This window comes from Streptomyces colonosanans (assembly GCF_001866645.1).
Taxonomy (GTDB): Bacteria; Actinomycetota; Actinomycetes; order Streptomycetales; family Streptomycetaceae; genus Streptomyces; species Streptomyces colonosanans.
In genome coordinates this window covers 1-57671 of record NZ_MLYP01000014.1, presented here as the reverse complement: position 1 = coordinate 57671, position 57671 = coordinate 1, and the positions used below count along the sequence as shown (strand labels likewise).

The 57671-nt window shown below is 70.5% G+C and carries 48 protein-coding genes and 1 pseudogene; 16 read left to right on the top strand and 33 right to left on the bottom strand.

Going from position 1 to position 57671, the window contains the following annotated elements; translation table 11 throughout:
- Window positions 1-194 precede the first annotated feature (194 nt).
- Window positions 195-632: an RrF2 family transcriptional regulator gene (locus BIV24_RS06585; RefSeq protein ID WP_071365205.1), complete on the top strand. Its 438-nt coding sequence runs from the start codon at window positions 195-197 to the stop codon at window positions 630-632.
- A gap of 127 nt (window positions 633-759) precedes the next feature.
- On the opposite strand, the gene BIV24_RS06580 is transcribed toward BIV24_RS06585, so the two are convergent.
- A complete protein-coding gene (locus BIV24_RS06580; RefSeq protein WP_071365204.1) occupies window positions 760-1938 on the bottom strand; it encodes a globin domain-containing protein in 1179 nt (392 codons plus the stop codon).
- Between the two features lie 342 nt (window positions 1939-2280).
- On the opposite strand from BIV24_RS06580, the gene BIV24_RS06575 reads away from it, so the two are divergent.
- A complete protein-coding gene (locus BIV24_RS06575; RefSeq protein WP_071365233.1) occupies window positions 2281-3642 on the top strand; it encodes a glutamine synthetase family protein in 1362 nt (453 codons plus the stop codon).
- Between the two features lie 7 nt (window positions 3643-3649).
- Here the strand turns inward: BIV24_RS06575 and BIV24_RS36345 are convergent.
- Window positions 3650-4024, bottom strand: a pseudogene (locus BIV24_RS36345) (DUF397 domain-containing protein); the annotation flags it as partial.
- A gap of 104 nt (window positions 4025-4128) precedes the next feature.
- Between BIV24_RS36345 and BIV24_RS06570 the strand changes: the two are divergent.
- Window positions 4129-7119, top strand: coding sequence for a bifunctional [glutamine synthetase] adenylyltransferase/[glutamine synthetase]-adenylyl-L-tyrosine phosphorylase (locus tag BIV24_RS06570; protein ID WP_071365203.1), 2991 nt, complete (start codon window positions 4129-4131; stop codon window positions 7117-7119).
- A gap of 37 nt (window positions 7120-7156) precedes the next feature.
- Here BIV24_RS06570 and BIV24_RS06565 read toward each other — a convergent pair whose 3' ends face one another.
- Both BIV24_RS06565 and BIV24_RS06560 read right to left on the bottom strand, forming a co-directional pair.
- The gene (locus tag BIV24_RS06565) at window positions 7157-8020 is read right to left on the bottom strand and encodes a phosphatase PAP2 family protein (RefSeq protein ID WP_071365232.1); all 864 of its coding nucleotides are present in this window, start codon (window positions 8018-8020) and stop codon (window positions 7157-7159) included.
- A 401-nt stretch (window positions 8021-8421) separates the two neighbouring features.
- Entirely contained in the window at window positions 8422-9456 is a 1035-nt protein-coding gene (locus tag BIV24_RS06560; protein ID WP_071365202.1) for a LacI family DNA-binding transcriptional regulator, read from the bottom strand.
- A 427-nt stretch (window positions 9457-9883) separates the two neighbouring features.
- Between BIV24_RS06560 and BIV24_RS06555 the strand changes: the two genes are divergently transcribed.
- The 4 genes from BIV24_RS06555 to BIV24_RS06540 all read left to right on the top strand — a co-directional run bounded on the left by BIV24_RS06555 (window position 9884) and on the right by BIV24_RS06540 (window position 15055).
- Window positions 9884-11155, top strand: a complete 1272-nt coding sequence (locus tag BIV24_RS06555) for an extracellular solute-binding protein (RefSeq protein WP_071365201.1) — start codon at window positions 9884-9886, stop codon at window positions 11153-11155.
- Window positions 11156-11268: 113 nt separating this feature from the next.
- Window positions 11269-12273 carry a carbohydrate ABC transporter permease gene (locus tag BIV24_RS06550; RefSeq protein ID WP_071365200.1) on the top strand — a complete coding sequence of 335 codons (1005 nt, stop codon included), beginning with the start codon at window positions 11269-11271 and terminating at the stop codon, window positions 12271-12273.
- Between the two features lie 16 nt (window positions 12274-12289).
- Window positions 12290-13192: a sugar ABC transporter permease gene (locus BIV24_RS06545; protein WP_071365199.1), complete on the top strand. Its 903-nt coding sequence runs from the start codon at window positions 12290-12292 to the stop codon at window positions 13190-13192.
- A gap of 147 nt (window positions 13193-13339) precedes the next feature.
- Window positions 13340-15055, top strand: coding sequence for a glycoside hydrolase family 13 protein (locus tag BIV24_RS06540; protein ID WP_071365198.1), 1716 nt, complete (start codon window positions 13340-13342; stop codon window positions 15053-15055).
- A gap of 148 nt (window positions 15056-15203) precedes the next feature.
- Here BIV24_RS06540 and BIV24_RS06535 read toward each other — a convergent pair whose 3' ends face one another.
- Window positions 15204-16037, bottom strand: coding sequence for a PIG-L family deacetylase (locus BIV24_RS06535; protein WP_071365197.1), 834 nt, complete (start codon window positions 16035-16037; stop codon window positions 15204-15206).
- Window positions 16038-16424: 387 nt separating this feature from the next.
- Complete coding sequence (locus BIV24_RS06530) at window positions 16425-16949, bottom strand: MarR family winged helix-turn-helix transcriptional regulator (protein ID WP_071365231.1); 525 nt, start codon at window positions 16947-16949, stop codon at window positions 16425-16427.
- Between the two features lie 52 nt (window positions 16950-17001).
- Here BIV24_RS06530 and BIV24_RS06525 point away from each other — a divergent pair, with 52 nt between their 5' ends.
- Window positions 17002-17922 (top strand): EamA family transporter, encoded by a 921-nt coding sequence (locus BIV24_RS06525; RefSeq protein ID WP_071365196.1) that lies wholly within the window; start codon window positions 17002-17004, stop codon window positions 17920-17922.
- A gap of 76 nt (window positions 17923-17998) precedes the next feature.
- Here the strand turns inward: BIV24_RS06525 and BIV24_RS06520 are convergent, their stop codons facing one another.
- Both BIV24_RS06520 and BIV24_RS06515 read right to left on the bottom strand, forming a co-directional pair.
- Window positions 17999-18214, bottom strand: a complete 216-nt coding sequence (locus tag BIV24_RS06520) for a DUF397 domain-containing protein (RefSeq protein ID WP_071365230.1) — start codon at window positions 18212-18214, stop codon at window positions 17999-18001.
- Window positions 18215-18222: 8 nt separating this feature from the next.
- Complete coding sequence (locus tag BIV24_RS06515) at window positions 18223-19074, bottom strand: helix-turn-helix domain-containing protein (RefSeq protein ID WP_071365195.1); 852 nt, start codon at window positions 19072-19074, stop codon at window positions 18223-18225.
- A gap of 224 nt (window positions 19075-19298) precedes the next feature.
- Between BIV24_RS06515 and BIV24_RS06510 the strand changes: the two genes are divergently transcribed.
- Together BIV24_RS06510 and pulA are read left to right on the top strand one after the other, a co-directional pair.
- A complete protein-coding gene (locus BIV24_RS06510; RefSeq protein WP_071365194.1) occupies window positions 19299-19715 on the top strand; it encodes an ATP-binding protein in 417 nt (138 codons plus the stop codon).
- A gap of 377 nt (window positions 19716-20092) precedes the next feature.
- Window positions 20093-25537: a pullulanase-type alpha-1,6-glucosidase gene (pulA, locus tag BIV24_RS06505; protein WP_071365193.1), complete on the top strand. Its 5445-nt coding sequence runs from the start codon at window positions 20093-20095 to the stop codon at window positions 25535-25537.
- Between the two features lie 81 nt (window positions 25538-25618).
- Here the strand turns inward: pulA and BIV24_RS06500 are convergent, their stop codons facing one another.
- The 8 genes from BIV24_RS06500 to BIV24_RS06465 form a co-directional block, all read right to left on the bottom strand.
- Entirely contained in the window at window positions 25619-26335 is a 717-nt protein-coding gene (locus BIV24_RS06500) for a TetR/AcrR family transcriptional regulator (RefSeq protein WP_079168043.1), read from the bottom strand.
- A 46-nt stretch (window positions 26336-26381) separates the two neighbouring features.
- Window positions 26382-27440: a PDR/VanB family oxidoreductase gene (locus BIV24_RS06495; protein ID WP_071365191.1), complete on the bottom strand. Its 1059-nt coding sequence runs from the start codon at window positions 27438-27440 to the stop codon at window positions 26382-26384.
- Complete coding sequence (locus BIV24_RS06490; protein ID WP_071365190.1) at window positions 27440-28318, bottom strand: metal-dependent hydrolase; 879 nt, start codon at window positions 28316-28318, stop codon at window positions 27440-27442. The genes BIV24_RS06495 and BIV24_RS06490 overlap by 1 nt, the downstream gene beginning before the upstream one ends.
- Before the next feature lie 102 nt (window positions 28319-28420).
- Window positions 28421-30346, bottom strand: a complete 1926-nt coding sequence (locus tag BIV24_RS06485) for a hypothetical protein (protein ID WP_071365229.1) — start codon at window positions 30344-30346, stop codon at window positions 28421-28423.
- Between the two features lie 87 nt (window positions 30347-30433).
- Window positions 30434-30961 (bottom strand): tetratricopeptide repeat protein, encoded by a 528-nt coding sequence (locus tag BIV24_RS06480; RefSeq protein ID WP_245766687.1) that lies wholly within the window; start codon window positions 30959-30961, stop codon window positions 30434-30436.
- Between the two features lie 254 nt (window positions 30962-31215).
- Window positions 31216-32223, bottom strand: a complete 1008-nt coding sequence (locus tag BIV24_RS06475) for an SDR family oxidoreductase (protein ID WP_107459237.1) — start codon at window positions 32221-32223, stop codon at window positions 31216-31218.
- Between the two features lie 211 nt (window positions 32224-32434).
- Window positions 32435-33463, bottom strand: a complete 1029-nt coding sequence (gene glnII / locus BIV24_RS06470; protein ID WP_071365188.1) for a glutamine synthetase — start codon at window positions 33461-33463, stop codon at window positions 32435-32437.
- A gap of 169 nt (window positions 33464-33632) precedes the next feature.
- Window positions 33633-34145 (bottom strand): MarR family transcriptional regulator, encoded by a 513-nt coding sequence (locus BIV24_RS06465; RefSeq protein ID WP_071365227.1) that lies wholly within the window; start codon window positions 34143-34145, stop codon window positions 33633-33635.
- Window positions 34146-34219: 74 nt separating this feature from the next.
- On the opposite strand from BIV24_RS06465, the gene BIV24_RS06460 reads away from it, so the two are divergent.
- Window positions 34220-35086, top strand: coding sequence for an alpha/beta fold hydrolase (locus BIV24_RS06460; protein WP_071365187.1), 867 nt, complete (start codon window positions 34220-34222; stop codon window positions 35084-35086).
- A gap of 24 nt (window positions 35087-35110) precedes the next feature.
- Here BIV24_RS06460 and BIV24_RS06455 read toward each other — a convergent pair whose 3' ends face one another.
- The gene (locus tag BIV24_RS06455) at window positions 35111-35470 is read right to left on the bottom strand and encodes an arsenate reductase family protein (RefSeq protein ID WP_071365186.1); all 360 of its coding nucleotides are present in this window, start codon (window positions 35468-35470) and stop codon (window positions 35111-35113) included.
- A gap of 165 nt (window positions 35471-35635) precedes the next feature.
- Here BIV24_RS06455 and BIV24_RS06450 point away from each other — a divergent pair, with 165 nt between their 5' ends.
- Complete coding sequence (locus BIV24_RS06450) at window positions 35636-35944, top strand: hypothetical protein (protein WP_071365185.1); 309 nt, start codon at window positions 35636-35638, stop codon at window positions 35942-35944.
- 90 nt (window positions 35945-36034) lie between these two features.
- Here BIV24_RS06450 and BIV24_RS06445 read toward each other — a convergent pair whose 3' ends face one another.
- The 4 genes from BIV24_RS06445 to glnA form a co-directional block, all read right to left on the bottom strand.
- Window positions 36035-36589, bottom strand: a complete 555-nt coding sequence (locus tag BIV24_RS06445; RefSeq protein ID WP_079168046.1) for a DUF1269 domain-containing protein — start codon at window positions 36587-36589, stop codon at window positions 36035-36037.
- Between the two features lie 129 nt (window positions 36590-36718).
- The gene (gene pspAB, locus BIV24_RS06440; protein WP_071365226.1) at window positions 36719-37309 is read right to left on the bottom strand and encodes a PspA-associated protein PspAB; all 591 of its coding nucleotides are present in this window, start codon (window positions 37307-37309) and stop codon (window positions 36719-36721) included.
- A gap of 6 nt (window positions 37310-37315) precedes the next feature.
- Window positions 37316-38236, bottom strand: coding sequence for a zinc metalloprotease HtpX (gene htpX, locus BIV24_RS06435; protein WP_071365184.1), 921 nt, complete (start codon window positions 38234-38236; stop codon window positions 37316-37318).
- A 215-nt stretch (window positions 38237-38451) separates the two neighbouring features.
- Window positions 38452-39861: a type I glutamate--ammonia ligase gene (gene glnA, locus BIV24_RS06430; protein ID WP_071365183.1), complete on the bottom strand. Its 1410-nt coding sequence runs from the start codon at window positions 39859-39861 to the stop codon at window positions 38452-38454.
- Between the two features lie 197 nt (window positions 39862-40058).
- Here glnA and BIV24_RS06425 point away from each other — a divergent pair, with 197 nt between their 5' ends.
- A complete protein-coding gene (locus BIV24_RS06425) occupies window positions 40059-40526 on the top strand; it encodes an RDD family protein (protein WP_071365182.1) in 468 nt (155 codons plus the stop codon).
- A 122-nt stretch (window positions 40527-40648) separates the two neighbouring features.
- Here the strand turns inward: BIV24_RS06425 and BIV24_RS06420 are convergent, their stop codons facing one another.
- The 4 genes from BIV24_RS06420 to lipB form a co-directional block, all read right to left on the bottom strand.
- A complete protein-coding gene (locus tag BIV24_RS06420; RefSeq protein WP_071365181.1) occupies window positions 40649-41350 on the bottom strand; it encodes a DUF4191 domain-containing protein in 702 nt (233 codons plus the stop codon).
- 149 nt (window positions 41351-41499) lie between these two features.
- Window positions 41500-41697 carry an SCO2195 family GlnR-regulated protein gene (locus tag BIV24_RS06415; protein WP_071365180.1) on the bottom strand — a complete coding sequence of 66 codons (198 nt, stop codon included), beginning with the start codon at window positions 41695-41697 and terminating at the stop codon, window positions 41500-41502.
- A gap of 270 nt (window positions 41698-41967) precedes the next feature.
- The gene (gene lipA, locus BIV24_RS06410) at window positions 41968-42945 is read right to left on the bottom strand and encodes a lipoyl synthase (RefSeq protein ID WP_071365225.1); all 978 of its coding nucleotides are present in this window, start codon (window positions 42943-42945) and stop codon (window positions 41968-41970) included.
- A gap of 139 nt (window positions 42946-43084) precedes the next feature.
- Window positions 43085-43882 carry a lipoyl(octanoyl) transferase LipB gene (gene lipB / locus BIV24_RS06405; RefSeq protein WP_071365179.1) on the bottom strand — a complete coding sequence of 266 codons (798 nt, stop codon included), beginning with the start codon at window positions 43880-43882 and terminating at the stop codon, window positions 43085-43087.
- A 299-nt stretch (window positions 43883-44181) separates the two neighbouring features.
- Between lipB and BIV24_RS06400 the strand changes: the two genes are divergently transcribed.
- Complete coding sequence (locus BIV24_RS06400) at window positions 44182-45693, top strand: NsdA family TPR-like regulatory protein (RefSeq protein WP_071365178.1); 1512 nt, start codon at window positions 44182-44184, stop codon at window positions 45691-45693.
- A 7-nt stretch (window positions 45694-45700) separates the two neighbouring features.
- Here the strand turns inward: BIV24_RS06400 and BIV24_RS06395 are convergent, their stop codons facing one another.
- On the bottom strand, window positions 45701-47128 hold the full coding sequence (locus tag BIV24_RS06395; RefSeq protein ID WP_071365177.1) for an NAD(P)/FAD-dependent oxidoreductase: 1428 nt from the start codon (window positions 47126-47128) through the stop codon (window positions 45701-45703).
- Window positions 47129-47304: 176 nt separating this feature from the next.
- Entirely contained in the window at window positions 47305-48219 is a 915-nt protein-coding gene (locus BIV24_RS06390; RefSeq protein WP_071365176.1) for a TIGR01777 family oxidoreductase, read from the bottom strand.
- A 71-nt stretch (window positions 48220-48290) separates the two neighbouring features.
- Here BIV24_RS06390 and BIV24_RS06385 point away from each other — a divergent pair, with 71 nt between their 5' ends.
- Window positions 48291-48779, top strand: a complete 489-nt coding sequence (locus BIV24_RS06385; protein WP_071365175.1) for a GNAT family N-acetyltransferase — start codon at window positions 48291-48293, stop codon at window positions 48777-48779.
- Window positions 48780-48782: 3 nt separating this feature from the next.
- On the opposite strand, the gene BIV24_RS06380 is transcribed toward BIV24_RS06385, so the two are convergent.
- Complete coding sequence (locus BIV24_RS06380) at window positions 48783-49967, bottom strand: MarP family serine protease (protein WP_071365174.1); 1185 nt, start codon at window positions 49965-49967, stop codon at window positions 48783-48785.
- Window positions 49968-50175: 208 nt separating this feature from the next.
- On the opposite strand from BIV24_RS06380, the gene BIV24_RS06375 reads away from it, so the two are divergent.
- The gene (locus tag BIV24_RS06375; protein ID WP_079168045.1) at window positions 50176-50985 is read left to right on the top strand and encodes a peptidoglycan recognition protein family protein; all 810 of its coding nucleotides are present in this window, start codon (window positions 50176-50178) and stop codon (window positions 50983-50985) included.
- 63 nt (window positions 50986-51048) lie between these two features.
- Here BIV24_RS06375 and BIV24_RS06370 read toward each other — a convergent pair whose 3' ends face one another.
- The 5 genes from BIV24_RS06370 to sucB all read right to left on the bottom strand — a co-directional run.
- A complete protein-coding gene (locus tag BIV24_RS06370; protein WP_071365223.1) occupies window positions 51049-51567 on the bottom strand; it encodes a DUF4240 domain-containing protein in 519 nt (172 codons plus the stop codon).
- A gap of 84 nt (window positions 51568-51651) precedes the next feature.
- Window positions 51652-52626: a helix-turn-helix transcriptional regulator gene (locus BIV24_RS06365; RefSeq protein ID WP_071365173.1), complete on the bottom strand. Its 975-nt coding sequence runs from the start codon at window positions 52624-52626 to the stop codon at window positions 51652-51654.
- Window positions 52627-52702: 76 nt separating this feature from the next.
- Entirely contained in the window at window positions 52703-55405 is a 2703-nt protein-coding gene (gene aceE, locus BIV24_RS06360) for a pyruvate dehydrogenase (acetyl-transferring), homodimeric type (protein ID WP_071365172.1), read from the bottom strand.
- 267 nt (window positions 55406-55672) lie between these two features.
- Entirely contained in the window at window positions 55673-56296 is a 624-nt protein-coding gene (locus BIV24_RS06355) for a GntR family transcriptional regulator (RefSeq protein ID WP_071365171.1), read from the bottom strand.
- Window positions 56297-56549: 253 nt separating this feature from the next.
- A partial coding sequence (gene sucB / locus BIV24_RS06350) for a 2-oxoglutarate dehydrogenase, E2 component, dihydrolipoamide succinyltransferase (protein ID WP_071365170.1) occupies window positions 56550-57671 on the bottom strand: 1122 nt, incomplete at its 5' end.

The window sequence follows — 57671 nt, the reverse complement described above, 5'->3', positions numbered from 1 at the left end:
GTGAGTCCTTGAGGGAGGGTGTGGAATGGCCAGTGCCCGCGAAGCGCTCGTGGAGGTGGTGGGGGAGACGGCGGGCCCGCTGATGCTAGTGGGAGGGGACGGGCTAGAGCGGGGAGAGACACACGAGTGACCGAAGAGGCGGCTTTTGTGTCGATAATTTGAACCGCAGATTCCCATTATTTAGGCTGAACCCCATGCGGCTGCTGCGTTCCACTGACATCGCGCTGCGCGTCCTGATGCGGCTCGCCGTCGCCGACGGCTCCAGCCCCACGACCCGTGAGGTCGCCGAGCACATGGACGTGCCGTACACGCACGCCGCGAAGATCGTCGCCGAACTCCGGCACAGGGGGCTGCTCGAGGCCCGGCGCGGCCGGGGCGGCGGGCTGGCGCTCACCGAGGCGGGGCGCACGGCCTCGATCGGCGCGATCGTGCGCGCCTTCGAGGGGAGCGGTGACGTCGTCGACTGCGAGGGCACCACGCCCTGCCCGCTCAACTCCGGATGCCGGCTGCGGGGTGCCCTGCGGCAGGCCCAGGAGGCGTTCTTCGCCTCGCTGGACCCGCTGACGATCGAGGACGTGGCCGCGGCACCGACCGGGCCGCTGCTGCTGGAGATCTCCCGTAGGCGTCCTTGACCGGTTCGATCCGGTGGTACTGCCTCAACAGGCAACGTCTCCCTGCCGAAGGCGGTGGCCGGCACGCCGAGAGGGCGTGCCGGCCACCGCGGCAGGGAGAGGTTGCCTTTGATGGGCGAGGCAGTCCTCAGGCGAGCCAGAGGTCCGGCCCGAAGACCTCGTAGTGGATGTCGGCGGGCGCCACGCCCTTCTCGATGAGCTGGGCACGCACCGCCCGCATGAAGGGCAGCGGACCGCACAGGTAGGCGTGCGTGCCCGACGCGATCGGCATGCTGGTCAGGTCGACGCGGCCGGTGTGCGCGGACTCGGGGGCGTCCTGCTCGTACCAGAAGTGCACGTCGGCGTCCGGCAGCTTGGCGGCGAAGGCCTCGTGGTCGCCGCGCAGGGCGTGCGTGGCGGGGGAGCGGTCGGCGTGGGCGACCGTGACCGGGGCGCGGTGGCCGGAGTCGGCGAGCTGCTCCAGCATGGCGATCATCGGGGTCACGCCGATGCCGGCGGAGGCGAGCAGCAGGGGGGCGTCGGTGGCGTCCAGCACGAGGTCGCCGTACGGCGCGGACAGCTGCAGGACGTCGCCCTCGTGCACGTTCGCGTGCAGGTGGTTCGAGACCTCGCCGTCGGGGGTCGAGGCGTCACCGTGGACCCGCTTGACGGCGAACTGCCGCACCGACGAGCCGGGGGCCGCGGTCAGGCTGTACTGGCGGATCTGCCGGGCGCCGTCCGCGAGGTGGACGCCGACCGAGACGTACTGGCCCGCGCGGTAGCCGGGCACCGGCTCGTCGTCGACGGGGCGCAGCTTGAAGGTGGCGACGTCGGCGTTCTCCTCGATCCGCTCGACGACCTTCCACTCGCGCCAGTCCGTCTGCCGGCTCTGCTCGTACAACCGCTTCTCGATGGCGATGAGGGCGTTGGCCATCAGCCAGTAGACCTCGCTCCAGGCGCCGGCGACCTCGGGGGTGACCGCGTCGCCGAGCACTTCGGCGATGGCGGCGAACAGGTGCTCGTAGACGATCGGGTACTGCTCGGGGACGACGTGCAGCGAGGCGTGCTTGTGGGCGATGCGGTCCAGCATCACGTCGGGACGCTCGTCGGGGTGGTCCACCAGATAGGTCGCGAAGGCGGCGATGGAACCGGCGAGCGCCTGCTGCTGGGTGCCGGAGGCCTGGTTGCCGCGGTTGAACAGATCGCGCAGCAGCTCGGGGTGGGCGGCGAACAGCTTGCCGTAGAAGGACTTGGTGATCTCGCCGATGGCCGCGCCGACGGCGGGGAGGGTGGCGCGGACGGTTACCGCGGACTGCTCGGACAGCATCGTGACTCCTGGATGACTCAGTCGGTCGTCTGAGCGAGACGCTATTGAAAGTCGCATTTGAGATGCAAATTAAACGGGGGTGGTATCACTCACGCGGGAAAAGTGCCGTCAGGCCCTTGCGGGACCGCGATCGACCGTTACGGACACGGGCGAGAGCGGGCAAGATGGGCGGCAGGGCACCACACCCGCAGGAGGCGGGGCGTTCGGCCGGGGCCCGCTCGGGTGGTCACGGTCCGCAATGCACGTGAAACGCTGGTGTGGTGTGATGCCCAGGTGCCCGACCGCCTCCCGTGGCGACGGCGGACACAGGCGGCCTGACCAGCAAGGATGAGGAAGCGGATGATGGACAAGCAGCAGGAGTTCGTGCTCCGGACGTTGGAGGAGCGCGACATCCGGTTCGTACGCCTGTGGTTCACGGATGTGCTGGGCTTCCTCAAGTCGGTGGCCGTGGCCCCGGCCGAGCTGGAGCAGGCCTTCGACGAGGGCATCGGCTTCGACGGCTCGGCCATCGAGGGCTTTGCCCGGGTCTACGAGTCCGACATGATCGCCAGGCCGGACCCGTCGACCTTCCAGGTCCTGCCGTGGCGTGCCGAGGCCCCGGGCGCGGCCCGTATGTTCTGCGACATCCTCATGCCCGACGGTTCCCCGTCCTTCGCGGACCCGAGATACGTGCTCAAGCGCGCCCTCGCCCGCGGCTCCGACCTGGGCTTCACCTTCTACACCCACCCGGAGATCGAGTTCTTCCTGCTGAAGAACAGGCCTCTCGACGGCACCCCGCCGACCCCGGCCGACAACTCCGGCTACTTCGACTACACCCCGCAGAACGTCGGCCAGGACTTCCGCCGCCAGGCGATCACGATGCTGGAGTCGATGGGCATCTCGGTCGAGTTCTCCCACCATGAGGGCGCCCCGGGCCAGCAGGAGATCGACCTGCGCTACGCCGACGCGCTCACCACGGCCGACAACATCATGACCTTCCGCCTGGTCATGAAGCAGGTCGCGCTGGAGCAGGGCGTGCAGGCCACGTTCATGCCGAAGCCGTTCTCGGAGCACCCGGGCAGCGGTATGCACACGCACCTGTCCCTGTTCGAGGGCGACCGGAACGCGTTTTACGAGTCCGGCGCGGAGTACCAGCTGTCGAAGGTCGGCCGCTCCTTCATCGCGGGCCTGCTCCGGCACGCGGCGGAGATCTCGGCGGTCACCAACCAGTGGGTGAACTCCTACAAGCGCATCTGGGGCGGCTCCGAGCGCACCGCGGGCGCGGGCGGAGAGGCGCCGTCGTACATCTGCTGGGGCCACAACAACCGCTCGGCCCTGGTCCGCGTCCCGATGTACAAGCCGGGCAAGACGGGCTCGGCGCGCGTCGAGGTCCGCTCGCTGGACGCGGGCACGAACCCGTACCTGGCCTACGCGGTCCTGCTGGCCGCCGGCCTGAAGGGCATCGAGGAGGGCTACGAGCTCCCGCCGGGCGCCGAGGACGACGTGTGGGCCCTGACGAACCGCGAGCGCCGCGCGATGGGCATCGAGCCGCTGCCGCAGAACCTGGGTGAGGCGCTCACCCTGATGGAGCACAGCGACCTGGTCGCCGAGACGCTCGGCGAGCACGTCTTCGACTTCTTCCTTCGCAACAAGCAGGCCGAGTGGCACGAGTACCGCTCCGAGGTCACGGCGTTCGAGCTGAAGAAGAACCTGCCGGTGCTGTAGGCGCAGGTCAGGGCGGGTACCCCGCCGATCCGAGGGCAGGGGCCGACGGGCGTGGGCCCCGCGGTCCCACGGCCCCCGGCCGTCCGGTGCGCGCCGCTCGCCTGCGGCGCCGTAGCCGGTCGGTGCTGCTCCTGTCTCGGCATGCGCGCGTAAGGAGTCGCGCTGGTGTGACGGGAGGACGGGACGCAGCCGCAGGCCCCGTGCAAGGGCGCGGCCCGCGTCCCTCACAAAGGTCGCGCGTCGGAGACCAGTTCTCGCCCGTGAGAGCCGGGAAGTCGGCCCACGCGGTCGGTGCCACAGTGAGCCGCGGGCTCTGAGGGACCTTGGAGTCCCGGACATGAATCGCGCCGGGGGCCAGGGCGATCTCGACGCAGTGGTTGCCGTCCCCGCTGCTGCACGTGAAGGAGCGGCCCCGGAGCCGGGGCTATGGCCCCTTGGGCCGGTTACGCTCTGGCCAGGACGTGTGTGATTCGGCGGGAGGCCGGGATGACGGTGCCAGGGCGCAGGAGCAGCACCTTCACGCGGCTGCTGCGGCACGGCTTCACCGCCCCCTCCGCCGCCGAGCGGCTCCTGGAGAGCGTCGAGCTGGCGCCGATAAGGTCCGACCCCGTGCTGCTCGACGCCCTGGGCGCGACCGCCGACCCCGATCTGGCGTTGCACGGGCTGGTCCGGCTGCTGGAGGCGCAGCCCACCCCCACCGCCCGGCGTGAGCTGCTCGACACGCTGATCTCGGCCAAGCCGCTGCGGGACCGGCTGCTCGGGGTCCTCGGCGCCTCCGCCGCGCTCACCGACCACCTCGCCCGTCACGCCGGCGACTGGCAGGCGCTGGTCACCTACGAGCAGCAGGACCTGCACCCCGGGGTGGAGGAGTTCGAACGGCAGCTCGCCGAGGCCGGCGACCCCGTCTCGCTGCGCGTCGCCTACCGCCGCTGTCTGCTGTCGATAGCCGCTCGCGACGTGTGCGGCACCATCGATGTCGCCCAGACGGCCGCCGAACTGGCCGACCTCGCCACCGCCACCCTGCGCTCCGCCCTGGCCATCGCCCGCGCCGCGGCCCCCGACGACGCCGTGCACTGCCGGCTCGCGGTGATCGCGATGGGCAAGTGCGGCGGTCACGAGCTGAACTACGTCTCCGACGTGGACGTCATCTTCGTCGGCGAGGCGGTGAACGGCACCGAGGAGAGCAAGGCCGTGCAGGCCGCGACCCGGCTCGCCTCGCACATGATGCGCATCTGCTCCGAGTCGACGGTCGAGGGCAGCATCTGGCCCGTGGACGCCAACCTGCGGCCCGAGGGCCGCAACGGACCCCTGGTGCGCACCCTGAGCAGCCACCTCGCCTACTACCAGCGCTGGGCCAAGACCTGGGAGTTCCAGGCCCTGCTCAAGGCCCGCCCGGTGGCCGGCGACAGCGAACTGGGCGAGGAGTACATCGCCGCCCTCGCCCCCCTCGTCTGGCAGGCCGCCGAGCGCGAGAACTTCGTCGCCGATGTGCAGAAGATGCGCCGCCGGGTCGTCGCGAACATCCCCGTGGGCGAGGTCGAGCGTGAACTGAAGCTCGGGCCGGGGGGCCTGCGGGACGTCGAGTTCGCCGTGCAGCTGCTCCAGTTGGTCCACGGGCGCTCCGACACCTCGCTGCGCAGCGGCACCACACTGGACGCCCTGAAGGCGCTCGCGGCCGGCGGCTACGTCGGGCGCGTCGACGCCGTGCAATTCGACGACGCCTACCGCTTCCTGCGCTCCATGGAGCACCGCCTCCAGCTCTACCGGCTGCGCCGCACCCATCTCGTCCCCCAGGACGAGGCCGACCTGCGGCGCCTCGGCCGCTCCCTCGGCCTGCGTGCGGACCCGGCCGTCGAGCTGACCCGGGAGTGGAGGCGGCACACCAGCGCCGTACGCCGCCTGCACGAGAAGCTCTTCTACCGCCCACTGCTCGACGCGGTCGCCCAACTCGCCCCCGGCGAAGCCAGGTTGAGCCCCGAGGCGGCTCGCGAACGCCTGGTCGCCCTCGGCTACGCGGACCCGGCGGCCGCCCTGCGTCACCTGGAGGCGCTGGCCTCAGGCGTCACCCGCAGGGCCGCCATCCAGCGCACCCTGCTGCCGGTGCTGCTCGGCTGGTTCGCCGACTCCGCCGACCCGGACGCGGGCCTGCTGGGCTTCCGCAAGGTGTCGGACGCGCTCGGCAAGACCCCCTGGTACCTGCGACTGCTGAGGGACGAGGGCGCTGCCGCCGAGAACCTCGCCCGCGTGCTGTCCGCGGGCCGGCTCGCCCCCGACCTGCTGATGCGCGCACCCGAGGCGGTGGCCCTCCTCGGCGACGGCGACGGTCTCGAACCCCGCGGGCGCGCCCACTTGGAGCAGGAGATCCTCGCCGCGGTCGGGCGCGCCGACAACGCCGAGCAGGCGGTCGCAGCGGCGCGCGGTGTGCGGCGGCGCGAACTGTTCCGTACGGCCGCCGCGGACATCGTCGGTTCGTACGGCACCGAGGACGTACCGGCCCTGCCGGACCAGGGCGCCCTGGTGGACCTGGTCGGCGGCGCGGTATCGGATCTGACGGCGGCGACGCTGGCGGGCACCCTTCGCGCGGTGGTGCGCGCCAACTGGGGTGACACACTGCCCACCCGGTTCGCGGTCATCGCCGTCGGCCGCTTCGGCGGCCATGAACTGGGCTACGGCTCGGACGCGGACGTGCTGTTCGTCCACGAGCCGCGGGAGGGCGTCGACGAGAGAGAGGCGGCCCAGGCCGCGAACCGGGTGGTCGCGGAGATGCGCCGGCTGCTCCAGCTCCCGAGCGCCGACCCGCCACTGCTGATCGACGCCGACCTGCGGCCGGAGGGCAAGTCGGGGCCGCTCGTGCGCACCCTGACGTCGTACGCGGCCTATTACCGGCGCTGGTCGCTGGTCTGGGAGTCGCAGGCGCTGCTACGGGCCGAGCCCGTCGCCGGGGACGAGGACCTGGGCCGCCGGTTCGTCGAGCTGATCGACCCGCTGCGCTATCCGGCGGAGGGGCTCGGCGAGGACGCCGTGCGGGAGATCCGGCGGCTGAAGGCCCGTATGGAGTCGGAACGGCTGCCGAGGGGCGCCGACAAGACGCTCCACACGAAGCTGGGCCGGGGCGGCCTGTCGGACGTGGAATGGACGGTGCAGCTTCTGCAACTGCGGCACGGCTGGGCGGAACCGGGCCTGCGCACCACCCGCACCCGCGACGCCCTCGCCGCGGCGTGCGCCGCCGGGCTGATCCCCACCGAGGAGGCGGCGATCCTGGACGAGGCGTGGGTGCTGGCCACGCGGGTGCGCAACGCCGTGATGCTGGTACGGGGGCGGGCGGGCGACACGTTCCCGTCCCAGAGCAGGGAACTCGCCGCGGTGGGCCGCTATCTGGGGTACGGGCCGGGCCACGTGGGCGACATGCTCGACGACTACCGGCGTACGACGCGCAGGGCCCGCGCCGTCATGGAGGAACTCTTTTACGAAGCGTGAACGCGGCGCGCGACGGTGACGCGGCAAGTGCCGCCCGTCACGCCTTCGCGGGCAGCAGCGCGGGCGCGCCCGCCCCCGTCACCCACTGCGGCAGGGTGTACGGCAGGGCGCCGTACCACAGCCGCGACACGGTGAAGCCGAAGGCCAGGCACACCATGCCGCCCACCGCGTCCAGCCAGAAGTGGTTGGCCGTGGCGACGATCACCGTGAGCGTCGCCGCCGGGTACAGCAGGCCCAGGACACGCGCCCACGACACCTTCGCCAGCGCGTAGACGGTCAGGCCGCACCACAGCGACCACCCGATGTGCATCGACGGCATCGCCGCGTACTGGTTCGACATGTGCTTCAGGTCGCCCGACGCCATCGAGCCCCAGGTCTGGTGCACCACCACCGTGTCGACGAAGCCGCCGCCGGACATCAGGCGCGGTGGCGCGAGCGGGAAGAGGTAGTAGCCGAGCAGCGCCACGGCCGTCGTGGCGAACAGGGCCAGTCTTGTCGCCGTGTAACGGCCCGGATGGCTGCGATACAGCCACACCAGAACACCCAGCGTCACCACGAAGTGCAGCGTCGCGTAATAGTAGTTCATTCCGACGATCAGCCATGTCGCCGCGTTCAGGGCGTGGTTGACCGAGTCCTCGACGGCGATCCCCAGATGGTGCTCCAGCCGCCAGAGCCAGTCCGCGTGCGTCAGCGCCGCGGCCTTCTGCTCCGGCACCGCATTGCGGATCAGCGAGTAGGTCCAGTAACTGACGGTGATCAGCAGGATCTCGAACCAGAAGCGCGGACGGCGAGGGGCGCGGAGCCGGGGCAGCAGACCCCGCCCCGCGCGCTTCTCCGCCTCGTTCGTGACGGAGTGTGGAACGCCCTGGCCTTCCAGCGCCGTCACGGTCCTGTCACTCATGGGCACAGAGTCTGCCAGATGGGGCGTAACCACCCTTCATCCGGCAGAAGGGTTCCGGCCGCATGTTCTCCACCCTGCGGCCACCCGCCGGACCCGCAGAACTACTGCCTACTGCCCCAACAGGCAACGTTCGCCCCGCCGCGACGCCCGGCACGCTCCCCAAGCTCTTCGAGCAGGGGGTGCCCCACTCGCCGCGCCAGACGAAAGCCCAAGTACGTCCAGTACGAGGGCTTCCGTCCGGCACTCCCCCAAGCTCTTCGAGCAGGGGGGACCCCCAGAGCACGCTCCCCTACTCTCGGCTTCTCCCCCACTCTCGGCTCCGCTCGAGCGGGGGGACCCCCAGAGCGGGAGGTGCCCCCACGACGCCGCTCCTTGACGGGTAAACGTTGCCTGCCACGGCACTAGGTACGACTGCGGTCCCCAGGCGCCGAAGCGGTCGAACCCCGTACCACCAGCTCCGGCATGAACACGAACTCACTGTGCGGCGCAGGCGTCCCGCCGATCTCCTCCAGCAACGTCCGTACGGCCGCCTGCCCCATCGCCGGTACCGGCTTGCGGATCGTCGTCAGCGGCGGGTCCGTGAAGGCAATGAGCGGGGAGTCGTCGAAGCCCACCACCGAGATGTCCGTGGGGACTTCCAGCCCTTGCCGCCGCGCCGCGCGTATCGCCCCGAGCGCCATCATGTCGCTCGCGCACACCACCGCCGTGCAGCCCCGGTCGATGAGTGCGGACGCCGCCGCCTGGCCGCCCTCCAGCGTGTACAGCGAGTGCTGGATCAGCCGTGTCTCGACGTCCTCGGCGGACAGCCCGAGCTGCTCCTGCATCGCCCGCACGAAACCCTCGATCTTCCGCTGCACCGGCACGAACCGCTTGGGCCCGAGGGCCAGCCCGATCCGTGTGTGCCCCAGGGACACCAGGTGCGTGACCGCCAGCGTCATCGCGGCACGGTCGTCGGGGGAGATGAACGGCGCCTGCACCTTCGGAGAGAAGCCGTCCACCAGGACGAAGGGCACGCCCTGGGCGCGCAGCCGCTCATAGCGCTGCATGTCGGCCGTGGTGTCCGCGTGCAGCCCGGAGACGTAGATGATGCCCGCGACCCCGCGGTCCACCAGCATCTCGGTCAGCTCATCCTCCGTGGAGCCGCCCGGCGTCTGGGTCGCCAGCACCGGGGTGTACCCCTGACGCGTCAGCGCCTGGCCGATGACCTGGGCCAGGGCGGGGAATATCGGGTTCTCCAACTCCGGGGTTATCAGGCCCACCAGCCCCTCGCTGCGCTGGCGCAGACGGACCGGGCGCTCGTAGCCCAGGACGTCGAGGGCGGCCAGGACGGACTGGCGGGTGGTCGCGGCGACGCCCGGCTTCCCGTTCAGGACGCGGCTGACAGTCGCTTCGCTGACCCCCGCTTGGGCTGCGATGTCGGCAAGCCGTGTGGTCACGGCACCGGACTGTACCCGCCGCGTCTCCGCTTGCCCACCAGACGGACGCCTGGCCCGGCCGGTCGAACGGCCCGTTGCGGGTTGCTGCGTCATCGCGCTCCCTCGTGTTCTGGTCGGCGTTCGGTTGCAATGTGATGATTCCCCCGCCCGGCACGTGTGGCAAGGACTTGCAGAAATTTGCACAAGTGCCCGACGCCCCGTAGAGCAGCCGCAAGGTCAAGTCTACGACCCCTCTCGACCAGGTCACGGACGGGTAACTGTCATGACGCCTTGCACTTTTTTTCTGCAAGCCCTTTCGCAGGGGTTGCATCGCTGTTACTTTCACGTCGCCCGGCGGCGGCAATGGCGCAGTCGGCAAGTCGGCAGAGGGACGGCGGACCGAACCGTCTCCTCGCCCCCAACGGGCTTTCACCCTCAAGGAGAACTCATGCGGCGTGGCATAGCGGCCACCGCGCTGGTGGCGTCCGTCGCCCTCGCGGCGACGGCCTGCGGCGGAAGTGACAGCGGCAGCAAGTCGGACGGCCCGGTCACCATCACCTGGTGGGACACCTCCAATGCCACCAATGAGGCGCCTACGTACAAGGCACTGGTCCAGGACTTCGAGAAGGACAACCCGAAGATCAAGGTCAAGTACGTCGACGTCCCCTTCGACCAGGCGCAGAACAAGTTCGACACCGCCGCCGGCTCCAAGGGCGCCCCCGACGTGCTGCGCTCCGAGGTCGGCTGGACGCCCGCCTTCGCGAAGAAGGGCTACTTCCTGCCGCTGGACGGCACCGAGGCCCTCGCGGACCAGGCCAAGTTCCAGCCCAGCCTGATCAAGCAGGCCCAGTACGACGGCAAGACCTACGGCGTTCCGCTGGTCACCGACACCCTCGCGCTGGTCTACAACAAGGAGCTCTTCAAGAAGGCCGGCCTCGACAAGGCGCCCGCCACCTGGGACGAGCTGAAGGCCGACGCCGCGAAGATCAAGGACAAGACCGGCGTCGACGGCTACTGGGGCTCCACCCAGGCCTACTACGCGCAGTCGTTCCTCTTCGGCGAGGGCACCGACACCGTCGACGTCGACGCCAAGAAGATCACCATGAACGCGGCCGCCGCGAAGAAGGGCTACGGCACCTGGCTGAGCCTGTTCTCCGGCAAGGGGCTGCACAAGGCCGACACCACCGCCGACGCCTACGCCCACATCCAGGACGCGTTCGTCAACGGCAAGGTCGCCGCGATCATCCAGGGCCCCTGGGAGATCACGAACTTCTACCAGGGCAGCGCCTTCAAGGACAAGTCCAACCTCGGCATCGCCACCGTCCCGGCCGGCTCCTCCGGCAAGGCGGGCGCCCCGACCGGTGGTCACAACCTCTCGGTGTACGCCGGTTCGGACAAGGCCCACCAGGAAGCGGCGCTGAAGTTCGTCAACTTCATGACCTCCGCCAAGACCCAGGAGGCCATCGCCCTGAAGAACTCCACGCTGCCCACGCGTGACGACGCGTACACCGCACAGGTCAAGGCCGACCCGGGCATCGCCGGCTACCAGGGTGTGCTTCCCGCCGCCCAGCCGCGCCCGGCGCTGCCCGAGTACAGCTCGCTGTGGGGCCCGCTCGACACCGAACTGCCCAAGATCGCGGGTGGCAAGGAGTCGCTCGACCAGGGTCTGAACAACGCCGAGACCGCGATCAGCAAGCTGGTCCAGGACTTCGCCAAGTAAGCCCCGAGTGGCCGTCGGATCCTCCAGAAGAGGGGGAAGGATCCGACGGCCACCGGCCTGCGGCCCGGCCCAACCACCCTTGATCTGCAGACCTTCGAGAAGGTTGTCGAACCATGACAGTCGCCATCGACCGCGCGACCGGCGAACGCCGAGGTGACCGCGCGCCGCGGTCCGGCCTGGGCCGGCGTCTGAAGCAGGGATACCAGAAGCACTGGTACGCGTACGCGATGATCGCGCCCGTGGTGATCGTGCTCGGCGTCCTCGTGCTCTACCCCCTGGTGTACGGCCTCTATCTGACCCTCACCGACGCCAACAGCCTCAACACCGCCCGTACGATCGGCGTCAACCACATCGACGCCACGTACAAGTTCATCGGCCTGGGCAACTACAAGGAGATCCTGTTCGGGCCGTTGGCCTACGACCGGTTCTGGTCGCACTTCCTGTGGACCGCCTTCTGGACGGCTGCCTGTGTGTTCCTGCACTACACCATCGGTCTCGGCCTCGCGCTGATGCTCAACCAGAAGCTGCGCGGCCGCACCTTCTACCGGCTGCTGCTGGTCGTGCCCTGGGCGGTACCGACCTTCGTCACCGTCTTCTCCTGGCGGATCATGCTCGCCGACTCCGGCGTCATCAACCAGGTCCTCCACTCCCTCCACCTGCCCGAGCCGCAGTGGCTGGAGGACACCTTCTGGCAGCGGTTCGCCGCGATCACGGTCAACACCTGGTGCGGTGTGCCGTTCATGATGCTCTCGCTGCTCGGCGGTCTGCAGTCCATCGACCCCTCCCTCTACGAGGCCGCGGAGATGGACGGCGCGAGCACCTGGCAGCGCTTCCGCCATGTCACGCTGCCCGGCCTGCGTGCGGTCAGCTCCACCGTGGTGCTGCTCGGCGTGATCTGGACCTTCAACCAGTTCGCCATCATCTTCCTGCTGTTCGGCCCCACCGGCGCGCCCGACGCCCAGATCCTCGTCACCTGGGCCTACTACCTGGGCTTCGGACAGCAGCCGCGGGACTTCGCCCAGTCCGCCGCGTACGGTGTGCTGCTGCTGTCGATCCTGACCGTCTTCACCTCCTTCTACTTCCGCTGGCTGAAGCGCAATGACCAGCTCGCCGTCTGACGCCGCAGGAGCCGCCATGAGCACCACGACCCTCGAGAAGACCGAGGCCACACCGCCCGCGCCGCAGCCTGGGCGCCACACCCGCGGGCGAGGCGAGCGCGGCACGCTCGGCACCACCCTGCTGCACGGCGGACTCGTCGTCGCGAGCCTCGTCGCGCTGGCCCCGGTGGCCTGGCTGTTCTACCTGTCCCTCGGCCCCGACAAGGACGCCTACCTGCACCCGGGCAAGATCCTGGACAGCCTCTCCTTCTCCAACTACAGCTACGTGCTGCAGCACACCGCGTTCTTCGACTGGTTCAAGTCGACGATGATCGTGGCCCTCGGCACCACCCTGGTCGGCGTCTTCGTCGCCGCCACCACCGGGTACGCGGTTTCGCGCATGCGCTTCCCCGGCTACAGGCAGCTGATGTGGGTCCTGCTGCTCACCCAGGCGTTCCCGATCGCCGTCCTGATCGTGCCGATGTACCAGATCTTCAGCGATCTCGGTCTCATCGACACTTACGGGGCCCTGATCCTCATCAACTGCACCACGGCCGTGCCCTACAGCGCCTGGCTGCTCAAGGGGTACTTCGACACCATCCCCTTCGAGATCGACGAGGCGGGACGCGTCGACGGGCTCACCCCCTTCGGCACCTTCTTCCGCCTGATCCTCCCGCTGTCCCGCCCCGGGCTCGCCGTCGCGGCCTTCTACAACTTCATCACCGCCGTCGCCGAGGTCGCCTTCGCGACCACCTTCCTGCTCGACGACTCGAAGTACACCTTTGCCGTCGGACTGCAGACATTCGTCAGCGAGCACGACGCCCAGTGGAACTACATGGCCGCCACCGCGGTGCTGATCGCGATACCCGTGTCGGTGTTCTTCTACCTTGTGCAGAAGAACCTCGTCACCGGCCTCACCGCCGGCGGCACCAAGGGCTGACGCCCACCGGAGGAGGCTCCCGCGCCCGACGGCGCGGGTAGGCGGCCGCGGTGTCCTACCGACCCCGCTGACACCGTGGCCGCCTTGTACTCCGGCCCTCGCCGCCGTATCCACGCCCACCATGACTCGTTACGCATCAAGGACGCCATGAGCCAGCACTCCGCCGACCCGGCCCCGGACACCGCCCTCGCCACCATCGCCGCCCACCGCGACTGGTGGCGGGACGCGGTGATCTACCAGGTCTATCCGCGCAGCTTCGCCGACGACAACGGCGACGGCATGGGCGACCTGGAGGGCGTACGTTCCCGACTTCCCTATCTGCGCGACCTCGGCATCGACGCCGTATGGCTCAGCCCCTTCTACGCCTCGCCGCAGGCCGACGCCGGCTACGACGTCGCCGACTACCGCGCCGTGGACCCCATGTTCGGCAACCTCATGGACGCCGACGCGCTGATCCGCGACGCTCACGCACAGAGCTTGAGGATCATCGTCGACCTGGTCCCCAACCACTCCTCCGACCAGCACGAGTGGTTCAAGCGGGCGCTCGCGGAGGGGCCGGGATCGCCCCTGCGGGAGCGCTACCACTTCCGGCCGGGCAAGGGCGAGAACGGCGAACTCCCGCCGAACAACTGGGAGTCCATCTTCGGCGGCCCGGCGTGGACCAGGGTCCCGGACGGCGAGTGGTACCTGCACCTCTTCGCGCCGGAGCAGCCCGACTTCAACTGGAACCACCCCGCGGTCGGCGACGAGTTCCGCTCGATCCTGCGCTTCTGGCTCGACATGGGCGTCGACGGCTTCCGTATCGACGTCGCCCACGGCCTGGTGAAGGCGGAGGGCCTGCCGGACCTCGGCAGCCATGACCAGCTGAAGCTCCTCGGCAACGATGTCATGCCGTTCTTCGACCAGGACGGCGTGCACGCCATCTACCGCCAGTGGCGCACCATTCTCGACGAGTACGCGCATCAGAAGGAACCCGAAGGGCCTTCCTCAGAAGGGCGGTGGCGGGAGACGGGAGGGCGCATCTTCGTCGCCGAGGCCTGGACCCCGACGGTCGAGCGCACCGCCAACTACGTCCGCCCCGACGAACTGCACCAGGCGTTCAACTTCCAGTACCTGGGCACCCATTGGGACGCATCCGAGCTGCGTGCCGTCATCGACCGCACCCTCGACGTGATGCGCCCGGTCGGCGCCCCCGCGACCTGGGTGCTGTCCAACCACGACGTGACCCGGCACGCCACCCGCTTCGCCAACGAGGCCGGCCTCGGCACGCAGATCCGTGAGGCGGGCGACCGGGAGCTGGGCCTGCGCCGCGCCCGCGCGGCCACCCTGCTCATGCTGGCCCTGCCGGGATCGGCGTACGTGTACCAGGGCGAGGAGCTGGGCCTGCCCGACGTCGTGGACCTCCCCGACGAGGTCCGCCAGGACCCCGCCTTCTTCCGGGGCGCGGGCCAGGACGGCTTCCGCGACGGCTGCCGGGTGCCGATCCCGTGGACGCGCGAGGGGTCGTCGTACGGCTTCGGCAGCGGCGGCAGCTGGCTGCCGCAGCCCGGGGGCTGGGGCGAGCTGAGCGTCGAGGTCCAGCAGGGCGTGGCGGGCTCCACCCTGGAGCTGTACCGCACCGCCCTCACGACCCGCCGGGACCACCCCGACCTGGGCGCCGGCGAGAGCGTGGAGTGGCTGACGGCCCCCGAGGGCGTCCTGGCCTTCCGCCGCGGCGAGTTCGTCTGCGTGGCGAACACCACGGGGGAGGCCGTGACGACCCCGGTGTACGGCCGCGTCCTGGTTGCCAGTGCGGAGGTGACGATCGGGGGCGCCGAGGCCGAGCTCCCGGCGGACGCGACGGTGTGGTGGACCACCGGCTGACGCCACACACGCCCTTCTCAGCGGTGTCAGAGGCCCGCCGTCCGCAGGGACGGCGGGCCTCGCCGGCTTCGCCTACGGGTTCACGTGCCCCTGGCGGGCCGCGATCAGGCCCTCTCAGGCTCTCTCAGGCCCAGGGTAGGCGGGCGGATCAGCGTAGTCCGGCGAAGAGGTCGTTCTCGGGCACGGCCGCCCCGGTGGTGTCCTGGACACGTACGAAGGTCTCCACGCCCATCAACTCGGTGAACCTCTCCTGGCCCATCCTGAGGAAGAAGATGTTCTCGCCCTGGCTGGCGTGCGCGGCGAGCGCATCGAACTTCTGACCGCCGAACGCAGAGGTGTCCACCCAGGTGGTGATCTCGTCGTCGGGGAGTCCGATCTCGGCCATCGCGGCGGCCTCGGCGGGATCCGGCTCCTGCCAGTCCGCACCGAACTCGCGCATGGTCTCCCCGAACCGCTGCATCATCGAGCGGGGCGCCGTGGTCCAGTACACCTTCGGTGTCAGCGCGGTCATCGCCAGCGCCGCCATCGTGATGCGGTTGGCCTGGATGTGGTCGGGGTGGCCGTAGAAGCCGTTCTCGTCGTAGGTCACGACCACATCGGGTCGGTAGCGCCGCAAGAGTTCCGCGAGTCGGGCAGCGCCCTCCTCCACCGGGGTCTGCCAGAAGGATCCGGGAGCGTCGTTGGTCGGCCAGCCCATCATCCCGGAGTCGGCATAGTCCAGCATCTCCAGATCACTGACCTTCAGGATGTCGCAGCTTGCCTTGAGTTCTTGACTCCGCATCAAGGCGACCGCCGCCGGATCATGCCCGGGATCGCCCGGTTTGGCACCCCCCGGTCCGTCGCCGCAACCGCCGTCTGTGCACGTCACGAGGACCGTGCGGATGCCCTCCGCCGCGTACCGCGCGAGGACACCTCCCGTTCCGGTGGCCTCGTCGTCGGGGTGGGCGTGCACCGCCATGAGCGTCAAGGGCCGGTCATTCATGAAACAGTCCTCCTGTGTGAAAAGGCCTCGGTCCGAGTCCGCGGCGGGCGTACCGCGGACCCGGGGGCCCGGATCGCGTCGGGGCGGACGACCTTTTGGTCTTCCTGTTCCCCGCCCGCGCGGCGCCGGTCCCTCGGCCAGTGCAACAGTGCCGGCCGGACCGGCTGTTCCCGTCGTGCACGGGAACACCCCCTGGGCGTCCGGCACATGTTCCGTGTTCCGGTGCGCGTTTGTAGTCGCTCTTGCTTCGGATGGTGCGGAAGTCGGCTCGAAGTCTCTGTTCGTGCGGGTGGTTCGGCTGATACTCGGTGACTCTGAGCGAGGTGGACCCGACTACTTCCGCGTGAGCCCTCCAAGGCGCTGGTCGCAGCCCGGAGGGGTGGTGGGTCACTCGCCGTTGGCAGAACGCGGATGTTCCATGCGGGAGAGCCAGGTGGTGAGCAGCGTTTCAAGTGTCCTGGCTTCAGCCGGCGTCAGCAGATCCAGCAGGTTGCGTTCGTTGTGCATGTGGTCGGTGAACGCCCGGTCGATGAGTTCGCGTCCGGGCCTGGTGAGGGCGACGATCCGGCCGCGTTGGTCGTCGTCTGAACGGCGGCGGGTGACGAGTCCGGCTCGCTCCAGGCGGTCGATTCTCTTCGTCATCGCGCCAGTGGTGACCATGGTGTGCGCCGCGAGTTCCCCGGGTGCCCGTTCGTAGGGCTCACCGGCGCGGCGTAGTGCGCACAGGACGTCGAACTCTCCCTCGCTGAGACCGTAGCGGCCGTAGACGAGGCAGATTTCCTCGGTGAGCCGGTCGGCCAGACGGTGTAGTCGGCCGATCACGCCCAGCGGGCTGACGTCGAGGTCGGGCCGTTCGAGGTGCCAGTCGGCCTGGATGCGGGCCACTCGGTCCTGCGGTTGACGGTGCTCCATGGACTCCATAGTAACTTCCTGGGAAGCTATATTGCCTTCCATGGAAGCTAATATGCGTTGGGTGGCACTGACCGCAGTCGCGCCGGTGGCCTGGGGGACCAACTACTTCGTCACACACGAGTTCCTGCCGGACGACCGCCCGCTGTACGGGGCCGCCCTGCGGGCGCTGCCCGCCGGCCTGGTTCTGCTGGCCCTGTGCAGGCAGCGGCCGCACGGCGCGTGGTGGGGGCGGTCCGCGGTGCTCGGGCTGCTCAATATGAGCGTGTTCTTCGTCCTCGTCTACGCCGCTTCCCAACTGCTTCCGACGAGCGTCGCCTCGACCGTCATGGCGATGTCCCCGCTGACGATGATGCTCATCGCCTGGCCCCTGGTGTCCGAACGGCCCCGGACCGCCCATCTCGCCGGTGCCGCGATCGGGTTCGGCGGGGTCTGTCTGATGCTGCTCACGGGGGCGGAAGGGGTGAGCGTGCCGGGAGTCCTCGCCTCGGCCGCCGCCATGCTGGCGTCGTCCTTCGGCCACATCCTGGCCAAACGGTGGAGCGACGGTGTCGATGTGCTCGCCTCGACCGCCTGGCAACTCACCGCCGGGGGTCTGTTCCTGCTCCCGGTCGCCGCGGCCGTGGAGGGCCCTCCGCCCGCGCTCTCCCCATCGACGCTCCTCGCGTTCGGCTACGTCGCCCTGGTCGCCACCGCACTGGCCTTCGCCGCCTGGTTCACCGGGCTGCGGCACCTGTCTGCGGGGACAGTCGGACTGATCGGACTGCTCAACCCCGTTACAGGCGTGCTGCTCGGCACAGCGGTCGCCGGAGAGGTGGTGACCGTCCAGCAACTGTGCGGGCTGGTCCTGGTCGTGGCCGGAGTCGTCCTGGGTCAGCCCAGGCGCGCCGGTCGACGCGACAGCAGCCAGACACCTCCCCATCCGGTATCCGGCGAGTTTCCCGTGGGAACGCCCTCGATACGCAAGCCCTTGTGAGAATCAGGCGTGGAGGCAACGGCTTGGTGGCAGGGCGCCGGGGATGGGCCGGTGGGGAGATGTGATGTGTGGTGACTCAGGACTGGGGGCGGCGAAGTCCGGGCGTGGGACCGTTCTTGAGGGCTTCGACGAAGGTGGTGAAGGCTCCGGTCGGGAGGGAGAGAGTGGCTCTGGCTGGGGCCTTGGAGTCGCGGACGGCTATGCGGGTGCGACGGTTCGCGACTTCCACGCAGGCGTTGCCGTCGCCGCTGCCGGAGTAGGAAGACTTCCGCCAGTTGTCGGGGCTGGTCACCGAGCGCCTCACAGTCTCTTGGTCAACCTGTGGATGAGGTCACGCGACCGCGTGGGGTCGAGCGACGCTGCCTCAACTCTACGGAAAAGTGTTCGGAAGACGCCGAGTTGCGCTTCGGAGTCAATGAAGAGCGCGCCGTGAGGGCCGTCGCGTACCACTGTGTCCAGCTTGGAAACTGGGCCACCGACGTACACCATGGCGGCTGTGATGTCGGCGAAGTCGTCCAGTTCGAAGGGGATCACGCGGACGGTCACGTGGTCTGCTTCGGACAGCTCCAGGATGCGGGCCAGCTGAGCCTGTGATGCGGCGCGGCCACCTACCCTGATCCGCAATGCTGCCTCGTGTACCAGCACTTCGTAGCGGACAGGTTCCGGCTGCTCGAGGATGACGCGTCGCTGCATGCGATGACGTACGCGCAACTCTAGTTCGTCTTCGGGTAGTTCCGGAACACGGCAGGAAAAGAGTGCCCTCGCGTAGCCCTCGGTCTGGAGCAGGCCGGGGACATGCAGGAAGTCCACGTCCCATCGGTAGGTGCAGTGGTATTCCAGCTCTGACAGGTCCAGGAACGAAGTGGGGAGTAGTCCCCGGTACTCCTCCCACCAGCCACGTGTCCGATCGGTAGCCAGTATGACCAGGGCGTCGACGAACTCGCCGTCCATGCACGCGTAGTGGGACGCAAGGCGGCGAAGGCGCTGCTCGCTCACGCCTGTGAGACCTGACTCGATGTGGCTGATCTGGACGCGATTCGCTCCGATCAGCGCCGCTGCCTCGCGCGCGGAGAGTCCCGCCGCGTCACGGAGTCGGCGTAGCTCGACCGCCAGGCGCATCTGACGTGCTGTGGGTTCGCGCCTCAGGACCATCGATTACTCCTCGGTTCAACATGCCTGTCGGTGCGACTCGTTCGGGGTCAGATTACGGGATCTACTTGCTGCGGATAACAGGTTAGGTCTACCGTCAGTCACGCAACGCACACTCTGCGAAATGCCGGGTTCGCGGAAGCGCACCGCTCCGTCCTGCCGTGACGGTCGCGGCAATGCCACCGCGCGCCCACTGCAACCTCCCATCGATCAACCGGAGTTGCCCCATGCCCGAAAACGTGGACGAACCCTGGGAGTACTGCCTGTACATCCCGAACGACCTGCGTGCCGTCACCATCAGTCGCCGCACCCTGCGTGTGATCCTCACCATGCATGGACTGATCCGCCTGGTCGACACCGCCGAACTCCTCGCCACAGAACTGATCTCCAACGCCGTACGCCACACCAAGGGCCCGGCCGCGCTTCGCTTGCGCTGGTCCGCGGGGGTGCTGCGGATCGGGGCGTGGGACGCCGACCCCGAGCCGCCGGAGCCGCCCGTGCCGCTGGAGCGGCTCGCCGACATGGAGGAAGGGCGGGGGCTGGCGCTGGTCCGGGCCTGCGCCGACCTGTGGGGCTGGCAGCCGCTGGCGCGAGAAGGCAACCGAGGCAAGGTCGTGTGGTGCGAACTGGCCGCTGTGGCCTGAACGGTCTTTCGCTGCCCAGGGGTTGACCCCCGAACTCGGCGGCTCGTACGGTCTGCTCCACTGCAAGCTGCTGAAAGTTTGCAGCAATTCCCTTCACAGGGTCCCAGCGCCCCGAGCAGGCCCCCACCACAGATCCTTCAACAGGGGCAAGTCGAGCTGCTGACCGGCCGTACCCTCTCGGCCGGACATCCTCCGGTCGAGAGGGTGATCGTAACCGCGGTGGAACTGAAATTTCTTGCTCCGACTTTCACACCTCTTGCTGTAAGCGTTTCGTCGGCGGTACGGTCGCGCGGGCGCCCGGCGACGAAGCCGTCCCGCGGCGAGGGATCGGACCCACGCGATCCCCAACGAGCCTTCATCGCAGAGAGGTTTCGCCCGTGATACCGAGATTGCCGGCGCCCCGGACGCGCCGCACCCCGTATCGGAGAAGGGTCGCGGCCACCGTGGTCGCCGCGCTCGCCGCCGCGCTGCTCCCACCCCTCACCGCGCGGGCCGCGACGCCGCCCGCGCCCCCGTCCGACGCGCAACTCGCCGCCCAGCCCGCCCGGCACGACGCCACCCGCGAGCAGTTCTACTTCGTGCTTCCGGACCGCTTCGCCAACGGCGACACCTCCAACGACCGCGGCGGCCTGACCGGTTCGCGTCTGGCCACCGGCTACGACCCCACCGACAAGGGCTTCTACCAGGGCGGCGACCTCAAGGGCCTGACCCAGCGGCTCGACTACATCAAGGGCCTCGGCACCACCGCCATCTGGATGGCCCCGATCTTCAAGAACCGGCCCGTCCAGGGAACCGGTGAGAACGCCTCCGCCGGCTACCACGGCTACTGGATCACCGACTTCACCCAGGTCGACCCGCACTTCGGCACGAACAAGGACCTCCAGACCCTCATCTCGAAGGCGCACGCCAAGGGCATGAAGGTCTTCTTCGACGTCATCACCAACCACACCGCCGACGTCGTCGACTACGAGGAGAAGTCCTACGACTACCTCTCCAAGGGCGCGTTCCCGTACCTGACGAAGGACGGCCGGCCCTTCGACGACGCCGACTACGCCGACGGCGCCACGCGCTTCCCGGCGGTGGACGGCTCCTCCTTCCCGCGCACCCCCGCCGTCCCCGCCGCGCTGAAGAACGCCAAGGTCCCCGCCTGGCTCAACGACCCGGCGATGTATCACAACCGCGGAGACTCCACGTACGCCGGTGAGTCCTCCACGTACGGCGACTTCGTCGGACTGGACGACCTGTGGACCGAGCGTCCCGAGGTCGTCCAGGGCATGGAGAAGATCTATGAGCGCTGGGTGCGGGACTTCGGCGTCGACGGCTTCCGGATCGACACCGTGAAGCACGTGAACATGGAGTTCTGGACGCAGTGGGCGACCGCGCTGGACGCGTACGCCGCCCGGCAGGGCCGCAAGAACTTCTTCATGTTCGGCGAGGTCTACTCCTCCGACACCTCGGTCACCTCGCCCTACGTCACCCAGGGCCGCCTCGACGCGACCCTCGACTTCCCCTTCCAGGAGGCGGCCCGCCAGTACGCCTCCCAGGGCGGCAGTGCACGCAAGCTGTCCTCCGTCTTCGGCGACGACTACAGGTACACCACCGACAAGGCCAACGCGTACGAGCAGGTCACCTTCCTCGGCAACCACGACATGGGGCGCATCGGGTCCTTCCTGAAGCAGGACGACCCGAAGGCGACAGACGCCGAACTGCTGAAGAAGGACGAGTTCGCCAACGAGCTGATGTTCCTCAGCCGCGGCAACCCGGTCGTCTACTACGGCGACGAGCAGGGCTTCACGGGCTCCGGTGGCGACAAGGACGCCCGCCAGACGATGTTCGCCTCCAAGGTCGCGGACTATCTGGACGACGACGAGATCGGCACCGACCGCACCCACGCCAGCGACTCCTACGACACCGGCGCACCGCTCTACCGGCAGATCAGCGCCTTGTCCAAGCTGCGCAAGGACAACCCCGCGCTCGCCGACGGCGTCCAGACCGAGCGCTACGCGGCCGACGGTGCGGGCGTCTACGCCTTCTCCCGCACGGGCACCGACGGGACCGAGTACGTCGTCGCGTTCAACAACGCCGACCAGGAGAAGACGGCGACCTTCGCGACCGGATCGGCGCAGATGACCTTCCGCGGCCTGTACGGCACGGACGCGTCCGTCAAGAGCGACGCCGGCAAGCAGGTGACGGTCACCGTCCCGGCCCGGTCCGCCGTCGTCCTCAAGGCCGAAGGCAGGCTCGGCGCCCCCGTCGCCAAGCCGACGATCATCCTGAAGGCCCCGGAGGCGGGCGCCACCGGCACCGTGGAGGTCTTTGCGGAGGTCGCAGGCGGGCAGCTGAACCGTGTCGTCTTCGCCGCCCAGACCGGGGACGGCGCCTGGCGCACCCTCGGCTCCGCCGACCACGCGCCGTACAAGGTCACCCAGGCCATCGGCAAGGACATACCGGCCGGAACGGCCCTGCGCTACAAGGCAGTCGTGATCGACTCGGCCGGCCGGAAGGCGAGCGCCACGGCCGAGACCACCACCGGCACCCCGCCCGCGCCCGAGGTCCCCACCGCCTCCTCCCGCGACTACGCGATCGTCCACTACAAGCGCGCCGACGGCGACTATGGCGACTGGGGCCTGTACGCCTGGGGCGACCTCGCCGACGGCGAGTCGACGACCTGGCCGGACAGCCACCCGTTCACCGGACGGGACGCCTACGGCGCCTTCGCCTACGTCAAGCTCAAGCCCGGCGCCTCCGGTGTCGGCTTCCTCGTCATCGACAAGGACGGCGCCAAGGATGTCGCCACGGACCGCACCATCGATGTCACCAAGACCGGCGAGGTGTGGGTCGAGCAGGGCAAGGAGGCCGTCCTCACCGAGAAGCCGGCCGCGGACTACCCGGCGCAGGACAAGACCAAGGCGGTCATCCACTACCACCGCGCTGGGGGTACCTCCCAGGCCGAAGGCTCTGGGGGAGGGGACTACGACGGCTGGGGCCTGCACGTGTGGACCGGCGCCGCGAACCCCACCGACTGGGCGAAGCCCCTGCAGCCCGTGCGGACCGACGCCTACGGAGCGGTCTTCGAGGTACCGCTCGCCGACGGTGCCACCAGCCTCAGCTACATCGTCCACAAGGGCGACGACAAGGACCTCCCCACCGACCAGTCCCTCGACCTCAAGGCGAACGGCTACGAGGTGTGGCTGCTGAACGGCCAGGAGAAGTACCTGCTTCCCCAGCCCGCGGGCAGCTCGGCCGCCCTGGACCCGACCACCTCCAAGGCGATCTGGATCGACCGGAACACGCTCGCCTGGAGCGGCGCCGACGGCGCCGCCTCCACCCAGCTCGTGTACTCCCACGAGGGTTCGATCGCAGTGAAGGGCGGCACGCTCACGAGTGACGACGAGCGCTGGCTGCGGCTGACGAGGACCACGCTCACCGACGCCCAGAAGGCGAAGTTCCCGCACCTGAAGGACTACACCGCCTGGTCCGTCGACCCGCGCGACCGCGACCGGGTGCGCCAGGCCCTCGGCGGCCAGATCGTCGCCTCGCAGCGGGCCGCGAACGGCGCGGTCCTGGCGGCGACGGGCGTGCAGATCGCCGGAGTGCTCGACGACCTGTACGACGCGACGAAGGCGGACCTGGGGCCGACCTTCCAGGGCGGCCGTCCCACGCTGGCCCTATGGGCGCCGACCGCACAGAACGTCTCACTGGAGCTGGACGGCTCCACGGTCGCCATGCACCGAGACGCCGCCACCGGCGTCTGGTCCGTCACCGGACCGGCGTCCTGGAAGAACAAGCCTTACCGGTACAGCGTCACCGTGTGGGCGCCCAGCGTCCGGAAGATCGTCACCAACAAGGTCACCGACCCGTACTCCCTCGCCCTCACCGCCGGCTCCGAGCGCAGCCTCGTCGTCGACCTGAAGGACAAGTCCCTCGCCCCGGGCGGCTGGTCGACCCTGAAGAAGCCGAACGCCGTGCCGCTCAGGGACGCCCAGATCCAGGAACTGCACATCCGGGACTTCTCCGCCGCGGACAAGACCGTACCGGCCAAGGACCAGGGCACGTACCTCGCCTTCACCGACAAGAACAGCGACGGCTCCCGGCATCTGCGGGACCTGGCCGCGGCGGGCACCTCGTATGTGCACCTGCTGCCCGCGTTCGACATCGCGACGATCCCCGAGAAGAAGTCCGAGCAGGCCACCCCCGACTGCGACCTCGCCTCCTACCCGGCCGACTCCGACCGGCAGCAGGAGTGCGTCTCTGCCACCGCCGCGAAGGACGCCTACAACTGGGGCTACGACCCGTACCACTACACGGTCCCCGAGGGCTCCTACGCCACCGACCCGAACGGCACGGACCGCACCGTCGAGTTCCGCAAGATGGTCAAGGCGCTGAACGAGGACGGCCTGCGGGTCGTGATGGACGTCGTCTACAACCACACCGCGGCCGCCGGGCAGGCGGACACCAGCGTCCTCGACAAGGTCGTGCCCGGCTACTATCAGCGGCTGCTCGCCGACGGCTCGGTCGCCAACAGCACCTGCTGTGCGAACACCGCGCCCGAGAACGCGATGATGGGCAAGCTGGTCGTGGACTCGATCGTCACCTGGGCCAGGGAGTACAAGGTCGACGGCTTCCGCTTCGACCTCATGGGCCACCACCCGAAGGCCAACATCCTCGCCGTGCGCAAGGCGCTCGACGCGCTCACCCCCGCCAAGGACGGCGTCGACGGCAAGAAGATCATCCTGTACGGCGAGGGCTGGAACTTCGGCGAGGTCGCGAACGACGCCCGCTTCGAGCAGGCCACCCAGCAGCACATGGCCGGCACCGGCATCGCGACCTTCTCCGACCGTGCCCGGGACGCCGTGCGCGGCGGGGGCCCCTTCGACGAGGACCCGGGCATCCAGGGCTTCGCATCCGGTCTGTACACCGACCCCAACCCCGCCGCGGACAACGGGACGACGGCCGAGCAGAAGGCCCGCCTGCTGCACTACCAGGACCTCATCAAGGTCGGTCTGACCGGCAACCTCGCCGCCTACCGTTTCACCGACACCGACGGCAAGGAGGTCACCGGCTCCGAGGTCGACTACAACGGTGCGCCCGCCGGCTACGCGGACGCACCGGGCGACGCGCTCGCCTACGCCGACGCGCACGACAACGAGTCGCTGTTCGACGCGCTCGCCTTCAAACTGCCGAAGAACACCTCGGCGGCCGGCCGGGCCCGTATGCAGGTCCTCGCCATGGCCACGGCCGGCCTCTCGCAGGGCCCGTCGCTCTCCCAGGCCGGCTCCGACCTGCTGCGCTCCAAGTCCCTGGACCGCAACTCCTACGACAGCGGCGACTGGTTCAACGCCATCCACTGGGACTGCCGGGACGGCAACGGCTTCGGGCGCGGACTGCCGATGGCGGCCGACAACCGGTCCAAGTGGGACTACGCGGGGCCCCTGTTGACCTCCGTCAAGGTGGGATGCGACCAGATCGACGGCGCCTCGGCCGCGTACCGCGACCTGCTGAGGATCCGCACGACCGAGCCCGCCTTCTCCCTCGGCACCACCGGCCAGGTGCAGTCGCAGCTCTCCTTCCCGCTGTCCGGGAAGAACGAGACACCCGGCGTGATCACCATGGAGCTGGGCGACCTGGTCGTCGTCTTCAACGCGACGCCGGGCAAGCAGCAGCAGACGGTCGGCGCCCTCGCCGGGAAGCACTACGCACTGCACCCGGTGCAGTCCGCGGGCACGGACCCCGTCGTCAAGACGTCGTCGTACGCGGCGGAATCCGGCACGTTCACCGTGCCGGGCCGCACCGTGGCGGTCTTCGCCCGGGGCACGCGCTAGCGCAATGGCAGGGCGGGCTCGGAACTCCGGGTCCGCCCCGCCGTTCCCCGCGTGGAACCGCACGTTCGAGAGCTGACCGCTTCAGGACGCGAGGGCGACGAGCCGGGTGATCAGGTCGCTGAAGGGCCCGTCGTTCGGCTCGTCCCGGAGGACGCCGCGCAGCAGCGCCGCCATGTCGGCGTCGTACGCGGCGCTGACCGCGACCAGCGCCCCGAAGTCATGTACGAGCTGTACCTCCAGCTCGCCCCGTGGCACCCGCCGGCCGTCCAGCCAGAGCAGCGCCGTCGACTCCGCGAGCGAGATCCATGAGCGGATGACCAGCTCCAGCCGCGCCGGCGGATCCTGGACCCTCAGATGCGCGAGGATCTGCACGTACGCGGCCTGCCGCACCGAGTCGATCAGTGCGTGCGTTCGCGACAGCGCATCTCTGGAGCGGGCGCTGCCCGCGGAGACGGCGGGGCCGCTGCGCATCAGCGCCGAGAAACCGGGGCCGTGGTCGTCGACGAAGTCGAAGAAGCGGCGCATCACCCGCAGCAGCCGCGCCCCCAGCGGGCCCTCCTCCGGCTCCACGAACCGCGCCGCGAGATCCTCCGACGCACGCTTCAACGCCGCTTCGTACAGGCTGAGTTTGCCGGGAAAGTAGTGATAGAGCAGCGGTCGGGAGATACCGGCGGCCGACGCTATCTCGTCGATGGAGACCTCTTCGGGAGAGCGCCGGCTGAACAGCTCGAGCGCGACGCCGATCAACTGCTGCCGCCGCTCCTCGACTTCCATTCTGCGACGTACGCCGGTAGTCATGCGAACACCTTACCGATCGGATCCGACCGCGAACGGGCCGGAGGGATCACGGCAGTTCACTGTCCAGGACGATGCGCTCACCCAGCGCCCGTGACACACAGATCAGCATCGAGTCACCACGCTCCGCGTCCGTGAGCAGCTCGTCCCGGTGGTCGACCTCACCGTCCAGTACCCGCTGCTGACAGGTCCCGCAGAAGCCCTGCTCGCAGGAGTACAGGGTGCCCGGCAGCTCCGCGCGGACCGCGGCGAGCACGGAGGAGTCGGCCGGCACGGTCACCGTGCGGTTGCTGCGCCGCAGTTCGACCTCGAAGGGATGGTCTCCACCGGCCGTGGCACGCGGCGCGAACCGCTCCGTGTGAAGACCGGCACCCTCGGGGAGACGGGCCTCCACCGCCTCCATCAGCCCCTCGGGGCCGCAGCAGTACACGGCCGTACCCGCGGGCACGTCCCTGAACAGCGCGTCCAGATCGGGCCGCCCGTCCTCGTCCTCGGCGACGACCGTGACCCGGTCTTCTCCCAGCTTCTCGATCTCGTCCAGGAACGGCATCGAGGCACGGCTGCGCCCGCCGTACAGCAACCGCCAGCGTGCGGTGGGCGGAAGACTCCGCAGCATGGACAGGATCGGGGTGATCCCGATTCCGCCGGCCACGAAGACATACGCGGGCGCATCCACGAGCGGGAACCGGTTGCGCGGCCCGCGCACCTCGACCTGCGTCCCCTCGCACAGCCGCTCGTGCACCTCGCGTGACCCGCCGCGCCCGTCCTCGACGAGCCGGGTCGCCACGGTGTACGACGCGGTGTCCGTGGTGTCCCCGCACAGCGAGTACTGCCGTACGAGCCCCGAGGGCAGCACCAGGTCGATGTGCGCGCCCGGCTCCCAGCGCGGCAACTCCCGTCCTTCCAGGCGCAGTCGTACTACATCGTCGGCGACGGTCTCGTGCCGGGCGACCCGGAGCCGCAGCGCACGGGTGCGCGGCCGGCCGGAGACCGGCTCCTCCAGGGCGGGCAGCGGCCACAGCGGCGACTCCTGGATCCGGCGGCGCAGCGCCCGCCGGGCGAGCAGCGCGGCACCCGCGACGACCACGACGGTCCGCAGCCCGGGCATCACGCCACCCCCTTCTCGGCGGCGATCGCGGCGGGGGAGGCGGCGAGGTAGGCGACGGCCTGCGCGGCGCAGCCCTCCTGCGAGGGATGGTAGGTGCGGCCCAGATAGCGCGGTATCGATCTGAGCATGGCGCCGGTCGACGGCAGCACACCCTCCTGGCCCCGCCGATGGAAGTCCCGGAAGGTGGCGCGGCCCGCGACGAGCGTCGGGTCGTTCTCCATGAAGAACCGCGTCCCGCGCTGCCACAGGAACACCAGCGCGCTGAACGCGGCCGCCCAGGTCCGCACCCGCCGCCGGTAGTCGCCGTCCAGGTGCATGAACAACTCGTAGGCCACCGACCGGTGTTCGACCTCCTCGGCGCCGTGCCAGCGCAGCAGGTCCAGCATTGTGGGATCGGCCCCGCGGCGGTCCAACTCGTCGGCGTTGAGCACCCAGTCGCCGAGGAACGCGGTGTAGTGCTCGATGGCCGCGATGAGCGCCACCCGCTCCATCAGCCACCATCTGCGGGCCCGGCCCGGCGGCAGGGTCCGGTCGCCGAGAAGCTTCTCGAAGAACCAGTCGACCTGGGCGGTGTACGGGGTCGGGTCGAGCCCGAGGTCCCGCAGATGCGGCAGCACCTCGTCATGGGCCTGGGAGTGCATGGCCTCCTGGCCGATGAACCCGATGACGTCCTCACGGAGCCGCTCGTCCCGGATGTACGGGAGGACCTGTTTGTAGACGTGCACGAACCAGCGCTCACCGGCGGGCAGCAGCAGATGCAGCACATTGATGGTGTGCGAGGTGAACGGGTCCTCGGGAACCCAGTGCAGCGGGGTGTCCTCCCAGGAGAAGGACACCCTCCGCGCTGTGAGCACCACCCGGGCCTGGTTGTTAGACATGGCGTCAATGTACTGACGAGTAAGCCCGTGCAGAACCCCTGTGTGCTGTTTTTCCGACGCGACCGTGCTCGCCCATGACGGTGGAGCCCGACCGCGTGGGACCTACCGCAGCCCGCTGACCGTCTTCCCGTTCGTCAGGGTCCCGGTCAGCCCGGCCTCCGCACCGTGCTTCGCCCGCACCGCCAGCAGGTTCCCCCGCGCCGACCCGCTTACCCCGCCGCTCGCCGTGATCGACGCGGTGTCCTTGCTCCCGGCGGCGAGCAGATACCAGCCGCCCGCCGCGGACTTCCACAGCACGCCCGCCAGCACATGGGGATCCTTCGCGCCGCACGCGGGAACACTCTCGGCCTTCGCCACCACCGCTCCGAGCGCCCCGCCCGGCGTGTGGAACTGCGCCAGCACCCTGGGTTCGTCGCCCCGCCAGGTGTCCGCCCGTGTGCACACCCACGTCGCCGCCCCCGTACCGTCCGGCAACGTCTGCCGTGCGTACTCCCAGGCGTTCACGGACCGCACGCCCTGCGACCGCATTGCCGCGAGCGAGCACGCGAACGGCGACCAGGTGCGCAGTGCCGCCGCCCCGGACGCCTCCTGCGGCGCGGTCGGCCGCCCCACGGTCAGATGCGCCGGCGTCAGCTCCCCGAGGTCGGTCAGCAGACGCGTGCCCGCATCGTCGGTCAGCTGCAGCACGTTCCACGACGCGCACGAGCCGGTCTGCTGCGCCGGGCTGGCCAAGGGCGCGGTCACGCCGTCGGCCGGACCCAGATCCATCGTCCCGGACGCGGGCTTCATCAGGTCCCGCTCGCCCGCCTTGGTCACCCAAGGAGCCGTCAGATAACGGACGTTGCCATCGACGCGATCCAGCACCACCGCGTCGGCCTCGGCGCCGGTGGCCGCGTCGACCCGCGCGAAGTCGAGCGCGGCCCCCATCGCGCCGTTCTTCGGCTCGGCGTACCGCGCGACGCGCAGACCGTCGTAGAAGATCACTACGCGCGCGGAGTCGACCTCGCCCGCGTACAGCAGCTGCGGCGGTCCGGCCGGACCGCCCGACGGCGTGCCGGGGGTCACCGATACCTGGACGGAACCGCTCGGCCGCGCCCACACGGCGAGCGCCCGGCGCAGCAGCGCGCTGTCACCGGCGAGGTTGCCGCGCGCGGGCCACACGGAGAGGTCGGTGCGGGCCGCCGTCCTCCACGCGGTGGGTGCCACCTTGGTCACTCTCGCCGGATCCAGGGCGGCCCGGGCGGCCGGGTTCTGCGCGTACGAGGGGGCTGCCGCCCCGTCCGGGCCCCTGCCGTCGCCCGGCAGCGCGAGCAGGGCCCCGCACACCGCGACGGCTGCAGCGGCGGCGAGCGCGGCCTTCGTGTGCTGTCTGCGCCGCATCAGATCGGTGGGCCGCGCCTGCAGCGCACACGGGTCGAACGCGGGGGAGCCGAGCAGCGCGCCGTGGACCGGTACGCCCGCGGCCTCCTGGACGGCCGCCGCCGGGTCCGCGACGCCTGCCGCGGCCAGCACCTTGCGTACGCCGTCCTCGGAGAGCTTCTCCAGGCCCCGCAGCACATAGGCGGCGCGGGCCGCACCGGACAGTGTCGACAGCCGTTGGTCCAGGGCGAGTTCGTCGGCACCGCTCGCGCGCGGGATGAGCCTCAGGCCCCACACCCGGGGGAGCAGGGGCGGTAGCTGAGACCGCTTCGGCCAGGCCGCACGCTTCGGCGGAGGGGCCGCCTCCAGCACCGAACGCACCACCCGGAGGCGGATGAAGGAGTATCCCGGGTCGCCGTCGCGGGCCTCCCCGCCTTTGCCCTGGGTCGGGATCACGGTCGTGGAGGCGCGCCCGCGGGGCAGCGCCCGCTGGGTGAGGGCGTGTGCGGTCAGCACCCGCCGGCTGCGGCCGAGCCCCGGAGGCAGCACCAGATAGGCGAGCCGGACGAGCCGCGGGTAATGCGCGACGAGCGCGGCCTGCGCCTGCTCGACGTCGACGACCGGTTTGGAGTGCCGAGTCGGGCGGGGGGCGACATCCTGTGAGTGCACGTCCAGCAAAACGAGCGAGGCCATCGTTGGTCACCTGGACCGCCCCGGAGGCGGGGCGCGCGACGGCTCGTGGGAGGAGGGGAAGGATCAGTTCTCCGGGTCGACCAGCTGCCGCGCGTAGTTCGTCATCGACCGCTGGTAGCGCGGAAGATGAGGTGCGAGTGCGCCGAGGACGAGGGACAGCCCCTCGCGGTCGCGACCCAGACTGGACAGGCACAGGGCCAGACAGGCGCGTACGGCGTCGTTCAACTCGTCCGACGGAGCGTCGAGTTCGGGCGTGAGCAGCTTGACGCCCTCCTCCGCCCGGCCGGTGTTCCGCAGCGAGCTGGACAGCTGGATCTTCGCCCGGCGTCCCCGGTAGCCGTCGAGGCCGCGGGCCAGCGCCTCCCGGTACAGGGGCACCGCCTTGTCCGAGTGGCCCGTGGAGTCCCAGGCGCAGGCCCGCTCGAAGGGGCCGAGCGGGCTGTCCTCGGGCAGTTCGGCGACGAGGGCGTCGATCACCGCCCGGAAGTCCGCCTCGCCCGCTGCGGAGCCGCCGGTGGATTCCGTCCCGACGTAGTCGTCGAAGGCCGCCCAGGCGGCGGTCACGCGCTGCTCCCAGTCCTGAGTACTCACGGGTCCCCCTTCGTCGTGGATCTCTGAGGCGACCCACCTTCGCACGGGTGTGCCCGCCGATGGCAGGGGATTTCCCTGATCTCGGAGGGGGCCGTGGCGCCCTTGAGTACGGGGCGCTCCGGAGCCGTACGGAAGAGCGAGGCCCGCCAGGGGCCCTCGACGGCACGGCCGCCACGATCGGAGGTACACATGAGGTGGACAGGGGATGGCCACCGGGCCGGGGGGTGTACTGACGACACCCCCCGGCCCGGTGTTCACAGTCCGAGCACCTTCGCCTCCACCGCGGGGTCGAGGCCCAGCGCGACCCGGCCGGGCCGCTGCCGCAGCGGCGCGACCCCGCCGATGTCCTGGAGCCACGTCCAGGTGTCGTGCACGGTCTCCTCGACCGGTCGGCACCGCAGCCCGTCCCGTATCGCCCGGGACACGTCGACGCTGTGCAGGGCCGCCTCCTCCTCGCTGCCGGACGGCACCCACACCGGCAACTGCGTCCACGGCTCGATCCCGGCGTCGAGGATCACCTCGGGCGCCGTCCACCGCAGCTCCGCCTCGCTCCCGGTGGCCCGGACACACTCCTCCAGCAGCGCGCCCATCGTGGTGTGCCCGCGCGGGGCGACGAGGTTGTACGGCCCGCTCAGCTCCCGTTCCGCCGCCCCGAGGGTCCACTCGGCGAGGTCGCGGACGTCGACGTACTGGACGGGCAGGTCCCGCGGTCCCGGAGCCAGGACCGGGCCCCCGCGGGCGATCCGGTTCAGCCACCACGGCAGCCGCCCGATGTTCTCGTACGGGCCGAGGATCAGCCCGCACCGCACGAGCACCGAGCGGTCCGCGCCGAAGGCGTCCACCGCGGCCAGCTCGCCGCCCCGCTTGTCCCGGCCGTAGTCGATCTGCTCCGCGTCCGCCGACCCTTCCACGAGGGGCGCGTCCTCGTCGTAGCCGGGGTCCGGTGCCCACGCGTACACCGAGCAGGTCGACACGTACACATACCGCGCCGCGCGCCCGGCCAGCAGCCGCGCGGTGTCCCGGACGGCCCGCGGCGCCCCCGACCAGGTGTCCACGACGACGTCCCACTCTTCCCCGGCCGCTTCATCCGCCAGCGCCGTGAGACCGTCGGGCGCGGTGCGGTCGCCCAGCAACGACCGCACCCCGGGCGGTGCTTCGTGATGACCGCGGTGGAAGACGGTCACCTCCCAGCCCCGCCCGAGTGCCGCCTCCACGATGGCCCGCCCCACGAACTCCGTACCGCCCAGCACCAGAAGTCTCATACCGGCAACTCTGCCCGGCCGGAGCACGGCGCGGAAGCGAGTTCTGCTGACAGAGAAGATCCGAACCGGCGGCGCCGCGGTGTCGCGTCAAGGGCCGGCGTGCGGCGCGTACTTGGGGTGAGCGTCGCGGTCCTCGTCCTGGCACGCCCCACTGACAACGCGAGGGGGCGCACACCAGAGCGGTGTGCGCCCCCTCGCGGAGCGAGCGAGATCAGACCTGGCCGGCCTTCTCCAGCGCGGCGCAGCACGTGTCGGTGAGCAGGCGCGTGACCACGTACGGGTCGACGTTGGCGTTCGGGCGGCGGTCCTCGATGTAGCCCTTGCGGTCCCTCTCGACCTGCCACGGGATGCGGACCGAGGCACCGCGGTCGGCGACACCGTACGAGTACTCGTCCCACGGGGCGGTCTCGTGCGCGCCGGTCAGGCGGTCGTCGATGCCGGCGCCGTAGTTCTTGACGTGGTCCAGCGGCTTGGAGCCCTCGCCGAGCGACTCGCACGCCGTGATGATCGCGTCGTAGCCCTCGCGCATCGCCTTGGTGGAGAAGTTGGTGTGCGCGCCGGCGCCGTTCCAGTCGCCCTTGACCGGCTTCGGGTCGAGGGTGGCGGAGACGTTGAAGTCCTCGGCGGTGCGGTACAGCAGCCAGCGGGCGACCCACAGCTGGTCGGAGACCTCCAGCGGGGACAGCGGACCGACCTGGAACTCCCACTGGCCGGGCATGACCTCGGCGTTGATACCGGAGATGCCGAGGCCCGCCTTCAGGCAGTTGTCCAGGTGCGCCTCGACGACGTCACGGCCGAAGATCTCGTCCGCGCCGACACCGCAGTAGTAGCCGCCCTGCGGGGCCGGGAAGCCGCCCTCGGGGAAGCCGAGCGGACGCATGCCGTCGAAGAAGGTGTACTCCTGCTCGATACCGAAGATCGGCTCCTGCGCGGCGAACTTCTCGGCGACCTCGGCCAGCGCGGCACGCGTGTTGGACCGGTGCGGGGTCATGTCCGTGTTGAGGACCTCGCACATCACCAGGATGTCGCCGCCGCCGCGGATCGGGTCGGGGCAGGAGAAGACCGGCTTGAGCACGAGGTCAGAGAAGTGGCCCTCGGCCTGGTTGGTGGAGGACCCGTCGAAGCCCCACAGCGGCAGCTGCGCACCCTGGGCGTCGCCCGCCAGGATCTTCGTCTTGGAACGAAGCTTGGCCGTCGGCGCGGTGCCATCGATCCAGATGTACTCAGCCTTGAAGGTCACGGGGGCTCATCCTTCGGGGTCTCGACCGTGAGGTCGCGTTGGTGCGGATGCGCGGCGCAGCGGCAGCGGGGCGCGGTGTGTTGTGCTGCCCCGCAGCCTGTCAACCTGCGATTTCCCGACCATTGCCCAAATGTGAACCCCGTGTTACGTGCGGCTTGTGTGCCGGGAATCACATGGTGGCCGACGGGTGCGGCCCAGGTCGTGAGGGGATGCCGGCCGGTGCCCCCTCGGGGTCCGTCACGGCCTCGCGCACCCCGGTGAGGAATTGCCGCACCGCCGCCAGTTCCCGCTCGTCGTACTCCTCGAGCAGGTCCACCGCCCGCCCGATCAGCGGCCCGAAGAACTCCCATCCCAGTTCCACCGCCCGCGCGTCGACCTCGACGAGCACCCTCCGCCGGTCGCGTCCGTCCCGTACCCGCCGCACGTGCCCGAGTCGTTCGAGGCGGTCGATCAGGGCTGTGGTGCCGGCGGAGTTGAGGCCGAGGAGGGCGCCGAGGCGCCCCGCGGTCATGTCCTCCCCGGCGCGGGACGCGTCCATGAGGGCGATCAGGGCGCGGACGTCCGTCGGGTGCATGCCGTTCCGGTTCGCGAACCGGGCGCTGTGCAGGCCGAGTTCGACGGTCACCGCACGCAGGAGGTGGACGATCTCCAGCTCCGGTCCCGGGTCTGCCTGCTCTGCCATGTCCACCACCGCATCCTCAAGGTTCCGCTATATCTCGCTGGACAAGTATCTTGCTCAGCGAGAGAGTAAGGGGTATGGAGCCGTATGTGTACGAGGCGCACCATCAGGCGGACTTCCACGCGGCGTACGACAAGGTGCTGGCGAAGTGGCCCGCGGACACCGAACCGAACGCCGTCCCCACGCCCTTCGGCACCACGTGCGTGAACAGTTGCGGCCCGTCGGACGGCCCGCCGCTCGTCCTCATACCGGGTGGCCGCACGTCGTCGGTGTCCTGGTATGCCAACGCGGCAGTCCTCTCCCGCGCTCACCGGGTCCACGCCATCGACCTGCCCGGCGAACCCGGTCGCAGCGTCGCGGACCCTCGCCGCTCTCTGCGTACCGTCGCCGACCTGACGTCCTGGCTCGACGCCGTCCTCGACGGGCTGGGCATCGACTCGACCGCGCTGGCCGGGTATTCCTACGGCGGCTGGATCGCGCTCCATTACGCGCTGCGCGCGCCCGCCCGGATCACCCGCCTCGCCCTGCTCGACCCGACCCAGTGCTTCACCGGGTTCCGGGCCGGGTACCTCCTGCACGCCCTTCCCATGCTGCTGCGTCCCACCGCACGCCGTATCCGTGCCTTCCTGGAGTGGGAGACGGGCGGGGCGGCACTGGATGTGGAGTGGCTGCGGCTCCAGGAGGCGACGGCCGGCTTCCCGATGGTGAGGCCGGTCACCGGGCCGCGCCCAAGCACCGCCGCGCTGCGCTCGCTGCACATGCCGGTTCTGCTGCTCGTCGCCGCGAGCAGCAAAGCCCATGACAGCCGTCAAGTGGTCGCTCATGCGGCCGAGTTGCTGCCGTTGATGGAGACCGCCGTCCTGCCGGACGTCTCGCACCACGCCCTGCCGCACACCAACCCGGTGGCCACGAACCGCCGCCTCTCGGAATTCCTGAGCGGCTGAGCCCACCCCATCGGGAGGCGTGACTTACCGGGACAGAGCGTCCCGTACCGCCTCCTCCGTGCGTGCGACGACGGCCGTACCGTCGTCGGCGGTGATGATCGGCCGTTGGATGAGCCGGGGGTGCTCGGCGAGCGCACGCACCCAGCGATCGCGGGTCGCGGCGTCCCGTGCCCACTCCTTCATGCCGAGTTCCTTGGCGAGGGCCTCCTGGGTGCGCGTGATGTCCCACGGTTCGAGGCCGAGCCGGGCGAGGACGTCCCGGATCTCGTCCTCGCCCGGTACGTCCTCCAGATAGCGGCGCACGGTGTAGTCGGCACCCTCGGCATCGAGCAGCGTGAGGGCGCTGCGGCACTTCGAACAGGCCGGGTTGATCCAGATCTCCATAGCCCCACACGGTAGCCGAAACACCTTCGACCACCCCCGTCGCAGCCTGGCCCAAACCCCTTGTGGCCAGCGGCTTTTGTCAGTGCCGGGCAGTAAACTAGAAGCAGTGTTCGAGGGAGTTGCCGGGGTTTCCGACGGCTCCCTGACCGCGACAGGAGGATGCCTGTGCCCGCTGCCGCAACCAAGCCGAAGCCGACCCAGTCCACTGCCCGCCGACCCGTCCCGCTGGACCTGCCGTACGAGCCGGTGGCCAAGTGTCCGCTCCCGCCGGGGCGGCCGCGCGAGTGGTACATCACGCACAACCGGCGCCTCAAGGCGATGCGTCTCGCCATCGCCTTGCTCGACTCCGGGGTGTACGCACCGAACCAGGCCCACAACGCGATGATTCGCATCACGGCGCAGCTGATCGGCGTGCATCCGCCGTCGGACACGACGTGCCACATGGTGCGGGCGCTGATCCGCTACAGCCGCTGAGCCATGACGCCGGGTGCCCTCTCGCTGCGGCGGGGCGCCCGGCGTCCGGGCGTCCCCGAGAGGCCGCCTCAGGCGTGACGCGGTCGCGATTCAGGTGGCGGGCGTGCCGCTCCCGGTATCCGGTCCGCCGGCGGGCGTGCTGCTCCCGGTGTCCGGCCTCTGGGCCGCCTCGAGTGCCTCGCGCAGCGCGTCCTCGTCCGTCTGGCTGAGCGATGTCTGCACCAGCTGGCCGCCGTACTCGGCGATCCGCGGAATCACCTTGTCGGTGGCGGCCGTCCTGAACAGCGCGAAGAGGGCGGCGGCGCCCGGCCGCAGGTTGTTGCTGAGGTCCCGCATGAAGTCGTCGTTGATGCCCGTGTCGGTGAGCGCGCCACCGGCGGCACCGGCCGCGGCGCCCACTGCCGCGCCGAGCAGCGGCTGCAGGAACAGCAGCCCGATCACGCCGCCCCACAGCGCGCCCCCGGCCGCGCCGACGGCCGGGTTGCTGACCGACTGGTGCAGCTTGATCTTCCCGTCCTCGCGCCGCTCGACGACCACCGCGTCCTCCAGGTCGACGAGATGCTCCCTGGACATCTGGAACAGCTTCTCGCGCACCTGGTTCGCGGTGTCGAGGTCGTTGTAGGCGACGACAAAGAGATTGCTCATCCCGGACCCCTTGCTGCAGCCGCGCTCGCGTCGCGGCATTCGTGCCCTTTCGTTCGACTCTAGGTCCGTGGAAAGGGAGATGCACGCCGAGTGACGGCCTCCTTACCGCGGTGACGGGGGAGCGTCCGCTCACAGACCGGGCGCGCCCCAGATCGGGAACCAGCGGCCGAGGTCCTGCTCGATCCGCAGGTCGTCGGCGAGCGCGGCCTTGATCTGCAGCTCCAGCGCGTTGTCGCGCCGTTCGCCCCGCCCGGCGAGCGGCGCGAACGGATAGAAGGTGCCCCGCTTGTACAGGTACACCAGGCCGAGCCGCCGCCCGCCGGTGTCCTCGAAGCCGACCACCGAGCACAGCAGCTGCGGGCCGAAGCCGTTGACCTCCATCGCGCTGTTCACCGCGTGCAGATCGTTGACCAGGGCGGACAGCTGGTCGGGGGTGCGGCGTGACACCAGCCAGGAGTAGCCGTAGTCGTCCCGCCGCAACTCGACGGGCGGTCCGCCCCGGTCGCTGTCCGCGTCGAGGAGTGCCTGGACCTCGCGATGTGTCTGGGCGAAGGCGCCGCCCTCGACCGTGGCGAAGCAGACCGCGCCGTTCCCCGTCGGGGTGAACCCGGCGGCGGCCTCGAGTGTGATCGCCGCCGACGGCAGGGCGAACAGCCGGTCGAGGTCGGGCGCCACCGGCTTCGTACGGCCGAGCAGGATGTCCAGGAGTCGGAGTCCCATCGGCACTCAGCCCGCCTTCCCCGGCTCCGCGGCCTCGCCCAGTTCCCCGGTGATGCGGGCGAGCTGGGCGAGGCGCTGCTCCAGGGTGGGGTGCGTGGAGAAGAGGCGGGAGAGGCCCGGATCGGCACCGAAGGCGGGGGTGAAGTAGAAGGCGTTGAACGCCTGTGCCGTGCGCAGGTCCTCCGACGGGATGCGGGCGATGTCCCCGGTGAGCTTCGTCAGCGCGGACGCCAGCGCCGAGGGGCGCCCGGTGAGGTGGGCGGCGGCGCGGTCGGCGGCCAGCTCGCGGTACCGGGACAGGGCCCGGATCAGCAGGAAGCTGATCGCGTAGACGAGCGCCGAGACACCCATGACCACGCCCAGGACGGCGACGGTGTTCTGGTCCCTGCGCCCCCGCCCGAAGAGCTCCGAGTAGAAGGCGAACCGCACGATCAGCCCGGCGATCACCCCGAGGAACGATGCCACGGTGATCACGGCGACGTCCTTGTGCGCCACGTGCGACAGCTCGTGCGCCAGCACGCCCTCCAGCTCGTCGGGCTCGAGGCGTCGCAGCAGCCCGCTGGTCACGCACACCACGGCATGGTCGGGGTTGCGCCCGGTCGCGAACGCGTTCGGCATGTCCAGACCGGAGACGGCGACGAGCGGCTTGGGCATGTCGGCCACGGCGCAGAGCCGGTCGACCACGCCGTGCAGTTGCGGATACTCCTCCCGCTGCACGACCCGCCCGTGCATCGCGTACAGCGCGATCCGGTCCGAGAACCAGTACTGAGCGCCGAGCACAGCCGCCGCGATCACGACGACCAGTACCCAGGACTTCAGCAACGCGATCAACGCGGCGATGAACGCCACGTACAGCAATCCGAGCAGAAACAGCGTGACCGTCATCCGTGCGGTCAGCCGTCTGTCGCTTCGGAACCGGCTTTGCATCCTGCATCACCCCGCAGCACCCATGGCCAAGGCACTCGTCCCAGACTCCATTGTGCGCCCGGCTCCGCCCATGAACCGGTCGGGAACGGCTCCACGGCGGGCAAAGAGTCCCTCGCGAAGGAGCTGCGAGGAAGAGAGGAAAGGAGACGACGGAGCCCCGTCACCACCCGGGGGCGGGGACGGGGCTCCGTGGCAGAGCTACGGGACCGGTCGACTCACACGTCGAAGTAGAGCTCGAACTCGTGCGGGTGCGGACGCAGCTGCAGCGGTGCGATCTCGTTGGTGCGCTTGAAGTCGATCCACGTCTCGATCAGGTCGGGCGTGAACACGTCGCCCTGGAGGAGGAAATCGTGGTCGGCCTCCAGGCGGTCGAGGACGGCCTCGAGGGAGGTCGGGACCTGCGCGACGTTGGCGTGCTCCTCGGGGGCCAGCTCGTAGAGGTCCTTGTCGATCGGCTCGGCCGGCTCGATCTTGTTCTTGATGCCGTCCAGGCCGGCCAGCAGAAGCGCCGCGAAGGCCAGGTACGGGTTGCCGGAGGCGTCCGGGGCGCGGAACTCCACGCGCTTGGCCTTCGGGTTGGAGCCGGTGATCGGGATACGCATCGCGGCGGAGCGGTTGCGCTGCGAGTACACCAGGTTCACGGGGGCCTCGAAGCCCGGCACCAGCCGGTGGTAGGAGTTCACCGTCGGGTTGGTGAAGGCCAGCAGCGACGGGGCGTGCCTGAGGATGCCGCCGATGTAGTAGCGGGCGGTGTCCGACAGGCCCGCATAGCCGGCCTCGTCGTAGAACAGCGGGTCGCCGTTGCTCCACAGCGACTGGTGCACATGCATGCCCGAGCCGTTGTCACCGAAGATCGGCTTCGGCATGAAGGTCGCCGTCTTGCCGTTGCGCCAGGCGACGTTCTTCACGATGTACTTGAAGAGCTGGAGGTCGTCGGCGGCGGCGAGCAGCGTGTTGAACTTGTAGTTGATCTCGGCCTGGCCGGCGGTGCCCACCTCGTGGTGCTGGCGCTCGACCTTCAGGCCCGCCCGGTCCAGCTCCAGGGAGATCTCCGCGCGCAGGTCGGCGAAGTGGTCGACGGGCGGGACCGGGAAGTAGCCGCCCTTGTAGCGGACCTTGTAACCGCGGTTGTCCTCCAGTGCGCCGGTGTTCCAGGCGCCGGCCTCGGAGTCGATGTGGTAGAAGGACTCGTTCTCGGCGGTCTTGAACCGGACACTGTCGAAGACGTAGAACTCGGCCTCGGGGCCGAAGTACGCGGTGTCGGCGATACCGGTGGAGGCGAGGTAGTCCTCGGCCTTCTTCGCCACGTTCCGCGGGTCACGGGAGTACTGCTCGCCGGTGATCGGGTCGTGGATGAAGAAGTTGATGTTCAGTGTCTTGTCGCGGCGGAAGGGGTCGACCCGGGAGGTCGACAGGTCCGCGCGCAGTGCCATGTCAGACTCGTGAATGGCCTGGAAGCCACGGATCGAGGATCCGTCGAAGGCGAGCTCTTCGTCCGGGTCGAACGCCTCTACCGGCACCGTGAAGTGCTGCATCACGCCCGGCAGGTCGCAGAAGCGGACATCGATGAACTTGACGTCCTCGTCCGCGATGAACTTCTTGGCCTCGTCGGCGTTCTGGAACATCCGGCTCCTCCTACTCCCGGTCGTGAACGGCCGGGTTGGTAGTTCGTTCGTGCGGCCAGGGCGGTGGCACACGCTGGGCCCGACGATAGGGATGGGGGATTTCTCCAGCGTGACCCATTTGTTTCTCTCAGGTTAACCAGCCCGCCCCTCGCGACCCACCCGCATGCCTGCCCATTCGGGGGCAGTACCGTGGACGGGTGGATAACAGGCAAGCAGTCGGATCGTGGCTCTCCGGTCCCCGCGCGGCCATGGAAGAAGCCGGCGCGGACCTCGGATATCGGGGTCAGCAACTCGGTCTGCCGGAGGAAGGCCCGGGCTCGATCGCCCGCCCCGGCCGGCGCCTCGGTGCCCTCGCCGTGGACTGGGGCCTGTGCCTCTTGATCGCATACGGCCTGATCGCCGACAGCTACAACCAGGCGGCTCAGGTCTGGGCGCCGCTCATCCTCTTCGCGCTGATCGTGCTCACCGTCGGGTCCGTCGGGTTCACCCCGGGCAAGCGGCTCTTCGGCCTGAGGGTGGTCGCCCTGAACACCGGCCGCGTCAACCCGCTGCGCGCCCTGCTGCGCACGGTCCTGCTGTTCCTCGCGCTCCCGGCACTGATCTGGGACCGCGACGGCAGGGGCCTGCACGACCGTCTGGCCGGCACGGTCGAGATCCGGATCTGAGGCCGCGCCCCGAGGCCGGTACGCCGGTCCTGATTCGCCGGTCCTGACGCCGATACGCCGATGGGCCCTCCCGGAATCCTCGGATTCCCGGACGGCCCATCGGCGTCTGTCGGTCAGTGGGTCTACCGGCCCTTCGGGCCACCCCGCGGCATCCGCATCCCCTTGGGAAGCGGCCCCTTCGGCAGCGGCATGTTGCTCATCAGGTCGCCCATCGCACGCAACCGGTCGGTGGTCGCGGTCACCTGCGGACCGGACAGCACTCGGGGGAACTTCAGCATCGTCGTACGGAGCTTCTTCAGCTCGACCAGGCCCTCGCCCTTGCCGACGACCACGTCGTGCACCGGCACGTCCGCGACGATGCGCGCCATCTTCTTCTTCTCGGCGGCCAGCAGGCTCTTGACCCGGTTCGGGTTGCCCTCGGCGACCAGCACGATGCCGGCCTTGCCGACGGCGCGGTGCACCACGTCCTGGCTGCGGTTCATGGCGACGGCCGGTGTGGTGGTCCAGCCGCGCCCGATGTTGTCCAGGACCGCGGCGGCGGCGCCGGGCTGGCCCTCCATCTGCCCGAAGGCGGCGCGCTCGGCCCGGCGTCCGAAGACGATCGCCGTCGCGAGGAAGGCGAGCAGGAAGCCGAGAATGCCGAGATAGATGGGGTGACCGATCAAGAAACCGATCGCGAGGAAGACACCGAAGGTGATGATTCCGACAGCCGCGAGTACAAGACCGATCTTCGGGTCGGCCTTGCGGGTCATCTTGTAGGTCAGGGCGATCTGCTTGAGTCGCCCCGCGTTGGCAGCGTCCGCTGCCGTTTCCTTCCTCGCCATGCCTCGAAGTCTACGTGGCCCGGCAAGCGGCTACGACGGCAGTGCCGGATCTGGGCGCGGACGGGGAAGGGCGACGTCGACGCGGCGAGCGGGCGCGGGAGGGGGTGCGTGCCGGGGAGGGAGGCGGTCGGTGGGGAAGCGAGCGGTGGCTACGAGCGCGACGCGGCGGCGTCGAGCACGCGCTGCGCCTCGACCCGGTCCTTGGCGCGGCGGCGGTCCTCCAGGACGGAGGTCCAGGCGTTCTGGCGGGCGGTCCGCTGACCGCCGCTCATGAGCAGCGACTCGATGGCACGGAGTGCATCGGTGAACGACGGGATCGCGGTGGCTCGAACGGGCGTGGCCTGCATGACAGGGGTCCCCCTTCGGGTTGGCGGCTCTGGGCCAGGACTGTTCATACGACCAGGCTCACTGTTCGGTGTTACCAGGGCGTGACCGACCGGTCAAACACCTATGAACCCTTGATGCGCGGCGTGAAAAGCCCACCGCGGCCCCGACGGCATCCCTCAACTGCGGGGACGGTCGGGGCCGCGGCAATCGGCCACTACTGGCCGGTAATCGCTTGTGAGCGGATTCACACGCTCCGAAGTGGCACGGGGTGCCACGAGGGTGGAAGCGGGTCAGGCGTCCTGTGGGGCGACGTCCTGCGCAGCGGTCGACTGCCGCTGTTCCATGGCCATCCGGTACAGGCGCCCGGCGCGGTACGAGGAGCGCACCAGCGGGCCGGACATGACGCCCGAGAAGCCGATCTGCTCGGCCTCCTCCTTCAGCTCCACGAACTCCTGCGGCTTGACCCAGCGCTCCACGGGGTGGTGGCGGACGCTCGGGCGCAGGTACTGCGTGATGGTGATCAGCTCGCAGCCCGCGTCGTGCAGCTGACGCAGCGCCTCCACGACCTCCTCGCGGGTCTCGCCCATGCCGAGGATCAGGTTCGACTTGGTCACCAGGCCGTAGTCACGGGCCGCGGTGATGACCTTGAGCGAGCGCTCGTAACGGAAGCCGGGGCGGATGCGCTTGAAGATCCGCGGGACGGTCTCGACGTTGTGCGCGAAGACCTCGGGCCGGGCGGAGAAGACCTCTTCGAGCTGCTCGGGGATCGCGTTGAAGTCGGGGGCGAGGAGCTCGACCTTGGTGTGCCCGCCCTCGCGGCCGGCGGTCTGCCGGTGGATCTGCCGGACGGTCTCGGCGTACAGCCAGGCTCCGCCGTCCTCCAGGTCGTCCCGCGCGACACCGGTGATCGTGGCGTAGTTCAGGTCCATGGTGACCACGGACTCGCCCACGCGACGGGGCTCGTCGCGGTCGAGCGCCTCGGGCTTGCCGGTGTCGATCTGGCAGAAGTCGCAGCGGCGGGTGCACTGGTCGCCGCCGATGAGGAAGGTGGCCTCGCGGTCCTCCCAGCACTCATAGATGTTCGGGCAGCCGGCTTCCTGGCAGACCGTGTGCAGGCCCTCGCTCTTCACGAGGTTCTGCATCTTGGTGTACTCGGGACCCATTTTCGCCCGGGTCTTGATCCACTCGGGCTTGCGCTCGATGGGGGTCTGGCTGTTGCGGACCTCCAGGCGCAGCATCTTGCGTCCGTCGGGTGCGACTGCGGACACGTCGGCTCCCTGTAGCTTCGATTCGTCGGCGTACACCAGGGTACGCCCGGGCAATTCTCGGCCCGGCGTGCGGGCAACCGTCGAAGGCGGGGGCGCATTCCTCGGTGCCGACCGCCTGCGGCCATGGTGAGCGTCGCCGTTACGCGGACGCCTTCTCGGTCTCCCGCGGCTTCAGCTCGGCGTTCTCCAGGATGTCCCGCAGATGCCGTTCCGCCAGCGGCAGCACCTCCGCGATCGTCACATCGCGTCCCAGTTCATTGGCGAGCGATGTGACGCCCGCGTCCCGGATCCCGCACGGGATGATCCGGTCGAACCAGGCGTTGTCCGGGTTCACGTTCAGCGCGAAGCCGTGCATCGTGACGCCCTTTGCGACACGGATGCCGATCGCCGCGATCTTGCGGTCCTCGCGGCGCTGGCCGGCGTTGGAGGGGGCGTACTCCGGACCGTTCAGCCGCGGGTCGAACTCCTCGTCCTGCAGCCGCGGGTCGAAGTCCAGGGAGAGGCCGCCCAGCGAGGGGCGCTGCTCCACCGGGTCCCCGAGCACCCAGACGCCACTGCGGCCCTCCACGCGCGTCGTCTCCAGGCCGAACTCCGCGCAGGTGCGGATCAGGGCCTCCTCGAGGCGGCGTACATGGGCGACGACGTCGACCGGGCGCGGGAGCTTCTGGATGGGGTAGCCGACCAACTGGCCGGGACCGTGCCAGGTGATCTTGCCGCCGCGGTCCACGTCGATCACCGGGGTGCCGTCCAGGGGACGCTCGTCGTCCGTCGTGCGCCGGCCCGCCGTGTAGACCGGGGGGTGCTCCAGGAGCAGGCAGGTGTCGGGGATCTCGTCCGCGAAACGGGCGGCGTGCACCCGGCGCTGCTCGTCCCAGGCCTGCTGGTACTCGACGGCCTCGGCCCCGAACCCCATACGGACGAACCGGAACTCACCCACGGCAAGCGCCTCCCTCAGAAGCTTCGTAAGGCGCGAAAGGCGCCTACGCCACTGTACGTCCCCTCGGGGCAACGGTATTCCGGTCGCGCCCGTCAGCCAGACGGCTAATCCTCACACGATCGGATGAATGGATGCGGAAGCCTGCGACCCGTTGCTCACTCTCCGCTACATTCGCGCCGTCCATGAGGCCATAAGGGCTGTTCGCAGGCGATCCGGGTACCGCGGCGGTCTCGGGGGGAGGCACCTGCCCCTCCCCGAGACCGCCACGGAGGCCCGAAAGGCAGGAGACCGCACCGCAGATGACGGAACGACCCGCGCAGCGCCCCCACAACCGCCAGCTCGCCACGCTCATCGCAGAAGCGGGGTTCTCCAACGCAGGTCTCGCCCGTCGCGTCGACCAGCTCGGCCTCGAACACGGGCTCGATCTCAGATACGACAAGACGTCCGTGACGAGATGGCTGCGCGGACAGCAGCCGCGTGGCACCACGCCCGCGCTCATCGCCGAGGTGTTCACGCGGCGGCTCGGACGCCGGCTCTCCGCGCAGGACCTCGGGCTCGACGCCTGCGCCCCGGTGTACGCGGGCCTGGAGTTCGCCGCCACCCCGGAGGAGGCCGTCGACATCGTCGGCGGGCTGTGGCGCAAGGACTCCGGCAGCCACGCCGAACTGCGCAAGATCGCGTTCACCCCGGCCGGGCTCGTCGTGCCCAGCCGGGACTGGCTGATCGGCCGGGCCGACGACACGGTGGCCCACACGGAGGCGGCGCCCCGCGTCCCCGCCCAGGGCCGCCCCGCATCCCCCAAGTTCTCGGCTGCTCCCCCACTCTCGACTCCGCTCGAGCGGGGGTACCCCCATGAACAGGGGGGACCGTCATCCCGTCAGCGCAGCCAGTCCGAGCGCGGCCCGGGCCAGAAGGTGACGGGCGGCGACATCGCCGCCCTGCGCTCGGTCGGCGAGCTGTTCCGCGTCCTCGACCACGCCTACGGCGGCGGTCACGCCCGTCAGGCCCTCGTGCGCTACCTGGAGCACGAGGCCGAGCCGATGCTGCGCGGCACCTACGGCGAGCAGACGGGCCGCCGTCTGTTCGCTGCGGCCGCCGATCTGACCCGGCTCGCGGGCTGGACGTCGTACGACATCGCCGCGCACGGCCTGGCCCAGCGCTACTTCGTCCAGGCGCTGCGGCTCGCACAGGCCGCCGGGGACCGGATGTACGGGGCGTATGTGCTGGTCACGATGAGCCGGCAGGCCGTCTACCTCGGCCATGGGCGGGAGGCCGTGCAACTGGCCCGCGTGGCGCAGCAGGGCACCGGCACCTCGGCGCCCCCCGTCGTCCAGGCGCTCCTGCACGCCGTCGAGGCCCGCGGCCACGGCGTGCTCGGCGAAGTCCGCTTGTGCACGTCCTCGCTGGTGCGGGCCGAGCGTGCGCTGGAGTCCGCCCGGCCCGGCGACGACGTCCCGTACTGGGCGCGTTTCTTCGACGAGGCGCAACTCGCCGACGAGTTCGGCCACTGCCACCGGGACCTGCAGCAGTACCGGGCCGCGCTCCAGCACGCCGAGCGCTCGCTGCAGCTGCGCGCGCCCGGCTTCGCCCGCAGCCGGCTGTTCTGCCGGGTCGTGCTCGCCTCGGCGCGGCTCGGCCTCGGCGAGCTGGACCAGGCCTGCCAGCTGGCGGCAGAGGCCGCCGGGCAGGCGTCGGAGATGCGGTCGGTGCGGGCGGTGGAGTACCTGCGGGACTTCGAGCGCCGCCTGGAGCCGTACAGGGACGCGGCGCCCGTGCGCGGGTACCGCGACCGGGTCGCCGCCCTGCAGTGAGTGAGCCTCAGGCCGCCGTGGGCATCAGGTCCGCGGCGTGCACCGGACCCGCGCCCAGGTCCTTCAGGACGGCGGCCGCCGCCCGTCGCCCGGAGTGCAGTGCGCCCTGGACGGTACTCGTGTCGCGGTGGTCGCCGCACACATAGAGCCCGGCCAGAAGGCGCACCGGCCGGCGCAGATCGTGCGGCGGCCGCATCGCCGGGACGGCCTGCGCGGTGTGGTGCACGGCGAGCGTCTCCCAGCGTGCCGTCGACGTGCCGTACAGGCGTGCCAGATGGGCCCGTACGGCGCCGTCGACGTCGTCCGGGGGCGCGCCGAGGACCGTGGAGGAGACCAGCGCGCGGCCCGCGGGAGCACGGGACGGGTCGACCTGGCTGACGACCGCCGTGTGGGCCACCGGGCCGCCGCGGTCCGCGTCGAGCAGCAGCGACGCACCGGTCGGCGGCGGCTCGTCCATGGTGTGGTGGACGACCGTGACGGGGTGGAAGTCGGGTACGCGCAGACCGGGCAGCAGCTCGGCGGCGGCGTGTGCGTCGGTGGCCACCAGGACGGCATGGCAGCGGAGTTCACCGTGCTCGGCGGTGGTCACCGAGGTCGTGGAGACGGAGGTGGCGCGGACCCCTGTGTACACCGTGTCCGGCGGCAGTGCTCGCGCCAGCAGCTCCGGAAGGACCTCCGCCCCGCCCTCCGGTACACACAGCCGGCCGCTCGCGAAGGCGTGCAGCGCGAGGTCGGCGCAGCGGCTCGACGTGGTCAGCTCCGGGTCGCACAGCAGGGCGGACAGCAACGGCCGCAGAAACCCGTCGACCGTACGGGCGGGAATCCCACGGAGCGGGAGTGCGCGGCGCGCGGTCGACTCGGGCCGGGCCAGCAGCCGTTCCACGGGCGTGGCGGCGATCCGCGCGAGCGCCGCACCGAGCCGGGCCTGATCCACGGCATCGCCGAGCGGGACACCCGGCCGCGCCCCCACCGCCCTCGACCGGGCCGTCCGCGGCCCGGGCAACCTGACCCCCGGCGTACCGGCGCCCACTCCCGGCGCGGAGATTGCGCGGGGAGCACTTGCGAGGGCGCGTACAGCGCTGAGTGCGCTCCGTGCGCTCCGTGCGCTCCCCGCGCCCCCCCTTGCCGGGGCAGCGCCTGCGCGGCGGTGGCGCCCCTCGCTGTGCACCAGGACGCCGGGGGCGAAGGGACGCAGGACGAGCGCGTCGAGCCCCGGGGCCAGGTGCAGTTCGGGATAGGACGTGGACAGGAGTTGCCCGATCCGGTCGAGCCGGAAGCCGTCGACCTTCTCGGTCGACATGCGGCCACCGGCGTAGGGGGCCGCCTCCACAACGGCGGTCGTCACTCCTGCGCTGGTCAGCTGGTGGGCCGCCGCGAGGCCGGCGAGTCCGGCCCCCACGATGACGACGTCCGCCTGATACACGGGCTCTAGCACGTGCCCCTCCTTCGAGGTTGTGCGGCCGGTGGAGACGTCATGCCCCCAACAGGCGTCAGGAATACCCGAGTTCGGCTCGAGGGTAGATCCGGCGGCGCGCGGGGCAAGTCGCGCATGGACAGGGCACGGTCGCACGGTGGTCGCATGGGACCGGCCGGGGGAATCCCCCGCCTGTGTCACACCCCCGGCTGTTCCTGGAGCGCCGCCCGCAGTGCCTCCTCGATGCCCGGGAACGTGAACGAGAACCCGGACTCCACCAGCCGTGCCGGCAGCACCCGCGCACTGCCGAGCACGTCCTGGGCCATCTCCCCGAGCGCGAGCCGCAGTACCGGCGCGGGCACGGCGAAGAGCGTCGGGCGGTGCAGTATGCGCCCCATCGCCGCCGTGATCTCACGGTTGGTCAGCGGCTGCGGAGCCGTCAGATTGAACGGCCCGGACAGCCCCTCGGTGTCGATGAGATGGCGGATCGCCGCTACTTCGTCGTGCAGCGAGATGAACGACCAGTACTGGCTCCCGTCGCCCATCCGCCCGCCGAGCCCCGCCGTGAAGAGCGGGAACAGCCGCCCCCAGGCCCCGCCCCCGCGGGCCACCACGAGACCCGTCCGCACGCACACCGTCCTGACGCCCGCCTCCCGCGCGGCTGCCGCCGCGGCCTCCCATTCCACGCACAACGAGGGCAGGAAGCCGTCACCGGGCGGCGCCTCCTCCGTGACCGCCCGGTCCCCGGTGTCGCCGTAGTAACCGATCGCGCTGCCGCTCACGAAGACACGCGGCGGCTCGGGCAGCCGGGCGACGGCCTGGGCGAGCGCCGCCGTGCCCAGCACCCGGCTGTCGCGCAGCGTCTTCTTGTACGCGTCCGTCCAGCGGCGGTCACCGACCCCGGCGCCGGCGAGGTTCACCACGGCGTCGCATCCGGCCAGCCCGGCCCCGTCCACGTACTGCCCTTCGGGGTCCCAGCGGACCTCGTCCCGGCTCCGGGCCGCCCGGCGTACCAGGCGCACCACCTCGTGCCCGTCCGCGACCAGCGACCGGACCAGGGCACTGCCGATGAGACCGGACGCACCGGCCACCGCGACGCGGGAACGTTCCATCCGCCCATCCTGCCCGGTGCCCCTCGAAAATGCCCGACGGAGCCTCGTCCACCTGCCGTACAGTGCCCCGCATGCCTGCTCCGTACATACGTCATGCCACGCCCGACGACGAGGAGGCGCTCGGCCGACTCGACCGCGCCACATGGTCTCCGCTGCACGCCGTCCAGCCGCGCCCCCAGCCGCCCTACGAGCCCTTCTTCGACGAGCGGCACACGCCGCAGGACCACCTCGTCGCCGAACTGGACGGTGCCGTCGTCGGCTACATCCGGCTGGTGTTCCCGACCCCGCTGGCGTGCAACTCCCACGTCCGCCAGATCCAGGGGCTCGCCGTCGCCGACGAGGCGCGCGGAGCCGGGGTCGGCCGGGCGCTGCTGCGGGCCGTGCAGGACGAGGCCCGGCGGCAGGGAGCGCGGCGTATCACCCTGCGCGTCCTCACGCACAACACCCCGGCCCGGAAGCTCTACGAGTCCGAGGGATTCGTGGTGGAGGGGATCCTGCCCGAGGAGTTCCTGCTCGAGGGCGAGTACGTCGACGACGTGTTCATGGGCCGCTCCCTGTGACGCTCAAGACGCGATGAGTTCGCCCGTGTCCACCGCGGCCGTCGCGGAGGCCGCGCGTTTCGCGTCCGCGGCGACCTCGTCCGCCGTCAGGACGTACCCGGTCTCCTCGTCGGAGGTGGAGCGCGCGAAGACCACGCCGTAGACCTTGCCGTCGGTGGTCAGCAGCGGGCCGCCGGAGTTGCCGGGCAGGACGGTCGAGCGGATGGAGTAGATCTCCCGGGTGACGGTGCCGGTGTTGTAGATGTTCTGGCCCGTGGCACGGATCCGGTTCGCGACCGTGGCGGCCCGCAGCGTCAGGCTGCCGTCCTGCGGATAGCCCGCGACCACCGCGGCGGCGCCGCGTGCCGCGCCGTCGTAGAAGCGCAGGGCGGGCGCCCGCAGTTCGGGCACGTACAGCACGGCCACGTCCCGGCCCGGGTCGAAGAGCACCACCCGCGCCGGGTACGCGGGACCGACGCCGCCGACTCGTACGGTCGGGTGGTTGATGCCCGCGACCACGTGGGCGTTGGTCATCACGCGCTGCGGCGCGTACACGAAGCCGCTGCCCTCGCGGCCCTCGCTACCCACGGCGCCCTCGATCTTGACGGTGCTGAGCTTGGCGGCCTGCGTCGCGCTCGCCGTGACGCTGTCCCCGGAGGGCTTGGCCGCAGCGGTCGCCGGTTCGTTCTCGAACGGGTTGAAGACCTGCGGGAAGCCCGCCTGGGTGAGCGCGGACGTGGCACGCGAGAACCAGGTCGGAGTGGTCTCCGGCATCGCGTTCTGCACGGCGCCCAGCAGCCGGGACTCCCGGATCGACTGGGTGAGCAGCGGGGACGAGGAGGCGCCCAGGACGCTCGCGGCCACCCAGGCGACGATCAGCACGGCCACCGTGTTCGCCGCGGCCCCGCCGATCGCGTCGGGCACTCGTAGCGGCCCGCGGTCCAGTTCGTGGCGCAGCCTCAGTGCGAGGCGGCCGGCCAGCGCGTGGCCCATCACCGCCGGAATCAGCACCGTGAACACGGCGGTCACCGTCGCCGCCGTCGTCCCCCGCGTCACCAGGTTCATCACCCACGGCAGGATCCACACGCCGACGACGGCGCCACCCACGAACCCGGCCAGGGAGACACAGCCGGCCACCAGCCCACGCCGGTAGCCGGACGCCGCGTAGGCCAGGATCACCAGCACCAGCAGGATGTCGAGCAGGTTCACGAAGCCGCCTTTCTGTCGGGCCCCGAGTACACGCCGGTACGCGCCGCGGGGGCCCAGTGATCAGCCACGCGCGCGTGGCGCCCGGAAACCGGCCACACACGCACGCATGCGACGAGCACTGGGGAAAACGTGTCGCACCCGGATGATGGTTCCACCAGGTGGCACAGTGCACATCGCGGACGCCGCGGAACGGACCGACAGTAGGTCCATGCGTGTCATCCGACGAAGGCGCCGGGCACGGAAAAGACGCCCGGTACCGATTCCCGGCGCCGCCCTGCTGGTGCTCGGCTGTCTGCCCGGGCTCGCCGCCGTCCTCGCGCTGGTGCTGAGCACGGCCGGAGCCGAGCGCCCCGTGGCGCTCCGTTCCCCGCGACCACCGGTCCAGGCCCGGTCCGCGGCTCTGCACCAGGCGCCCAGGCCGCGCATCGTGCCGAGAACCGCCTGGGCGGACGACGGAGCTCGGACCCAGCCGCCGCCGCATTACGACGACAAGGTCGTCGCGGTCTTCGTGCACCACACCGACTCGCCCAACAGCTACCGGTGTGCCGACACGCCCCGCATCATCCGGGCCCTGTACGCGGGCCAGACCCGCCACCGCCGCTGGGACGACATCGGCTACAACTTCCTGATCGACCGCTGCGGCACGATCTACGAGGGCCGCGCGGGCGGCGCCGAGCGCCCCGTGACCGGCGCCCACACCCAGGGCTTCAACCACCGCACTGCGGGCATCGCCGCGATCGGCACCTTCGCCGCGGGCACGACCGTGCCGCGGGCGATGACCGACGCACTCGCCGCCCTGGCCGCATGGAAGCTGGGCCTCGCGGACGTCGATCCACGCACCCGGGCCCGGCTCGTCTCCAGCAACGGGGGGAGCCGGTACCGGCAGGGTGCCACCGCCCTGCTGCCCACGCTCGCGGGCCATGACGACGGCTACCGGACCCACTGCCCCGGCGCCGCCCTCAGCGCCCTCCTCCCGGCGATCAGGGAGCGGGCGGCACGGCTGCAGGGCAGGCGCTGACACGGCAGGGCGAGCGGGGCCTCGCCCGAGGCGACGTCGAAGCCCCCTCATCGGCAGCCGGATTCAGCCCCGGAAACGGTCCCACAGCTTCGGGTAGCGCGCGGCGAGCCCGGACTCGTCCTCCAGATCGAACCACGTCCCCTCCGGCTCCAAGGCCGCGGGCGGGATGCCCAGATCGGGCGCCACGGTACCGGTGAGCTGCTCGTAGGCCTCGTCCGCCGCGTAGCCGAGCTCCTCGCCGTCCCCGTCGACCTCCTCGTCGAAGTCCCGCAGGAGGTCGGCGAGCGCGTCGGGGTCGTGCAGGGCACCCTCGAAGACCTCCCGGCCCTGGCCGATCAGCCAGCATCGGAAGAAGTCGAACGCGTCATCGCTCGCACCGTCGAGCAGCACCCACGCGGCGCCCCACAGATCCCACCGGTACGCGCGGTTGTACCGGGACTCGAAGTGCCGGGCGAAGTCCAGGACGCCGACCGGATCCAGCTGCAGCAGCCGTTCGACCAGTTGGTCGGCCTGCTCGTCGGAGTCGCCCCCGGCGGCCTCCCGGCTCGCGTCCACCAGCTCCCAGAACTCCGTCTCGTCCATCAGGGGACCGGGCTCCGTCTCGTCCGTCACGGGACCAGCATCGGCCCTGGACGGGAGGGGCGCATGCGGAGGGCCGCGGACCGTTCAGCGGCGGTAGAGTCCCGCGAGCCGTATCGCGTCGTCCGCGAAACGTGTGCGCAGCCCCTCGGGGGACAGCACCTCGACCTCCGGGCCCAGCGCGGTGAGTTGCGTGTGGGCGACCTCCTCGGACTCCACGGGCAGGGTCACCGTCACCCACCCCCGCTCGTCCGGGGCGCCCGCCGTCCTCAACGCCTCCCGGGCGGACGCGGGATCGACGGCGTACGGCAGTCTGCGCACGCCGTCCTCGGTCAGCCGCACTACGACCTGGGCCCGCAGGATGGACCGCGCGAACTGCTCGGCCCGTTCCTCCCAGAAGCCGGGCAGATCGAACTCCTCGACCCGCGCGAAGCGCTCCGCGCCCGCGTCCACGGCGGTGAAGCGGTCGATGCGGTACACCCGGAAGGCCCCGTTCCCGGCCACTCGGGCGCACAGATACCAGGCCCCCGCCTTGAGCACGAGCCCGTACGGCTCCAGCTCCCGTTCCACCACGTCCTCGCCGCGCCGGTAGCGCACAGTGATCCGCCGGTCGTCCCAGACCGCGTCCGCGACTGCCGGAAGCAGCCGAGGAGTCACGGGCTCGGTGAACCAGGCGGGCGCATCCAGGTGGAAGCGCTGCGCCGCCGTACGGGGCGCGTCGCGCAGAGAGGGAAGCAGGGCCGCGGACACCTTCAGCCGGGCCGCGGAGCCCGCGTCCTCAAGCCCCATCTCGCGCAGCGCCCCGGGCACACCGCTGAGGAACAGCGCCTCGGCCTCGGTGCGCGCGAGCCCGGTCAGCCGCGTGCGGTACCCGCCGATCAGCCGGTAACCGCCGGCCCGCCCCCGGTCGGCGTACACCGGAACCCCCGCCTCCGACAGCGCCTGCGCGTCCCGCGTGACGGTCCGCTCGGACACCTCCAGCTCCCGGGCCAGCTCGGCGGCGGTCATGGAGGGCCGGGACTGGAGCAACAGCACCATCTTGATGAGGCGGGCGGCACGCATGGGTTCATGATGCCGGGGGCCACCGACAGCGAAGGGGCACGGCGACATGCCGTACCCCTTCACACCACCGGAAGCCTTACCGGCCGTAGCGCTCCCGCGCCTCCTTCACGGCCGCGGCCTTGACCTCGCCGCGCCGGGCGAGCTGCGCCAGGGCCGCGACGACGATCGACTCCGCGTCGACGCCGAAGTGGCGGCGGGCCGCCTTGCGGGTGTCGGAGATGCCGAAGCCGTCGGCACCCAGCGAGGAGTAGTCCTGCTCGACCCACTGGGCGATCTGGTCCGGGACCTGGCGCATGTAGTCGGAGACCGCGAGGACCGGGCCCTCGGCGCCCTGGAGCGCCTGCCGGATGTACGGCACCCGCTCCTCTCCCTGCAGCAGTGCCGCGTCCGCCTCCATGGCGTCGCGCCGCAGCTCGCCCCACGACGTCGCCGACCACACGTCGGCCGCGACGCCCCACTCCTCGGCGAGCAGGCGCTGCGCCGTAAGCGCCCAGTGGATCGCCGTGCCGGAGCCCAGCAGCTGGATGCGCGGCGCGTTGGCGGCAGGCGACAGGCCCGCCGACTCCGCCGTGTTGAAGCGGTACAGGCCCTTGATGACGCCCTCGTCGATGCCGGGGGCCGTCGGCTTGGCGGGCTGCGGCAGCGGCTCGTTGTAGACGGTGAGGTAATAGAAGACGTTCTGGTCCTCGCCCTCGGCCGCCTCGCCGTACATACGGCGCAGGCCCTCCTTGACGATGACCGCGATCTCGTACGCGAACGCGGGGTCGTAGGTCAGCGCCGCCGGGTTGGTCGCCGCGATCACCGGCGAGTGGCCGTCCGCGTGCTGCAGGCCCTCACCGGTCAGCGTGGTGCGGCCGGCCGTGGCGCCGACGAGGAAGCCGCGGCCGAGCTGGTCGCCGAGCTGCCACATCTGGTCGGCGGTGCGCTGCCAGCCGAACATCGAGTAGAAGATGTAGAAGGGGATCATCGCCTCGCCGTGCGTCGCGTACGACGACGAAGCGGCGATGAAGTCGGCCATCGAACCGGCCTCGGTGATCCCCTCGTTGAGGATCTGGCCGTTCGTGGCCTCCTTGTAGTACATCAGCTGGTCGCGGTCGACCGGCTCGTACGTCTGGCCCTTGGGCGAGTAGATGCCCAGGGAGGGGAACAGGCTCTCCATGCCGAAGGTGCGTGCCTCGTCCGGGACGATCGGCACCCAGCGCTTACCCGTCTCCTTGTCGCGGACCAGGTCCTTGACCAGGCGGACAAAGGCCATCGTGGTCGCCACGTTCTGCGAGCCCGAGCCCTTGTCGAAGGCGGAGAACGCCTTCTCGGCCGGGGCGGGCAGCGGCGCCAGCGGGTGCACACGGCGGGCCGGGGCCGGACCGCCGAGGGCCGCGCGGCGCTCCTGGAGGTAGCGGACCTCGGGGGAGTCGGCGCCCGGGTGGCCGTAGGGGACCTGGCCGTCGACGAACCGGCTGTCGGGGATGGGGAGCTGGAGCAGATCGCGCATCGTCTTGAACTCGTCCACCGTCAGCTTCTTCATCTGGTGGTTGGCGTTCTTCGACGCGAAGCCCTCGCCGAGCGTGAAGCCCTTGACGGTCTGGGCCAGGATGACGGTCGGCGCGCCCTTGTGCTCCAGGGCCGCCTTGTACGCGGCGTAGACCTTGCGTGCCTCGTGGCCGCCGCGGGAGAGGTGGAAGCACTCGAGGATCTTGTCGTCGCTCAGCAGCTTCGCCATCTCGACGAGCGCCGGGTCCTTGCCGAAGAAGTCCTCGCGGATGTAGGCGGCATCCCGCGTCTGGTACGTCTGCACCTGCGCGTCCGGCACCTCGCGCAGCCGGCGTACCAGCGCGCCGGTGGTGTCGAGGGCGAACAGCTCGTCCCAGGCCGTGCCCCACAGCGTCTTGACGACGTTCCAGCCGGCGCCGCGGAACCGGGCCTCCAGCTCCTGCACGACCTTGAAGTTGGCGCGCACCGGGCCGTCGAGGCGCTGCAGGTTGCAGTTGATGACGAAGGTGAGGTTGTCCAGCTCCTCACGCGAGGCCAGCGTGATCGCCGCCGTCGCCTCCGGCTCGTCCATCTCGCCGTCGCCGAGGAAGGCCCAGACATGAGACCCGGAGACATCCTTGATGCCGCGGTGGGTGAGATAGCGGTTGAAGCGCGCCTGGTAGATGGCGGAGAGCGGGCCGAGGCCCATCGACACCGTCGGGAACTCCCACAGCCAGGGCAGACGCCGCGGGTGCGGGTAGGAGGGCAGGCCGTTGCCGCCCGCCTCCTGGCGGAAGTTGTCCAGATGCTGCTCGGACAGCCGGCCGTCGAGGAAGGCACGGGCGTAGATGCCGGGGGAGGCGTGGCCCTGGATGTACAGCTGGTCGCCGGAGCCGTCGCCCTCCTTGCCCTTGAAGAAGTGGTTGAAGCCGGTCTCGTAGAGCCAGGCGGCGGAGGCGAAGGTGGCGATGTGGCCGCCGACGCCGTGCTTGCTGCCGCGGGTCACCATCGCCGCCGCGTTCCAGCGGTTCCACGCGGTGATCCGGCGCTCCATCTCCTCGTCACCGGGCACGGCCGGCTCGACGGCGGTGGGGATGGTGTTGACGTAGTCGGTCTCGAGAAGCTTGGGCAGTGCCACACCGGCGCCCTCGGCGCGTTCCAGCGTGCGGCGCATCAGATACGCGGCACGGTGCGGCCCGGCCGCCTTGGCGACGGCGTCCAGGGACGCCTGCCATTCGGCGGTCTCCTCCGGGTCGCGGTCCGGGAGCTGGTCGAGCTCGCTCGGCTGGATGGCGTTGGGGTCGGTCATGTCGCCGCCTTCCTCAGTCGAAGGGGGTTCCCTCATCGGTAAGCGTTCGGGGGTGCCCTTGGTCTTTGGCAGGACAGGGCGCGGGCTTTGGTGAAGCCCGTTCAGCGACTGTAACCCCCTGATCGATGATCGATCAAAGGGAAGGGGGGTAAAACCCTTTGATTTTGAGAAAGTCGGCACGCGGTGCCTTTGATGTGGGCACCGCGTGCCGCGATTCCGTGGGGTTTTCGCAGGTGAGGTTGTGTTTGAGCGGGGTGCGCTCCGCTGTCACGCGCGGGGTGCGCACCCGAGTACGTGGGCCTTCACGATCTCGGCGATGCGCGGGTCCCGCCTGCGGAACGCGGCCACCAGTTCCTCGTGCTCCTCCGCGTACGACTGCTGCACCGTCCCGAGCCAGCGGATCGACAGCGCCGTGAACACCTCGATGCCCAGCCCCTCCCAGGTGTGCAGCAGCACGGAGTTCCCGGCTGCCCGCACCAGCTCCCGGTGGAAGGCCACCGTGTGCCGCACCTGTGCCGTACCGTCCGCCTTGCGGTCAGCCTCGTACAGCGCCGCCACGTGGGGTTCGAGGGCCGAGCAGTCCTCTGCCAGCCGTCCTGCCGCCAGCTCCGCCGCGATGGCCTCCAGACCGGCCCGTACGGGGTAGCTCTCCTCCAGGTCGGCCGCCGTCAGATTCCGCACTCTGACGCCCTTGTTCGGCGCCGACTCGATCAGCCGCAGCGACTCCAGCTCCCGCAGCGCCTCCCGGACCGGTGTCTGACTGACCTCGAGTTCCGTGGCGATCCGGCGCTCCACGATCCGCTCGCCCGGCTTCCAGCGCCCGCTGACGATCCCCTCCACGATGTGCTCGCGGATCTGTTCGCGCAGCGAGTGGACGACGGGCGCGGTCATGAGGGCTCCTTAGGGAGGGGCAAGTCCAGCAGCGGCCCGACGGACCTTGGTGAGGGTGCTGGCGGGCGACGGGCGGACCCCAAAGGCGTTTGACGTTTTAGACAATAAGGCCGCCTGGTGGTTCCTCAAGGGCGCGCGGGGGCGCTTTTGCGCAGGTGAGACGAGCCTTACACGTCCCTGGAGAGGACAAAAACGGCGCCCCCGCCCGGAATCTCCGGGCGGGGGCGCCGTACGGCCGTAGCGGCCAGGATGCCTACAGGCCGAGCTCGACCTCGAACTCGCCCGCCTCCAGGATCGCCTTGACGGCGGTCAGGTAGCGGGCCGCGTCGGCACCGTCCACCAGGCGGTGGTCGTACGACAGCGTCAGGTACGTCATGTCGCGGATGCCGATGACCGTACCCTCCTCGGTCTCGATGACGGCGGGGCGCTTGACCGTGGCGCCGATGCCGAGGATCGCGACCTGGCCCGGCGGCACGATGATCGTGTCGAACAGTGCGCCGCGCGAGCCGGTGTTGCTGATGGTGAAGGTCGCGCCGGACAGCTCGTCCGGGGTGATCTTGCTGGCCCGGACCTTGCTCGCCAGGTCGGCCGTGGCCTTGGCGATACCGGCGATGTTGAGGTCGCCGGCGTGCTTGATGACCGGGGTCATCAGGCCCTTCTCGGAGTCCACCGCGATACCGATGTTCTCGGTGTCGAAGTAGGTGATCGTGCCCTCGGCCTCGTTGATCCTGGCGTTGATGACCGGGTGGGCCTTCAGCGCCTGGGCCGCCGCCTTCACGAAGAACGGCATCGGGGAGAGCTTGACGCCCTCGCGGGCCGCGAACGCGTCCTTGGCCTGGGCGCGCAGGCGCATCAGGCGGGTCACGTCGACCTCGACCACCGAGGACAGCTGGGCCTGCTCGTGCAGGGCCTTGACCATGTTGTCGCCGATGACCTTGCGGATGCGCGGCATCTTGACGGTCTGGCCGCGCAGCGGGGAGACCTCCAGGACCGGCGCCTTCCGGGCGGTCGGAACGGCGGCGGCCGGGGCGGGAGCCGGAGCAGCGGCGGCCTTCGCCGCCTCGGCGGCGGCGATGACGTCCTGCTTGCGGATGCGGCCGCCGACGCCGGTGCCCTTGACGGTGGCCAGGTCGACGCCGTTCTCGGCGGCGAGCTTGCGCACCAGCGGGGTCACGTACGCGCCCTCGTCGGTGGCCTGCGCGGCGGGAGCCGGAGCCGGGGTGACCGGGGCCGGGGCGGCCGGGGCGGGAACCGGGGCCGGAGCCGCGGGGGCGGCCGGAGCGGCAGCGGCGGGGGCCGGGGCGGGGGCCGGAGCCGCGGGGGCGACGGGGGCCGGAGCCGCGGGGGCGACGGGAGCCGGAGCGGCGGGGGCGGG

Excerpts from the sequence above, each read along its gene's own strand:
- BIV24_RS06510 (WP_071365194.1), top strand. The coding sequence starts at position 19,299 with ATGCCCGAAAACGTGGACGAACCCTGGGAGTACTGCCTGTACATCCCG.
- BIV24_RS06400 (WP_071365178.1), top strand. The coding sequence starts at position 44,182 with ATGACGGAACGACCCGCGCAGCGCCCCCACAACCGCCAGCTCGCCACG.
- BIV24_RS06530 (WP_071365231.1), bottom strand. The coding sequence starts at position 16,949 with ATGGAGCACCGTCAACCGCAGGACCGAGTGGCCCGCATCCAGGCCGAC.
- BIV24_RS06385 (WP_071365175.1), top strand. The coding sequence starts at position 48,291 with ATGCCTGCTCCGTACATACGTCATGCCACGCCCGACGACGAGGAGGCG.
- BIV24_RS06415 (WP_071365180.1), bottom strand. The coding sequence starts at position 41,697 with ATGCAGGCCACGCCCGTTCGAGCCACCGCGATCCCGTCGTTCACCGAT.
- BIV24_RS06535 (WP_071365197.1), bottom strand. The coding sequence starts at position 16,037 with ATGAATGACCGGCCCTTGACGCTCATGGCGGTGCACGCCCACCCCGAC.
- BIV24_RS06455 (WP_071365186.1), bottom strand. The coding sequence starts at position 35,470 with ATGGAGATCTGGATCAACCCGGCCTGTTCGAAGTGCCGCAGCGCCCTC.
- BIV24_RS06500 (WP_079168043.1), bottom strand. The coding sequence starts at position 26,335 with ATGACTACCGGCGTACGTCGCAGAATGGAAGTCGAGGAGCGGCGGCAG.
- BIV24_RS06515 (WP_071365195.1), bottom strand. The coding sequence starts at position 19,074 with ATGGTCCTGAGGCGCGAACCCACAGCACGTCAGATGCGCCTGGCGGTC.
- BIV24_RS06465 (WP_071365227.1), bottom strand. The coding sequence starts at position 34,145 with ATGGCAGAGCAGGCAGACCCGGGACCGGAGCTGGAGATCGTCCACCTC.
- aceE (WP_071365172.1), bottom strand. The coding sequence starts at position 55,405 with ATGACCGACCCCAACGCCATCCAGCCGAGCGAGCTCGACCAGCTCCCG.
- BIV24_RS06565 (WP_071365232.1), bottom strand. The coding sequence starts at position 8,020 with ATGAGTGACAGGACCGTGACGGCGCTGGAAGGCCAGGGCGTTCCACAC.
- BIV24_RS06580 (WP_071365204.1), bottom strand. The coding sequence starts at position 1,938 with ATGCTGTCCGAGCAGTCCGCGGTAACCGTCCGCGCCACCCTCCCCGCC.
- BIV24_RS06445 (WP_079168046.1), bottom strand. The coding sequence starts at position 36,589 with ATGAGCAATCTCTTTGTCGTCGCCTACAACGACCTCGACACCGCGAAC.
- BIV24_RS06540 (WP_071365198.1), top strand. The coding sequence starts at position 13,340 with ATGAGCCAGCACTCCGCCGACCCGGCCCCGGACACCGCCCTCGCCACC.
- BIV24_RS06585 (WP_071365205.1), top strand. The coding sequence starts at position 195 with ATGCGGCTGCTGCGTTCCACTGACATCGCGCTGCGCGTCCTGATGCGG.
- htpX (WP_071365184.1), bottom strand. The coding sequence starts at position 38,236 with ATGCAAAGCCGGTTCCGAAGCGACAGACGGCTGACCGCACGGATGACG.
- BIV24_RS06525 (WP_071365196.1), top strand. The coding sequence starts at position 17,002 with ATGCGTTGGGTGGCACTGACCGCAGTCGCGCCGGTGGCCTGGGGGACC.
- BIV24_RS06550 (WP_071365200.1), top strand. The coding sequence starts at position 11,269 with ATGACAGTCGCCATCGACCGCGCGACCGGCGAACGCCGAGGTGACCGC.
- BIV24_RS06475 (WP_107459237.1), bottom strand. The coding sequence starts at position 32,223 with ATGAGACTTCTGGTGCTGGGCGGTACGGAGTTCGTGGGGCGGGCCATC.
- BIV24_RS06545 (WP_071365199.1), top strand. The coding sequence starts at position 12,290 with ATGAGCACCACGACCCTCGAGAAGACCGAGGCCACACCGCCCGCGCCG.
- BIV24_RS06370 (WP_071365223.1), bottom strand. The coding sequence starts at position 51,567 with ATGGACGAGACGGAGTTCTGGGAGCTGGTGGACGCGAGCCGGGAGGCC.
- BIV24_RS06570 (WP_071365203.1), top strand. The coding sequence starts at position 4,129 with ATGACGGTGCCAGGGCGCAGGAGCAGCACCTTCACGCGGCTGCTGCGG.
- BIV24_RS06365 (WP_071365173.1), bottom strand. The coding sequence starts at position 52,626 with ATGCGTGCCGCCCGCCTCATCAAGATGGTGCTGTTGCTCCAGTCCCGG.
- glnA (WP_071365183.1), bottom strand. The coding sequence starts at position 39,861 with ATGTTCCAGAACGCCGACGAGGCCAAGAAGTTCATCGCGGACGAGGAC.
- BIV24_RS06495 (WP_071365191.1), bottom strand. The coding sequence starts at position 27,440 with ATGCCCGGGCTGCGGACCGTCGTGGTCGTCGCGGGTGCCGCGCTGCTC.
- BIV24_RS06375 (WP_079168045.1), top strand. The coding sequence starts at position 50,176 with ATGCGTGTCATCCGACGAAGGCGCCGGGCACGGAAAAGACGCCCGGTA.
- BIV24_RS06490 (WP_071365190.1), bottom strand. The coding sequence starts at position 28,318 with ATGTCTAACAACCAGGCCCGGGTGGTGCTCACAGCGCGGAGGGTGTCC.
- BIV24_RS06555 (WP_071365201.1), top strand. The coding sequence starts at position 9,884 with ATGCGGCGTGGCATAGCGGCCACCGCGCTGGTGGCGTCCGTCGCCCTC.
- BIV24_RS06460 (WP_071365187.1), top strand. The coding sequence starts at position 34,220 with ATGGAGCCGTATGTGTACGAGGCGCACCATCAGGCGGACTTCCACGCG.
- BIV24_RS06355 (WP_071365171.1), bottom strand. The coding sequence starts at position 56,296 with ATGACCGCGCCCGTCGTCCACTCGCTGCGCGAACAGATCCGCGAGCAC.
- BIV24_RS06420 (WP_071365181.1), bottom strand. The coding sequence starts at position 41,350 with ATGGCGAGGAAGGAAACGGCAGCGGACGCTGCCAACGCGGGGCGACTC.
- BIV24_RS06575 (WP_071365233.1), top strand. The coding sequence starts at position 2,281 with ATGGACAAGCAGCAGGAGTTCGTGCTCCGGACGTTGGAGGAGCGCGAC.
- BIV24_RS06390 (WP_071365176.1), bottom strand. The coding sequence starts at position 48,219 with ATGGAACGTTCCCGCGTCGCGGTGGCCGGTGCGTCCGGTCTCATCGGC.
- pspAB (WP_071365226.1), bottom strand. The coding sequence starts at position 37,309 with ATGGGACTCCGACTCCTGGACATCCTGCTCGGCCGTACGAAGCCGGTG.